Raw genomic sequence first — 43485 nt, forward strand, 5'->3', positions numbered from 1 at the left:
GCCGCGGGCCGATCAAGGTGTACGACGCCCACCGCGACAGCGGCGGCTGCACCCGCAGCCCCAACGTCCAGGCGGAGCTCTCCGACGCCCCACGCACACGGAGTCCGTGTGCGGCCCTTCCTCACGTCCGAGCCCGGCCGGTTTCGCTCAGAGCGAACCGCCCTCGGGGGAGCGGTTTCCCCATTCCACTTGCGGGCCCTCGAACGAGGTGGCGTGACGCGAAGGACGAGCGGCCGCGCCGAGCACGAACACGTCCTCGGCGCCGTCCAGCACACCGCCCGAGGGATCGTCGTCCCCGGTGCGGCGCACCACGTCCCGCTCGGGCATGAGGATGTCGCGTACGACCATGCCGCACAGGTAGAGCGTGCCCAGCAGGTGCACGGCGATGGCCCAGTGGTAGCCGTCCGTCGGCAGACCCTTGTGCGCGTCTCCGCTGGTCGTGTACGCGAGGTACATCCAGATGCCCAGGAAGTACGCCACCTCGCACGCCTGCCAGATCAGGAAGTCGCGCCACTTCGGGCGGGCGAGGACGGCCAGCGGCACCAGCCACAGCACGTACTGCGGTGAGTAGACCTTGTTGGTGAGGATGAAAGCCGCCACCACCAGGAAGGCGAGCTGGGCGAAGCGGGGCCGGCGCGGGGCGGTGAGCGTCAGGGCGGCGATACCCAGGAAGCAGAGCAGCACCAGGACCGTGGCGGCGGTGTTCACGAAGCCGATGCTGGGCGGGTTGGTCGTGTTCTGCGCCCAGATCAGCCAGAAGGATCCGAAGTCGACGCCACGCTCCTGGCTGAACGTGTAGAACTTCGACCAGCCGTCGAACGCGAAGATCATCACCGGCAGGTTGACGACGAGCCAGGCGGCCACCGCACCGCCGGTGGCGACGAGGAACTCACGCCATTTGCCTGCACGCCAGCACAACAGGAACAGCGGCCCCAGCAGGAACACGGGATACAGCTTGGCAGCCGTGGCAAGCCCCAGGAGGACACCGAAGGCGAGAGGACGGCTCCGGGACCACATCAGCATCGCCGCGGCCGTCAGAGCGACCGCCAGGAGGTCCCAGTTGATGGTGGCGGTCAGAGCGAACGCGGGTGCCAGGGCGACCAGCAGGCCGTCCCAGGGACGTCGGCGGTGGGTTCGGACCACGCACACCGCGATGGCGGCGGCGCACAGCATCAGCATCCCGGCGTTGACGAACCAGTACACCTGCTCCTGGAGCATGATGCTGCCGCTGCCCGGCGTGAGCCATGCGGCCACTTCCATGAACACACCGGTCAGCACCGGGTATTCGAGGTAGTCCATGTCGCCCGGCAGCTTGTCGAAGTACGGCACCAGACCGTCGGCGAAACCGCGCCCCTGGTACAGATGCGGAATGTCCGAGTAGCAGGCGTGGGTGTACTGGGAACTCGCTCCGAAGAACCAGCCGCTGTCGTAGCAGGGCAGCTTCTGCACCATGCCGAGCGCGAACATCCCGACCGCCACGATGACGACCACCCGTAGCGGCGTCCACCACGACGTCCCGAGCAGGGCACGCCGCCCGATGGGGCCGCCGATCAGCTCACTTCCGGCCGCGGCAACCTCGTCTTCCCTGGTCGGCCGCACCGGCTCCGGCTCGCGCACGCCCGCGGGCGTCGTCTCTGCACTGGGCATGGGGCCCATCCTGCCGTACCTCTCTAGGAATACACCGAGGGCCGCCGCACCTCGCAGGGTGCGACGGCCCATGTTTCACGTGAAACAGACTTCGGTGGGTGAAATGGTCAACAACCGGTCAGACCGCGGCTAACCGTTCGTCCCTCCGAAGAAGTTCCCCCCGCCGTTGGCATTGCCTCTGGTGTTGCCTGCTCCGGTGGTGTCCGTGGGTGACGGCGATGACGTCGCACCCGAGGTGTTGCCGCCGGTGGCGCCGGCGTCGGTCGAGCAGGCCCAGGCGAACTGGCAGGTCTCCGTCGCCGAGGGCGACGGGGCGGTGGCCGTCTCGCTGGGGGTGGCGCTCGGCGTCTCGGTGGGCGTCTCGCTCGGTGTGATGTTGACGGTCGGCGTCGGGGAGGGAGCTCCCGCTTCGTCGGCGACCTCGCCGACCTTGGTGGCCTCCGGGAAGCCGGGGTCGCTCTTGCCCTTCAGCGCGGACTTCATGTACTCGGTCCACACCGAGGTCGGGATGTCACCACCGTGGATGGACTCCACGCCGGCGGTGCCGTTCATGGAGAGCAGCTCGGCGTCCTTCGGGTTCTCACGGAACATCGCCACCGACGTGGCCAGCTGCCGGGTGTAGCCGACGAACCAGGCGGACTTGTTGCTGTCGGTGGTACCGGTCTTGCCCGCCGCCGTACGGCCCAGGGCCTTGGCGTTGGTACCCGTACCGTTCTGGATGACGTTCTCCAGCGTGTCCGTGACGTTGTTCGCGATGTTCTCGGGGATCGCGTCGGTCACCTTCGGCTTGCTGAAGCCGGGCAGGTCCTGTCCGTCCTGCTTGACCTCGGTCACCGAGTACGGGTCCGCGTGCTTGCCGGAGGCGGCGAAGGTCGCGTAGGCGTCGGCCATGCGGATCGCGCTCGGTGTCGAGGTACCGAGGGCGAAGGACGGGTTGAGGGTCGCGAAGCTGCTGTCCAGAATGCCGGACCGGCTTGCCACGTCCCTCACGTGCGACATGCCGACGTCCCAGCCGAGCTGGACGAACGGCGTGTTGATCGACTGCTCCATCGCCTTGCGCAGGGTGATGTATCCCCAGCGATAGTTGCTCTCGTTGTTCTGGAAGAACGTCGAGCCGTCCTTGTTCAGGACGGCGGTGCCGTCCTCGTTCATGACCTTGAGATGGTCGTTGCCGTTGTACTTGCTCAGCGGCGACACCCCGACACCGTCGGTCTTGTACGTGCCGTACTGCATGGCGGCGGCCAGGACGAACGGCTTCCACGTCGAACCGACAGGGACGCCGGAGGTGTCGGCGTTGTTGGTGAAGTGGTTGTTCTCGTAGCCCGCACCGCCGTACAGGGCGACGATCGCGCCGTCGTTGGGCACCACCGAGGCGGCGCCGAACTGGACGTACTTGTCCTTGTCCCGGTTCTTCGGATCCAGACGCGCCTTCTGGACCTTCTCCACGGCCGCGCTCAGCGCGTTGACCTTGTCCTTCTGGAACGTCGTGTAGATCTGGAAGCCGCCCTGGTCGAACTGTGCCTCCGTGATGTTGGAGTGTGCCAGGACGTACTTCTTGGCCGTGTCGGCGAGATAGCTGATCTGGCCCGTCATGCCCTTGATCGCCTTGCGGCCCTGGGGCATCGGGTACTTCTTGATGGCTTCCTGGTACTGGGCGTCGGTGAGCCGCTGGTCCTTGTGCATCTCTTCGAGGATCCAGGCCCAGCGGTCGTGCGAGCGCTGGTAGTTGGCCTTCTGGCTGGCCGCGGCGTCGATGTCCGGGTTCCCCGCGGGGTCGTAGTACGTAGCGCCCTTGAGCAGAGCCGCGAGGACCGCGCACTGGCTCGGGCTGAGGTCCTTCGCGTCCACGCCGTAGTAGGTCTGGGCGGCGGCCTGGATGCCGTAAGCGCCACGGCCGAAGTACGAGGTGTTCAGGTAGCCCTGGAGAATCTGCTGCTTGGAGAGCTTCGTGCCCACCTTGATGGAGATGAACATCTCCTTGAACTTCCGCGAGAGCGTCTGGTCCTGGCTGAGGTAGGTGTTCTTGACGAACTGCTGGGTGATCGTCGAACCACCCTGCGTCTCGCCACCCCGGGCCATGTTGACCAGGGCGCGGGCGATACCCATGGGGTCGACGCCCGAGTCCGAGTAGAAGCTCTTGTTCTCCGCCGAGATCACCGCGCTCTGCATGGCCTCGGGGATCTGGTCGATGGTGACGTTCTGCCGGTTCGCGCCCGTGCCCGTGGCCACCATCTGATCGCCGTTGGACCAGTAGTAGACGTTGTTCTGGGACTTGGCCGCGGTGTTCTCACTGGGGATGGTGACCATGGCGTAGCTGACGCCGACCAGCGCCACCAGGCTGCCGAAGAAGGTGATGCACAACCCGGAGACGAGCTTCCAGGACGGCACCCAGCGGCGCCAGCCGAATCTGTTCGCCCGGGGGTAGTCGATCAGGCGCTTCTTGCCGGGCGCCGTCGACGCCCGGCCTCTGCCGCGCCCCGGCCCGGCAGGACCACCCGGACCACGACCATTGTCAGCCGCTCTGCGGCGGCTGTTTCCCGTGCTTCTCTGCGCCGCCCGGCGTGCCTCGGCACGGCTGCCGTACGGACGCTCCTCACCTCCCGAGCCCGTGTCCGACCCATAGGAACTGGACCCATAGGAGTCGGAAAGAGACCCGGTGGTGCCTCTCGGTGCCGCACGGCGGCCGGAGAACGGTTCGGACTGGCCGCGTCGGGCCGCGGCACGTCCGCCTCCCTGCGGCGGCGGCGGTTTGCGACGGTGCTCGCTCATCGAACGATTACTCCTCGGGCAGGCGCACCCGTGGGCGCCTGGAACGGCGGCTGATTTCCGGTCCCCCCGACATACGGATGTGGTCGGTCCTGCATTCACCCGTACGGCACCGGGGACGCGGACGCTCCCCAGGCGTCACTTGGTTCCCGGCGGTGTGCATGCCGCACAGACTACGCACCGCCAAAACCCGCCGAGCCCCGAAGTTCACCCCAAATCAGGCAACTTACCTACTACGAATCGGTGATGTGATCCCGTTCACCGTCACTCCTCTTGTCCCACGAGAGAGGCCGATCTATCGTCATGATGTATCGAGTCGATACATCAGAGCGAGATACGCGAAGCCACGGACGAGGGGAGGCGACGATGAGCCGGCGCTCCGGCATCCTTGAGTTCGCCGTTCTCGGCCTGCTCCGCGAGTCCCCGATGCACGGCTATGAGCTGCGGAAACGCCTCAACACGTCGCTGGGCGTCTTCCGTGCGTTCAGCTACGGGACGCTCTACCCCTGCCTCAAGACGCTGGTCGCCAACGGCTGGTTGATCGAGGAGCCGGGGAACACCGCCGAGGACGCTCTCGCCACGCCGCTCGCCGGCCGCCGCGCGAAAATCGTCTACCGGTTGACGGCCGAGGGTAAGGAGCACTTCGAGGAGCTCCTGTCCCAGACCGGCCCCGACGCGTACGAGGACGAGCACTTCGCGGCGCGGTTCGCCTTCTTCGGACAGACCTCGCGCGATGTGCGCATGCGCGTGCTGGAGGGCCGCCGCAGCCGGCTGGAGGAACGCCTGGAGAAGATGCGCGCCTCGCTGACGCGCACCAGGGAACGCCTCGACGATTACACGCTTGAGCTCCAGCGCCACGGGATGGAGTCCGTGGAGCGCGAAGTGCGCTGGCTGAACGAGCTCATCGAGAGCGAGCGGGCCGGACGGGACCTGAAGGGTCCCGCTTCCGGGGGGTCCGCTCAGCAGAACACCACCAATGGAGCGCCGGGCGTCCTGCCCCGGTCCGGGGATTCCCTCGGACCGGATACGTCCGACGACACCGCCACGTGAGTCCCGTTCGGGGCCTCACTCGTACACACAGGGAGCAACCGGAATGGGTTCGGTTCGCGTAGCCGTCGTCGGCGTGGGCAACTGCGCCGCGTCGCTGGTGCAGGGAGTCGAGTACTACAAGGACGCCGATCCGGCGTCCAAGGTCCCCGGCCTGATGCACGTGCAGTTCGGCGAGTACCACGTCAAGGACATCGAGTTCGTCGCCGCGTTCGACGTGGACGCCAAGAAGGTCGGCCTCGACCTGGCTGACGCCATCGGCGCCTCCGAGAACAACACCATCAAGATCTGCGACGTCCCCCACACCGGCCTGACCGTCCAGCGCGGCCACACCCTCGACGGTCTCGGTAAGTACTACCGCCAGACCATCGAGGAGTCCGAGGCCGAGCCGGTCGACGTCGTCCAGATCCTCAAGGACAAGCAGGTCGACGTCCTGGTCTGCTACCTGCCTGTCGGCTCCGAGGACGCGGCGAAGTTCTACGCCCAGTGCGCCATCGACGCCAAGGTCGCCTTCGTCAATGCCCTCCCGGTCTTCATCGCCGGCACCAAGGAATGGGCGGACAAGTTCACCGAGGCCGGTGTCCCGATCGTCGGTGACGACATCAAGTCGCAGGTCGGCGCCACCATCACGCACCGCGTCATGGCGAAGCTGTTCGAGGACCGCGGCGTCATCCTGGACCGCACGATGCAGCTGAACGTCGGCGGCAACATGGACTTCAAGAACATGCTGGAGCGCGAGCGCCTGGAGTCCAAGAAGATCTCCAAGACCCAGGCGGTGACCTCCCAGATCCCCGACCGGGACCTCGGCGAGAAGAACGTCCACATCGGCCCGTCCGACTACGTCGCCTGGCTCGACGACCGCAAGTGGGCGTATGTCCGCCTGGAAGGCCGCGCCTTCGGTGATGTCCCGCTGAACCTGGAGTACAAGCTCGAGGTCTGGGACTCCCCGAACTCCGCCGGTGTCATCATCGACGCCCTGCGCGCCGCGAAGATCGCCAAGGACCGCGGCATCGGCGGCCCGATCCTCTCGGCGTCCAGCTACTTCATGAAGTCCCCGCCGGTCCAGTACTTCGACGACGAGGCCCGCGAGAACGTGGAGAAGTTCATCCGCGGCGACGTCGAGCGCTGACCCGGCACCCCGCCGGACACTGAAGCTCCAGCCGCTCAAGCTCGCAAAAAAACGCTCCTGCCAGGGCTCAAAGGGTCCCCGGGTCATCCGATCCGGGGACCCTTCTCCTGTGCGCGGCCCCATATGTGAGGCTGTGGCCCATGCCCGTCGTCCGCGACCTGCGTGTCCTGCTGCGCCTGCGGAACTTCCGCCGCCTGCTCGTCATACGTCTGCTCTCCCAGGGGGCCGACGGCGTCTACCAGATAGCCCTCGCCGCCTACGTCGTCTTCTCCCCGGAGAAGCAGACCTCGCCGGCCGCTATCGCCTCAGCCATGGCCGTCCTGCTCCTCCCGTACTCCCTCGTGGGTCCGTTCGCCGGTGTCCTGCTGGATCGCTGGCGCCGACGCCAGGTCTTCCTCCACGGCAATCTGCTGCGCGCGCTGCTGGCCGCGGCCACCGCTGTTCTCATGGTCAGCCACGTCGCCGACTGGCTCTTCTACGCCTCCGCCCTGTGTGTCACGGCGGTCAACCGCTTCGTCCTCTCCGGTCTCTCCGCCGCACTGCCCCGGGTGGTCGACGAGGACCGCCTGGTGCTCGCCAACTCGCTCTCTCCGACGGCCGGCACCCTGGCCGCTACCGCCGGAGGCGGCCTCGCCTTCGCTGTACGGCTGGTCGCCTCGGATTCCGATGCCGCGGTGGTACTGCTGGGCGCCACGTTGTACGTGTGCGCGGCCCTCGCCGCCCTGACCATGGCCCCCGACCTCCTCGGTCCGGATCGCCATCCCACTCGGCCGAGTCTCGGCATGGCCGTGATCAGCACAGCACGCGAACTGGCGGAGGCGATCCGGCACCTCGCCGCACCTCGGCGCCGCGAGGCGGCCTGGGCGCTGATGAGCATGACCGCGATGCGCTTCTGCTATGGCGCGCTGCTTGTCCTGGTACTGATGCTGTGCCGGTATGCCCTCGCCTCCGACCCTGCCGAGGGACTCGGACTGCTGGGTCTGGCCTTAGGGGTCTCCGGCGCGGGCTTCTTCGCCGCCGCCGTGGTGACGCCGTGGACCGCTGGGCGTTTCGGCCCAGGCCGCTGGATCGCCGTGTGCGCCACGTCCGCCGCGGTGCTGGAGCCCGTTCTGGGGCTGGCGTTCACGACCGTGCCCATGCTCCTGGCAGCCTTCATCCTGGGACTCATCACCCAGGGCGCGAAGATCGCCACGGACACCATCGTGCAGTCATCCGTCGATGACGCGTTCCGCGGCCGGATCTTCTCCGTATACGACGTCCTGTTCAACATCGCCTTTGTCGGGGCCGCCGCCGTCGCCGCGCTGATGCTCCCGCCGGACGGCCGCTCCGCGACTCTCGTGATCACGGTCGCCTTGGTCTACGCAGTGGTCGCCGGCGCCATGACCCGCTTTGAGCGTGTGGAGCGACTACAGCGCCATCGCGCAACGCCGTGCAGCGACTAAGGGAGAAGGGCGATGTTTCACGTGAAACATCGCCCCATGCCGGATCACCGGCGGGTCACGTTTCACGTGAAACATGACCCGCTCCACACTTTCAGCTCTGCTCGGCCCACCACTCCTTGAGCGCGGCCACCGCGGCGTCGTGTTCCATCGGCCCGTTCTCCAGCCGCAGCTCCAGCAGGTGCTTGTAGGCCTTACCGACCTCCGGGCCCGGGCGGATACCAAGAATCTCCATGATCTGGTTGCCGTCGAGGTCCGGACGGATCGCGTCGAGCTCCTCCCGCTCGTGCAGTTCGGCGATGCGCTCCTCCAGGCCGTCGTAGGCACGGGAGAGCGCCGCGGCCTTCCGCTTGTTGCGGGTGGTGCAGTCGGACCGGGTCAGCTTGTGCAGTCGCTCCAGCAGCGGGCCCGCGTCCCGCACATAGCGGCGGACCGCCGAGTCCGTCCACTCCCCAGTGCCGTAGCCGTGGAAGCGCAGATGAAGCTCGACCAGCTGGGAGACGTCCTTCACCAGCTCGTTGGAGTACTTCAACGCCGTCATGCGCTTCTTGGTCATCTTCGCTCCCACCACCTCGTGGTGGTGGAACGAGACCCGGCCGTCGCTCTCGAAGCGGCGAGTGCGCGGCTTGCCGATGTCGTGCAGCAGTGCGGCCAGACGGAGGGTGAGGTCGGGACCGGTCTCCTCAAGGGCCATGGCCTGTTCCAGGACGATCAGCGTGTGGTCGTAGACATCCTTGTGCCGGTGGTGTTCGTCGTTCTCCAGGCGCAGTGCGGGCAGCTCGGGCAGGACATGGCCGGCGAGGCCGGTGTCGACGAGCAGAGTCAGCCCTTTACGGGGGTGGGCCGAGAGGATCAGCTTGTTCAGTTCGTCCCGGATCCGCTCAGCCGAGACGATCTCCAGACGTCCGGCCATGTCCTTCATCGCCGCGACGACCTCGGGAGCCACCTCGAAGTCGAGCTGCGCGGCGAAGCGGGCGGCCCGCATCATCCGCAGCGGGTCGTCCGAGAAGGAGTCCTCAGGCGTCCCGGGGGTACGGAGCACTCGCCGCGCCAGGTCTTCGAGACCGCCGTGCGGGTCGATGAACTCCTTCTCCGGCAACGCGACCGCCATCGCGTTGACCGTGAAGTCACGGCGGACGAGGTCCTCCTCGATCGACTCTCCGTACGACACCTCAGGCTTGCGCGAAGTGCGGTCGTAGGCCTCGGACCGATAGGTGGTCACCTCGATCTGAAAATGCCTGACGCCGTCTCCGACCCTGGCCTCCTTCTGCACGCCGACGGTGCCGAAGGCGATCCCGACTTCCCAGACGGCGTCCGCCCAAGGCCGGACGATCTTCAGGACGTCCTCGGGGCGGGCGTCGGTCGTGAAGTCCAGGTCGTTGCCGAGCCGGCCCAGCAGCGCATCCCGCACCGAGCCGCCGACCAGGGCAAGCGAGAACCCGGCCTCCTGGAATCGACGGGCGAGGTCATCGGCGACGGGCGCCACCCGCAGCAGTTCGCTCACCGCGCGCTGCTGCGCCTGGCTCAGGGCAGAGGGAGTGTCTTCATTGGCGTTCGGCACAACAGAACAGGGTACGTGCCCCCGACGGTCCGAAGCGCCGCGATATTCCGGCGGTGCCCCCGGCGGGGGCCTCCACGGAGAGCGTGGGACATCTCACTCCGTACCCTCTGCAAGCGGATCGTTCGCTGCTTAACGCAGTCTCCAGGAGATACTGGGATACAGGGGACGGTCCGATGTGCGCTACCGATCTTGTGAAGCGGACCGCGGCACTTCCGTTCAGCGCACCTCGTTACCATGCGTGGACGCACATTCCGACGACCACTGACGACGACGAGGGACGGACGAGCGCGTGGCCGAGGCGGCAGACTTCCAGGGGACGCCCTCACCTGCCCGCCGCTGGCTGCGGCGCACCGGGGCACTGCTCGCGGGCGCGCCCCTGCTGGCCGGGATGGTGCAGCTGACCGCTGCGGCACCGGCTCAGGCGGCCGGCTCGAACACCGTGGCCGTCGCCCTCGACTCCCTGAGTCCCAGCGCCCCCGGTGACGGGGACACGCTGACGGTCTCCGGCACGGTGACCAACAACGGCAAGCAGGCCGTCACCGACGCTCACGTGGACCTGCGGGTGGGCGCCCTGCTCAGCACGCGGTCCGAGATCGACACGGCCGCCCGGCACTCCGACGACCTCCAGGCGAGCCTGGGCACCGAGGTGGGCGACAAGTACACCGAGGACTTCGCCTCGCTCACCCCGGGAGTCGCCGAGCATTTCACCATCTCCGTGCCGGTCGACAAACTCGACCTCGGCCAGGACGGCGTGTACCAGTTCGGTGTCTCGCTGTCCGGCAAGACGTCCACGCAGCAGTGGGACCAGGTCCTCGGCATCCAGCGGACCTTCCTGCCATGGCAGTCCTCCGAGGCCGACACAAAGACGAAGACGACGTATCTGTGGCCGCTGATCTCCACTGTCCATGTGACGGCGAAGACCGGTGCGGGCGAGTTGCAGACCCCCGTTTTCGAGAACGACGCCCTCGCCGACGAGATCTCGCCCGGCGGCCGCCTGGCCCAGATGGTGGCGCTCGGCAAGGACCTGGACGTCACCTGGGTGATCGACCCGGATCTGCTGGCCTCCGTGGACGCGATGACCGGCAACTACCGGATCCAGGGCACTGACGGCACGACCACGGTGGGCACCCATCAGGCGGTCGCCAAGCAGTTCCTGGCCGATCTGCAGGACGCGGTGGCGGACAAGGAAGTGGTGGCTCTCCCCTTCGCCGACCCGGACCTGGCCTCCCTCGCCCACAACGGCACCAGCGTGACCGGCTCGCTGAGCCACCTCAAGGACGCCACCGACGTCGCCACCACCACGGTGGAGACCGTGCTCCATGTCACACCGAGCACTGATTTCGCGTGGCCCGTGGACGGCGCCGTCGACCCCTCGATCATCAAGGTCGCCACGTCGGCGGGTGCCGACAAGGTGATCGCCCGCAGCGACAGCCTCCAGGAGACCGGCGGGCTGAGCTACACGCCTTCGGCGGCGCGCCCGATCGGCGGCGGCACGACGGCCGTGGTCGCCGACGCACGGATGTCCACGGCCTTCGAGGGCGACCTGACCCACGCCGACGCGGCCACTCTCGCCGTGCAGCAGTTCCTCGCCCAGAGCCTGGAGCTGAACGCCCAGACGGACAAACAACGCAGCATCGTCGTCGCGCCGCAGCGGATGCCGTCGGCCAGCCAGGCCCAGGCGATGGCGGTGGCGATCACGACCCTGCAGGACAGCAACTGGTCGCAGTCCCAGGACCTCGCGGCAGCCGCCAAGGCCAAGCCCGACCCCGGCGCGACCACGAGGATCCCCTCGTCTGCCGCGTACCCGTCCTCACTGCGCAAGCAGGAGCTGCCCCGGACGGCCTTCGAGCAGATCGCCCGCACCCAGGACAAGCTCGACAACTTCCAGGTCATCCTCACCGACGAGTCCCGCGTGGTGACCCCCTTCGGGCGGGCCATAAACCGTGAGATGTCCACGTCGTGGCGGGGCCACGGCAGTGAGACGGACAGCTTCCGCACGAGCGTGGAGTCCTGGCTCGACGACCTCATCGGCCAGGTCAAGCTGATCGACAAGTCCGAGACCAAGCTCTCCGGCCGCAGTGCCACCATCCCGGTCACCGTCCAGAACAACCTGGTCCAAGGCGTCGACCACCTCGTCCTGCGGCTCACCTCGACCATGCCGACCCGGCTGGAGATCGGCGGCAAGCCCTACTACGAGCAGCCTGTCGAGGTCTCCGGCGGCCACAGCCAGTCCGTGAAGTTCTCCACCTCGGCCAATGCCAACGGCCGGGTGGAGGTCACCGCCCAGCTGTACACCGAGGACGGCCAGGAGTACGGCGCGCCTGTCAGGTTCGACGTGAAGGTCACCGAGGTCACACCGACGGTGATGCTGGTCATCGGCGGCGGTGTGCTGCTGCTGGTGCTCGCCGGCTTCCGGATGTACACCCAGCGCAAGCGGGCGGCCGCCCGGCGGGCCGAGGAGGACGACGGCCCCGACGAGACGGACGAGGAGACCCCGGACGCTCCCGGCAGCCCCGAGGCTCCGGACGCCGCCGAGACGCCTGCGGACCCCGAGAAGCCCGGTGCCCAGGAGACTCCCCGCGCTCAGGAGAGCAACAGCTCAGAGGGTGCCGACGGGCCGGGGAACCCCACTGCCCATGAGGGTCGTCTCCCGAAGGAGTCCGTCGCCCGGTCCCGGGCAGACGACCCGGAGCAGCCGAGTGACCCGACACCGGACACCCCTTCGGAAAACGCCGACCCGTCCGAGACGGGTGAGAGAGTGGACCGTTGAGCGATGTCGTGGCCGGTGGGCCCGGGACGATGAGGTGGGGTAACCATGAACGCGCCGTACGACGGTGAACACGGCCAGGGCGCGGCCGGTTCGGGCTACCCCGAGCCGCCGCCGGAGCCCGGCCAGGTCCCGCCGCAGCACGCGGCTGACATGTACCTCCAGGACGCTTACGACCAGGACCCCTACCGGGCGCGGGACCTCTCCGCCCAGGACCCGGTCGCCGAGGCGCTCTACGACCGTGCCGCTCACCCTCCGCCGGCTCCGGGCAGCTATCCGCAGCAGCCGCTGTACGGTCAGCCCGCACAGTCTCCGTACGCTCCCGACCCGAACGTGTGGGCCCAGACTCCGGCGCCGGAGCCTGACGGTCCGAGCCAGTACCTGCCCTACGGCGACGACCCACGCACGACCCAGTTCGTGGGCGTCGACGACCTGGTCTCGTACTCCGGTGAAGAGCGTCACGAGCCGGACGCCTTCGCGCACCTTTTCCGGGACCAGCAGCAGAGCGGCTTCCGTGACCAGCAGCAGAGCGGTTACCGGGATCCGCAGCAAGGCGGTGAGCGGCTGCCTGCCGAGCCTCCGGCGGTGCCGGGTCCGACGGCAGCCCCCGGAGGGCAGATGCCCCACCAGGCCCCGCCGGCTCCGGCCGCCGCAGCCGACCAGACGCTGAACCTCGGTGCCGTCCCCGCCGCGGCCCCGGCGCCCGTCCCCGTCAAGAAGGGCGGCAAGGCCGGAGGCCTGCTCAAGTCGAGCGCCGTGATGGCGGCGGGCACGATGGTCTCCCGGCTCACCGGCTTCGTCCGTTCCGCGCTGATCGTCTCCGCGCTCGGTGTCGGTCTGCTCGGTGACACCTTCCAGGTCGCCTACCAGCTGCCGACGATGATCTACATCCTGACCGTCGGCGGCGGTCTCAACTCGGTCTTCGTGCCGCAGCTGGTGCGGGCCATGAAGGAGGACGAGGACGGCGGCGAGGCCTTCGCCAACCGCCTGCTGACCCTCGTCATGGTGGCGCTGGGTCTGCTCACGGCCGCCACTATCGCGGCCGCGCCCTTCCTGATCCGCTTGCTGTCCGATTCGGTCGCCAGCGACCCGGCGGCCAACGAGGTCGGCATCACCTTCGTGCGCTACTTCCTGCCCTCGATCTTCTTCATGGGCATCCACGTGGTGATGGGCCAGATCCTCAACGCACGGGGCAAGTTCGGCGCGATGATGTGGACCCCCGTCCTCAACAACATCGTCATCATCGTCACCCTCGGCCTGTTCATCTGGGTCTACGGCACCGCCGCGCACTCCGGCATGAAGGTCACGACCATTCCGCCGGAGGGCCAGCGGCTGCTCGGCCTCGGCGTGCTGCTCGGCCTCGTGGTCCAGGCTCTGGCGATGATCCCCTACCTGCGCGAGACCGGGTTCCGGCTGCGGCTGCGCTTCGACTGGCGGGGCCATGGCCTCGGCAAAGCCGCCACGCTCGCCAAGTGGACCGTGCTGTTCGTCCTCGCCAACCAGGCGGGCGCGCTCGTCGTCTCCCAGCTGTCGACCTCGGCCGGTAAGCACTCCCCGGTCGACGGCACCGGCTTCACCGCCTACGCCAACGCCCAGCTGATCTGGGGTCTGCCGCAGGCCATCATCACGGTCTCCCTGATGGCGGCCCTGCTGCCCCGGATCGCCCGCTCCGCCGCCGAGAACGACACGGGCGCCGTCCGCGACGACATCTCCCAGGGCCTGCGGACGACCGCCGTCGCGATCGTCCCCATCTCCTTCGGCTTCCTGGCCCTCGGCATCCCGATGTGCACCCTGATCTTCGGCTCCGCCGGCATCAGCCAGTCCACCAACATGGGGTTCATGCTGATGGCCTTCGCCCTCGGCCTGATCCCCTACTCGGTGCAGTACGTCGTCCTGCGTGCCTTCTACGCCTACGAAGACACCCGCACTCCCTTCTACAACACGGTCATCGTCGCGGCGGTCAACGCGGGCGCCTCGCTCGCCTGTTACCTGCTGCTCCCGGCCCGCTGGGCGGTGGCCGGCATGGCCGCCTCGTACGGTCTCGCCTACGCCATCGGCGTCGGGGTCGCCTGGCGGCGGCTGCGCAAGCGGCTCGGCGGCGACCTGGACGGCTCCAGGGTCACCCGCACCTATGCAAGGCTCTGCATCGCCTCCGTCCCGGCGGCAACGCTCGCTGGTGCGGCCTGCTACGGCATCGGCCACACTCTGGGGCAGGGTGTGATCGGTTCCTTCGCCGCACTGCTGATCGGTGGAGCCGTACTGCTCGGCGTCTTCTACGTCGCCGCGCGCCGCATGCGCATCGAGGAGCTCAACTCCCTCGTGGGTATGGTGCGCGGGCGGCTGGGGCGCTGAAGCAGGGGTAAGCGCACAACCATCGTTCACCGCCGCGTGTCGTGCATGGCGGGGGACTGTGGGCACAATTGGTTTCGGCGTCGGACAGCGTGCAACGGATGGGGAGGCAGGGACGACGGTGGCGGAACGGAGCACGGCTGCCGTCGACGTGGCAGACAACAGCGGTGACAAGCCGCTGACCGCCAAGGCGGTCCAGTCCACGGCCGACGGGGTGGCCCAGAACCCGGAGCGGGACACGGACAGCGACCAGGCACAGGGAAGCGGCACAGACGCGGGTGCGGAGAAGAAGGCCTCACCCCCAGAACTGCACAGCGGACACAAGCTGGCCAGACGCTACCGCCTTGAGGAGTGCGTCACCCGTCTGGACGGATTCAGCAGTTGGCGTGCTGTGGACGAGAAACTCCGGCGTGCCGTCGGCGTCCACATCCTGCCGGCTGATCACCCGCGAACCCGTGCCGTGCTGGCTGCCGCCCGCTCGGCGGCGCTGCTCGGCGACCCGAGGTTCGTGCAGGTCCTGGACGCTGTCGAGGAGAACGACCTCGTCTACGTGGTGCACGAGTGGCTCCCGGACGCCACGGAGCTGACCGCGCTGCTCGCGGCCGGACCGCTGGAGCCGCACGACGCCTACCAGATGGTCAGTCAGATCGCCTCCGCCATGGCGGCCGCGCACCGCGAGGGACTGGCTCATCTCCGCCTCAACCCGAACGCCGTGCTGCGCACCTCCACCGGCCAGTGGCGTATCCGCGGCCTCGCGGTGAACGCGGCGCTGCGCGGCATCAGTTCGGACACACCGCAGCGCACCGACACCGAGGCCATCGGCGCACTGCTGTACGCGGCGCTGACTCAGCGCTGGCCGTACGAAAGCGATGCCTACGGCCTGGCCGGGCTGCCCAAGGACGTCGGTCTGATCGCCCCCGACCAGGTGCGGGCCGGAGTCCACCGCGGCCTGTCCGAGCTCGCCATGCGGGCTCTGGTCAACGACGGTGCGACCGCCTCCCGTCACGAGTCCGCGTGCACCACACCGGAGGAACTCGTCAAGGCGATCGGCGAGATGCCCCGCATCCGTCCGCCGGAGCCGGCGTTCACGGCACCGCCCGACTACCAGCGCACCACGTACCAGCAGGGCACGTACGGCCGCCCCACGCCTCCTGGCGTGACGCAGCCCATCCAGGCCCCGCCGTCCCCGCTCCAGAGCCGTACCGGCAAGGCGCTGAAGTGGGCCGTCTCGGCCCTCCTCATCGCCGCGCTGGGACTCGGGAGCTGGCAGCTCGCGGATGCCCTGATGGAACAGAGTGACAAGTCGGGCGACACCACCAACACCCAGACGTCGGACGACGGCGACAAGAACAACGCCAGCCCGTCGCCCGCTGCCGCGATAAAGATCCAGAACGCGCAGGAGTACGTCGCCGACGGCAGGGCGCAGCACCCGAACGACGTCCAGAAGACGTACGACGGCAGCACCTCGACGTACTGGAGGACCAACACCTTCCTGAGCGGCCCCAAGCTGGCGCCGTACAAGCCGGGCGTGGGGATCGTCTACGACCTGGGCTCCCCCAGGGAACTCGCCACGGGAACCATCTCCTTTCGCTACTCTGGCGATCACACGACGGTCGAGCTGTACGCCGCCGACTCGCTGGACCCGGGGCCGATCAGCTCGATGACGAAGCTCGGCAGTGTCACCACCGCCGGCAACACCGCCGCGGTGAAGGTCAGCAAGAAGGTGAAGAGCCAGTACGTGCTCGTGTGGATCACCGCCGTACCGAATTCGGGTGCGGACCCCGCTGCGTACGCACAAGCCGGCTACAAGCAGGCCGTCACCGAAGTGAAGTTCACTGGCTGACGTCTCACCGGCGGCACCGAAGGCGGAGGGGGCAGATGGCGGAGGGCGCCGGATACGGCGGAGTGAGCGACCAGGATCTGCTCGCCCGCCACGTGGAAGGCGACCCCGAAGCCTTCGGTGAGATCGTGCGCCGGCACCGGGACCGGCTCTGGGCGGTCGCCCTGCGGACCCTGGGGGACCGCGAGGAGGCCGCTGACGCCGTCCAGGACGCCCTGGTCTCCGCCTACAGGGCCGCCCACACCTTCCGGGGCCAGTCGGCCGTCACAACGTGGCTGCACCGGATCACGGTGAACGCCTGCCTCGACCGGGCCCGCAAGGCTGCCTCCCGCAAGACCGCCCCCGTCGATGACACGGAGCGGCTGGAGCTGCTGCTGGAGCCGCATGAATCGGCCTCCGCTCCGGCCGAGCGGCACGATCTGCACCGCCAGCTCCTGGAAGCCCTCGGCACTCTGCCCCACGATCAGCGGGCCGCCCTCGTCCTGGTCGACATGCAGGGCTACCCGGTCGCCGAGGCGGCCCGGATCCTGGATGTGCCCACGGGGACGGTGAAAAGCCGCTGCGCTCGCGGCAGAGCCAGACTCCTGCCGTTGCTCACCCATCTGCGGCCGGATAGCACCGGTGACGAAAAGGATCCGGACCCGGCACGGAACCGGGCGGAGGGGACATCCGTCCCACCCGCAGCGAGGCCTCAGGACAGGGGCCCGCACGACACCGGGCCGAGTGATTCAGCCGCAGTGAAGGGCGGAGGTGGGCGAGCGTGACGTCGATGACAGACACGAACGGGCACCCGGACGTCGCGGAGATCTCCGATCTCACCGAAGGCCTGCTCCCACCGGCCCGGACCGCGGAACTGCGACGGCATCTGGACGCGTGCGAACTCTGCGCCGATGTCCACACCTCGCTGGAGGAGATCCGCGGCCTGCTCAGCACGGTGCCAGGCCCTGTGGGTATGCCTGCCGACGTCGCGGGCCGGATCGATGCGGCCCTCACCGCCGAGGCTCAGCTGAACACCACAGCTCAGCTGAACACCCCGGCACCTGAGGCGCATGTTTCACGTGAAACATCGCCCAGCCCTTCCGCTCCGGAGGATCGCCCCGCCGGGCGACCGACTGCCTCGACCGGTCCCGGACGCAAGGGCCGTGGACGTGGCCGACGCCGCCGCACCGTCGTCCTGGGTACGGTCTTCACCGCAGCCGTCCTGGGTGCTGGTTCGTTCTTCCTCCATGCGCTCGGGGGCGACGGAACGACGACCGCGCAAGGCAAGCCGACAAGCTCTTCCGGGACCTTCTCCAAGAGCTCCCTGCAGAGCCAGGTGAAAGATCTCCTCGCTCCGAAGAAGATCATGCAGCGAGGCTCTCAGAAGCCCTTCGGCATCGAATCACAGTCCTCAGCAGGCGGCTCCGCGGAAACCCCGTACACCACGCGGATCCAGCCCTCAGTGTCGGTACCGACGTGTGTCCGCATGGGCATCAGCCAGAACGGCGATGTTATCGGCGCGAAGGACGGGACCTACGAGGGGAAGAGTGCCTTCCTGGTCGTTCTCCCCGATGCCACCGACGCCTCCCGGGTGACGGCCTTCGTCGTCGACGCGACCTGTGAGGGCAAGACCTCCGCGTCTCCCGGAAAGGTCCTGCTGACGGAGTCCCTGGCCCGTCCCTGAGCGGTCCTTCTCTGAGCGCCCTCCGACACGGCTTCCGGACAGCGGCGCATCTCTTGCCCCGGCAGGGAATCCGTACGGGAGGCACGCCCGTGTGCCCGGACACACCGGGAATGCGCGCCCCTTAGGATCCGTTGGGTGGGGTGAGGGCTTCTGACGGGAGCCCCCACCGGTCGAATGACGTAGACCAGAGACGAGGAATCAAGCCGTGAGCGACGTCCGTAACGTGATCATCATCGGCTCCGGGCCCGCCGGCTACACGGCGGCGCTCTACACCGCGCGCGCGTCGCTGAAGCCCTTGGTGTTCGAGGGGGCTGTCACCGCGGGCGGCGCCCTCATGAACACCACCGAAGTGGAGAACTTCCCGGGCTTCCGGGACGGCATCATGGGCCCCGACCTCATGGACAACATGCGGGCGCAGGCCGAGCGTTTCGGCGCCGAGCTGATCCCGGACGACATCGTCTCCGTCGACCTGACCGGTGAGATCAAGACCGTCACGGACACGGCCGGTACGGTCCACAAGGCGAAGGCCGTCATCGTCACCACGGGCTCCCAGCACCGCAAGCTCGGCCTGCCGAACGAGGACGCCCTCTCCGGACGTGGCGTCTCCTGGTGTGCCACCTGTGACGGGTTCTTTTTCAAGGACCAGGACATCGCCGTGATCGGCGGCGGTGACACCGCGATGGAGGAGGCCACCTTCCTCTCCCGGTTCGCCAAGTCGGTGACGATCGTCCACCGCCGGGACACCCTGCGCGCCTCCAAGGCGATGCAGGAGCGCGCCTTCGCCGACCCGAAGATCAAGTTCGCCTGGGACAGCGAGATCGCCGAGGTCCAAGGCGAGCAGAAGCTGTCCGGTCTGAAGCTGCGCAATGTCAAGACCGGCGAGCTCTCCGACCTTCCGGTCACCGGCTTGTTCATCGCGATCGGCCACGACCCGCGTACCGAGCTCTTCAAGGGCCAGCTGGACCTCGATGAGGAGGGCTACCTCAAGGTCGACTCGCCCTCGACCCGCACCAACGTGACGGGTGTGTTCGCCGCGGGTGACGTGGTGGACCACACCTACCGCCAGGCGATCACCGCGGCCGGCACCGGCTGCTCGGCCGCTCTCGACGCCGAGCGTTTCCTCTCCGCTCTCGCGGACGAGGAGAAGGCCGAGCCCGAGAAGACCTCCGTCTGATCTTTCCCCTTCCGCCCCACCGCACGATCAAGTAAAGGAGCCCGCCGTGGCCGGCACCCTGAAGGCAGTAACCGACGCGACGTTCGACGAGGACGTCCTCAAGAGCGACAAGCCCGTCCTGGTGGACTTCTGGGCCGAGTGGTGCGGCCCGTGCCGCCAGATCGCTCCGTCGCTTGAGGCGATCGCCGCCGAGCACGGCGAGAAGATCGAGATCGTCAAGCTGAACATCGACGAGAACCCGAACACGGCGGCCAAGTACGGCGTCATGTCGATCCCGACCCTGAACGTCTACCAGGGCGGCGAGGTCGCCAAGACCATCGTGGGTGCCAAGCCGAAGGCGGCGCTGCTCCGCGACCTTGAGGACTTCATCGCTGAGTGATGTTTCACGTGAAACACGAATGGGCCAACCCCTGCGGGTTGGCCCATTCGCATGAAGGCACTCACAGCGGGCGCAACGCCGGTTCCTTCTGGACGGCTCCCAGAAGCCGGTCGAGCGCCAGCTCCACGTCTTCCTTCCAGGAGAGCGTGGACCGCAGCTCCAGCCGTAGCCGGGGGTGTGAGGGGTGCTGCCGGACGGTCTTGAAGCCCACGGCCAGCAGATGCTCGGCGGGGAGCAGACACGCAGGTTCCGTGTAGCGAGCGTCACCGAACGCCTCGATCGCCTTGAACCCCCGCCGCAGCAGATCCTTGGCCACCGTCTGCACCATCACGCGTCCGAGCCCCTGTCCCTGATAGCCAGGCATGATGAAGCCGGTCATCAGCTGCACGGCGTCCGGTGAGACCGGACTTGTGGGGAACGCCGTGGACCGAGGAACGTAGGCGGGCGGAGCGTAGAGCACAAAGCCCACCGGCACATCGTCGACGTAGACCACCCGTCCGCACGATCCCCAGTCGAGCAGCACAGCGGAGATCCAGGACTCCTTCTCCAGCGCGGATGTGCCCGCTCTCACCGCTGCTTCGCTGCTGACGGGGTCCAGTTCCCAGAAGACACACGAGCGACAGCGCTGGGGAAGGTCCTGAAGGTTGTCCAGCGTAAGCGGTACGAGCCGACGCCCCATGAAGGCTGTTCCTCGCTTCCTTCGCCCGCGGCGTCGCGAGCGGCTGTCAGAGCGCTGCGTTCCCTGAGCAGACTGCCGAGGAATCCGACGGTCGCGCCCAGTCCCAGACCCACGCTCACCAGTCCGGTGCGGCTCATCGATCGCATGGCCCCCGCCTCTCTGAGAGGTGCTGCCAGCTGCCCGGTGGATGCGCCATACCGTTCGCATCGTATCCACACAGCGATGCCACCGACACCGCCTGAAAGCAAAGAGCGGACCGTGTTCCGGTACGCACCGGACACGATCCGCTCTCGTCCGAGCGACGGTCAGTCCTCGGGATCCTCGGACGCCGATGAGTCGCCGTCGTGGAGACCCTGGTGCAGGACCGGCCCCTCGCCCGGGGCAAGCGTGCCGAGGATCCGCTCAAGGTCCTCCATCGAGGCGAACTCGACGGTGATCTTGCCCTTCTTCTGGCCCAGATCGACCTTCACCCGTGTCTCGAAGCGGTCCGAGAGTCGGGTCGCGAGATCAGTCAGCGCCGGGGAGACCCGGGCACCGGCCCGGGGGCCCTTGGCCCGCGTCGTCGTCTGGGGACGCGAACCCATGAGGGTGACGATCTCCTCGACGGCCCGCACCGACAGGCCCTCGGCGACGATCCGATGGGCCAGCCGGTCCTGCTCTTCCGAGTCGTCGACGGAGAGCAGAGCCCGCGCGTGCCCGGCCGACAGGACTCCGGCGGCCACCCGGCGCTGGACCGCCGGAGAGAGCTTCAGCAGCCGCAGCGTGTTCGAGACCTGCGGGCGGGAGCGCCCGATGCGGTCGGCCAGCTGGTCGTGCGTGCAGTTGAAGTCCTTCAGCAGCTGGTCGTAGGCGGCGGCCTCTTCCAGCGGGTTCAGCTGGGCACGGTGCAGGTTCTCCAGCAACGCGTCCAGGAGGAGCTTCTCGTCGTCCGTCGCCCGGACGATCGCCGGGATCGCCTCCAGGCCGGCTTCACGGCAGGCACGCCAGCGCCGCTCGCCCATGATGAGCTCGTAGCGGGACGGGCCCAACTGCCGCACGACGACAGGCTGGAGAAGACCGACCTCCTGGATGGAGGTGACCAACTCGTGCAGAGCATCCTCGTCGAAGACCTCACGTGGCTGCCGCGGGTTCGGCGTGATGTCGTCGAGGGGGATCTCCGCGAAGTGAGCGCCCACCGGAGGAGCGGGCGTCTCCATGCCCCCTCCGAACACCGACGGCTCCTCGGCTTCATGCGAAACGGGCGGCAGCGTCGTCACCTTGGCCGCAGCGACTCCACGGTCGGTCGTCAGCACCGGAGCCGCGGCGGGGGACGGCGTTACCGTTCCCCCCATGGCCGTCTGGGCCGGGGTCTTCTCGGTCGGGGCAGCTGGGATCAGTGCACCGAGACCACGACCCAGCCCCCTCCGTCGCTCGCTCACTGGATCCCCTCCACCATGCTCGGATTGGTCTGAGCGCCGATGTGGGCCTGCGTGGGGTCGTAGCTGACCCCGATGCCCCTCAGCGCGATTTCTCGGGCCGCCTCAAGGTAAGAGAGGGCACCGCTCGATCCAGGATCGTAGGTCAGTACCGTCTGCCCATAGCTCGGCGCCTCGGAGATGCGGACCGAGCGGGGAATGCTCGTCCGCAGCACCTCGTCGCCGAAGTGGCTACGCACCTCGTCCGCGACCTGGGAAGCGAGACGCGTCCGGCCGTCGTACATGGTGAGCAGGATGGTCGACACGTGCAGGTCGGGGTTGAGGTGCCCCCGTACCAGGTCGACGTTGCGGAGCAGCTGGCCAAGGCCTTCCAGAGCGTAGTACTCACACTGGATCGGAATGAGCACCTCGGCACCCGCGACAAGCGCGTTGACCGTCAGCAGGCCGAGCGAGGGCGGGCAGTCGATGAGGATGTAGTCCAGCGGCTGCTCGTACGCCTGGATCGCACGCTGCAGCCGACTCTCCCGAGCCACCAGGGACACCAACTCGATCTCCGCACCGGCGAGATCGATCGTGGCGGGGGCACAGAAGAGACCTTCGACGTCCACCACCGGTTGGACAACCTCGGCCAGTGGCTTGCTCTCGACCAACACGTCGTAGATGGACGGAACTTCGGCGTGATGGTCGATCCCCAGCGCAGTGGACGCATTGCCCTGTGGGTCGAGGTCGATCACCAGGACGCGGCCGCCATGCAGGGCAAGGGACGCGGCAAGGTTGACGGTGGTCGTCGTCTTGCCCACGCCGCCCTTCTGGTTGGCGACCACGATGACTCTGGTCTGCTCCGGACGTGGCAGTCCTTCGCCGGCGCGGCCCAGAGCCTCCACCGCGAGTTGGGCAGCACGACCGATGGGAGTGTCGTCCATCGGAGGCGGTGTTTCACGTGAAACATCCGCCCCCATCGACTCGGTACGGGGACCGGGGACCGGATCGGTCATCGGTCCCGCGATGTTGGCGTCGGACCGCAAGGATTCACTCTCCTCGACTTCAGGCTCGCAATGAACAGAGCCTCCCATGTCTTCGGGGTCGTGAACCAGTGAGGCCTGGTGTTCTGTGGAGAAATCCACCTCTGTGGACAACTCCGCACCCCGCAGGGAGGACGGAGTGTCACCGGTGGCCTCCTCTCCGAGAGATCCGAGAGGCTTTCGGTCGCGCGGTTCGGCCGCAGCGCGGCCCCGACTGATGATGCCGTGGAGCAGTGAGCGACGTTTCACGTGAAACACGATGACAGCGAGCGGCACCGAAAAGCCGCGACACTCCGTCGTGCTGAGGTTTGGCAGCTTGTGTGGAGTACGTCTGGTCGTCAGGACGGATCAGCGGCGCCTACGTGTCCTCCCGGTACGAGCTGCCTTCGCCTTCTTGGCCGCGAAGCGCACACCGCCCGGACTCTCCCCGACCTCCACACGGACGAGGGTGGACAGCGGATCCACCACGCCCTCACCCACATGCAGGATCGACGTGGACACCGCGCCAAGCTTGGACAGGGCGGTGGCCGCCGCCTTCAGCTCCTCCTCCGCCGTGTCACCCTTGAGGGCGAGCATCTCACCGTAGGGCCGGAGCAGCGGGATACCCCAGGTCGCGAGCCGGTCCAGCGGGGCCACCGCACGGGCCGTCACCACATGCACCGGAGGCAGCTTGCCCATGACCTCCTCGGCACGACCCCGCACCACGGTCACATGGTCCAGGCCGAGCAGTTCGACGACCTCGGTGAGGAAGTTGGTGCGTCGCAGCAGGGGCTCAAGGAGGGTGATGTTGAGGTCCTCCCTGACCAGTGCCAGCGGAATGCCCGGCAGGCCGGCTCCGGACCCTACGTCGCACACGGTCACCCCCTCCGGGACGGCTTCCGAGAGCACCGCACAGTTCAGCAGGTGCCGCTCCCACAGGCGGGGCACCTCCCGTGGGCCGATCAGACCCCGCTGCACGCCTGCCTCGGCGAGCAGCTCCGCGTAGCGGACCGCATCGGCGAAGCGCTCACCGAACACTTCCCGCGCCTGTTCGGGCGCCGGGGGGAGCTCCGCAGCCTCCGTCACGGGGACCGTCCTTCCGTACCGCGCCGGCGCTCCGCGCACCGGCCACCAGAACTACCAGGCTGACAAAGTTCGGCCCCGCCTGCTCAACAGACGGGGCCGGTGACACAAGGGGGACCGCTCAGGCGGGCAGCACGACGACGAACCGCTGCGGCTCCTCGCCCTCGGACTCGCTGCGGAGCCCGGCGGACTTGACCGCGTCGTGCACGACCTTGCGCTCGAACGGGGTCATCGGCTTGAGCTTGACGGGCTCGCCGGTGCTCTTCACCTCGGCGGCGGCCTTGGCACCCAGCTCGGAGAGCTCCGCACGCTTCTTGGCACGGTAGCCCGCGATGTCGAGCATCAGGCGACTACGGTCACCGGTCTCCCGGTGCACGGCCAGGCGGGTCAGCTCCTGGAGCGCCTCCAGCACCTCGCCGTCGCGGCCTACCAGCTTCTGCAGGTCCCGGCTGCCCGAGTCGCTGATGATCGACACGGAGGCGCGGTCGGCCTCGACATCCATGTCGATGTCGCCGTCGAGGTCGGCGATGTCCAGCAGACCTTCGAGGTAGTCCGCCGCGATCTCGCCCTCCTGCTCCAGGCGGGTCAGGGTGTCTGCACCCTCGGCAGCGGCGGAGGTGGTGCCTTCCGTCACGGGATGGGCTCCTTCTTACTTCTTGGACGGGGACTTGGGGCGCTGAGGACCGCCTTTTCGCTGACCGGACTGGGCCCTGCTGCGGCCGTTGGAGCCGCTCTTGGGGGCCTGCTGGGCAGCCGGCTTGGCGTCCTGCGGCTCGTCGGACTTCTCCAGCGAGGTGGTCGAGCCCGCCGCAGCCGACGCATCATCCGAGGCCGACGAGTCAGAAGCCGACGTGGAGTCACCGGTCGCCTTCACAGCACCGGACTGCCGCTGGGCCTTGGTCTGGCGCTTGGGCTGCTGACGCCTGGCGGCGGCGGTGGTCGTGACGCCGTCCTCCGTCTGCGTGACCGCCTGTGCCTCGCCCTTCACCACCGTGCCGTCGGCCTGGGCCACGAGGCCCGCCTTGGTCAGCGCGTTGATGAACGAGCGCTCGAACTCGTTACGGTCCCGGCCCTTGGCGACGATCGCCTTGATGATGGTCTTCTCACTGCGCCGACGGGTCTTGCCGTGGTGCGTGACGTGCTTGGTCAGACGCTCCAGGTACGCGGCCTGGGCCTTGGAGCCCGGGGTCGGGTTGTTGCGGATGACGTACATCTGCTGGCCCATGGTCCACACGTTGGTGGTCAGCCAGTAGACGAGGACACCGACCGGGAAGTTGATACCGAAGACGGCGAACATGACCGGGAAGACGTACATCAGCATCTTCTGCTGCTGCATGAAAGGCGTCTTGACCGTGGTGTCGACGTTCTTCGTCATCAGCTGGCGCTGGGTGTAGAACTGCGACGCCGACATCAGGACGATCATGATCGCGGTGACGACCCGGACGTCAGTGAGAGAGGCACCGAGCGCCGACACCTTCGCGGAGCCGTCCGTGAACTTCGCGGCGAGCGGGGCGCCGAAGATGTGCGCCTTCTGGGCACTGGCCAGCAAGGACTCGTTGATCACGCCGATGGTCTGGTTCGACGCGATGCCGTTGAGCACGTGGTACAGGGCGAAGAAGAACGGGGACTGCGCCAGGATGGGAAGGCACGAGGAGAGCGGGTTGGTACCCGACTCCTTGTACAGCTTCATCATCTCTTCGGACTGACGCTGCTTGTCGTTCTTGTAGCGCTCCTGGATCTTCTTCATCTCGGGCTGGAGCGTCTGCATGGCCCGGGTCGCCTTGATCTGCTTCACAAAGAGCGGGATCAGGCAGATACGGATCAGAATCACCAGGGACACGATGGACAAGCCCCAGGCCCAGCCCGTGTCGGGACCGAAGATCTTCCCGTACACCGAGTGGAACTGGACGATGACCCATGAGACGGGTGTCGTGATGAAGCTGAACAGGCTGGCAATCGTGTCCACTAATCATGCTCCTTGGGCATGGGACGAAGTCTCTGCGGCCGGGCTCGAAGGAAGCTCGGAGAGAGGCTTCTCCTCGGTGGCCGGTTCGGCGGCGGAGGACCCGCCCCTGCGTGCACGCCAGGCGTCACGCAGCATTTCGTGCCACCGCGGGCGCTTGCGCGGCGGGACATGATCCACACCGCCGAGCGACCACGGATTGCACCGCAGGATGCGCCAGGCCGTGAGTGCCGTGCCCTTGATCGCACCGTGCCGGTCGATGGCCGTGTAGCCGTAGTGGGAGCACGACGGGTAGTACTTGCACACCGGACCCAGCAGCGGACTGATCGTCCACTGGTACAGCTTGATCAGAGCCAGCAGCGGGTACTTCATCGCGCGCCCCCTCCCAGCAGCCGCTCGATGGCGGCGTCCAGGTCTCGGGCCAGCTGTGCATGGTCGGCGTCACCCGCTCCGGGCAGCGCTCGTACGACTACCAGGCTACCGGGGGGGAACAGGGCGACTCGCTCACGCATCAGATGGCGCAGCCTGCGCTTCACTGTGTTGCGCACAACGGCACCACCCACGGCCTTGCTCACGACGAAACCCGCACGCGTCGGGGGAGCGCTCTCCCCAGGCGCGTGCGGGTCCGTGGCACCGCTACGAAGGTGGACGACGAGGGACGGGCGGCCTGCCCGACGCCCTCGTCGTACCGCGGTCGCGAAGTCCTCGCGCCGCCTCAGCCGGTTCTCGGTGGGCAGCACGACGTCATGACCTGACCGGGATCAGGCGGACAGACGGGCGCGACCCTTGCTACGGCGAGACGCGAGAATCGCGCGGCCGGCACGGGTCCGCATACGCAGCCGGAAGCCGTGGGTCTTCGCGCGACGACGGTTGTTCGGCTGGAAGGTGCGCTTGCTCACTCGGGGGCTCCAGAAATCAAATCGGTGGTGGCGGGTGCCGTCCTGGCTGTCACCGTGCGCCCACGAGAAGCTCGCATCACGCCCGAGTGCACCGCTTCCCGATCACCTTCAGCGATCTGTGCCCATCGGAGGCAGGCGGCAGCAGCCATCGACAACTCGACCTGGTTACGGTACGCGGGGCTACGCCATTCGGTCAAACCAGCAGTGACGGAGAGACACTATCCACAGGCTGGGGACAACAACTTGAACCGCAGCCGCCACGCTGACTACCGTGACTGGACTCCGATTCGTTCCTTTATCCCCGCCCGACCTGATTTTCATCCCGACCCGTCCTCGAACCACACGTTCGTGGGACCTGTGAGAGAGCGTGCCCTGTGGCTGACGTACCTGCCGATCTTGCCGCAGTGTGGCCACGAGTACTGGAGCAGCTTCTCGGTGAGGGCCGCGGTCAGGGTGTGGAGGCGAAGGACGAACACTGGATCCGCCGCTGCCAGCCGCTCGCGCTGGTGGCCGACACCGCCCTGCTCGCGGTACCGAACGAATTTGCGAAGAACGTACTGGAGGGCCGTCTCGCACCGATCGTCAGCGAGTCCCTGAGCCGCGAGTGCGGACGGCCCATCCGGATCGCGATCACCGTGGACGAGTCCGCCGGCGAGCCCCCGGCCCCGCCGGCACCGCCCGTGCAGCAGCGGTACGAAGAGCCCGAGCTCCCGTCGTCGCGGTACGACGGGGGATACGGCCGTCACCGCGCCGACCAGCAGCTGCCCGACCCGGGCGGCCGCGACCAGCTCCCCACCGCCCGGCCCGCCTACCCCGCCGAGTACCAGCGCCCCGAACCCGGCGCCTGGCCACGCCCCGGCCAGGACGAGTACAGCTGGCAGCAGCAGCGGCTCGGCTTCCCCGAGCGCGACCCCTACGCCTCGCCCTCCCAGGAGACCTACCGCTCGGACGGTTATGGGGACTCCTACGGCCAGGAGTACCGCCCCCAGCAACCGCTGGACCGGCCGCCGTACGAGCAGCCGCGCCCGGAGTACGAACCGCCGCGCCCCGACTACGACCGGTCGGACTACGACCGCCCCGACTACGACCGGGACACCGGGCGCCGTGAGCTGCCCGAGCCCAACGGCGGTCCGGGCCCGGGGCACCGCGGCGGCCCGGTCCGGCCGGACCTGCCGAACCTCCCGAACGCGCAGGGCGCGGGCGGCGCCGGGCAGCCCGGCGGGAAGTCCGCGCCGGTCGGCGGCCCCGGTGAGCCGACCGCGCGCCTGAACCCGAAGTACCTCTTCGACACGTTCGTCATCGGCGCGTCCAACCGCTTCGCGCACGCGGCCGCGGTCGCCGTCGCCGAAGCACCCGCCAAGGCGTACAACCCGCTCTTCATCTACGGGGAGTCGGGCCTGGGCAAGACGCACCTGCTGCACGCCATCGGGCACTACGCGCGGAGCCTCTACCCGGGCACCCGCGTGCGCTACGTGAGCTCGGAGGAGTTCACCAACGAGTTCATCAACTCCATCCGCGACGGCAAGGGCGACAGCTTCCGCAAGCGCTACCGCGAGATGGACATCCTGCTCGTCGACGACATCCAGTTCCTCGCGGACAAGGAGTCGACGCAGGAGGAGTTCTTCCACACCTTCAACACGCTCCACAACGCCAACAAGCAGATCGTGCTCTCCAGCGACCGGCCGCCCAAGCAGCTGGTGACCCTGGAGGACCGGCTGCGGAACCGTTTCGAGTGGGGCCTGATCACCGACGTGCAGCCGCCGGAACTGGAGACGCGGATCGCGATCCTCCGCAAGAAGGCGGTGCAGGAGCAGTTGAACGCGCCGCCGGAGGTGCTGGAGTTCATCGCCTCCCGCATCTCGCGCAACATCCGGGAGCTGGAGGGCGCGCTGATCCGGGTGACGGCGTTCGCCTCGCTCAACCGGCAGCCGGTCGATCTCGGGCTGACCGAGATCGTGCTGAAGGACCTGATCCCCGGGGGCCAGGACGCCACGCCGGAGATCAGCGCCACGGCGATCATGGCGGCCACCGCGGACTACTTCGGGCTCACGGTCGAGGACCTGTGCGGGAGCTCGCGCGGGCGGCAGCTGGTCACGGCGCGGCAGATCGCGATGTACCTGTGCCGGGAGCTGACGGATCTGTCGCTGCCGAAGATCGGGGCGCAGTTCGGGAACCGGGACCACACGACCGTGATGCACGCCGACCGGAAGATCCGGGCGCTGATGGCGGAGCGGCGGTCGATCTACAACCAGGTGACGGAGCTGACGAACCGCATCAAGAACGGGTAGCTGTAAGGGCCTTCAGGCGCCCTCGGGAGAGATCCCGAGGGCGCCTTTTGGCGTTCTGGGCGGCTCGGGAGGGGGGCGCTGCCGGCCCGGTGGGGGCCGGTCGCGCAGTCCCCGTGCCCCCGAGGGGGCGCTCAAGCAGGGTCCGCTGTTCGATTACCGGCCGGGTTACGGGCGTCCTCCACAGATTTGCCGACTTTCTTGCGTCCACACCCTGGGGACTGTGAAGTTGTCCCGAACGTCGTCCACAGGCAGGCGGGCGAAACTGCATCAGGGCAGCTCAGGTGGCTGTGGAATGGTGGACAACGGATCTCCACAGACTGTGGACGAGCAAAAGATCCACAGGCTGTGCATGAAGTTGTCCACCGGTACCCCACAGGCTTGGGGGTGGTTGTCCCCAGCGATCCCCAGCTTCTCCACACCGCTGTCCACTGTTCGGCAACGCGACGCGCTCGCTCACCGCGTCGAGTGAAAGGCGTCACACGAAGGTGCCGGGTTGGCCTGTGGGAAAGACGGGTAAAGCTGGGGACGGCGCTGGGGAGAACTCCCCTCAGGCTGTGCACGGTGTGTGCAGAACTTTCTGTTCTCCACAGCGACCCCCAGTTGTCCACCGGTTCCGCCCACAGGGGCAGTGGACAAAATCTCGGCCCTGAGCTGGGCAAACGAGGTTATCCACGGTATCCACAGCCCCTACTACTACTGGCAACTAGAGAGAGCTCGGAATCCGTTTCGAAGAGGGCCCTGTGCACAACTCGCTCTCCGGCCTCCGACCGCGCCTCGTCACGACTTGACCCCGAGGGGCACCAGCTGTCAGTGCGGTGCGTCAGACTGGTCCCCGGTGTTCTTCCCCTCCCCGGGGCCGGCGACACCGGGACAGACGACGAAGACGCAGCAGGGCGAGAAGCCCCGGCAACAGCAGGAGGCGGGCTTACGGTGAAGATCCGGGTGGAACGCGACGTACTCGCGGAGGCAGTGGCCTGGGCGGCACGCAGCCTCCCGGCCCGTCCGCCGGCGCCGGTCCTCGCCGGCCTGCTGCTGAAGGCCGAGGACGGCCAGCTGAGCCTGTCCAGCTTCGACTACGAGGTCTCCGCGCGGGTCAGCGTCGAGACCGAGGTCGAGGAGGAGGGCACGGTCCTCGTCTCCGGCCGGCTGCTCGCCGACATCTGCCGGGCACTGCCCAACCGGCCGGTGGAGATTTCCACAGACGGTGTACGGGCCACGGTGGTCTGTGGATCGTCCCGGTTCACGCTGCACACCCTGCCGGTGGAGGAGTACCCGTCGCTGCCGCAGATGCCCAACGCGACGGGCACGGTCCCCGGCGAGGTCTTCGCCTCGGCGGTCTCCCAGGTGGCCATCGCCGCCGGGCGTGACGACACGCTGCCGGTGCTGACCGGCGTGCGGATCGAGATCGAGGGCGACACGGTCACCCTGGCCTCCACCGACCGCTACCGCTTCGCGGTCCGCGAGTTTCTGTGGAAGCCGGAGAACCCGGAGGCCTCCGCGGTCGCCCTGGTGCCCGCCAAGACGCTCCTGGACACCGCCAAGGCCCTCACGAGCGGCGACAGCGTCATCCTCGCCCTGTCCGGCTCCGGTGCCGGTGAAGGGCTCATCGGTTTCGAGGGGGCGGGCCGGCGCACCACCACGCGGCTGCTCGAAGGCGACCTGCCGAAGTACCGCACGCTGTTCCCGACCGAGTTCAACTCCGTCGCGGTGATCGAGACCGCCCCCTTCGTGGAGGCCGTCAAGCGCGTCGCCCTGGTCGCCGAGCGGAACACCCCGGTGCGGCTCAGCTTCGAGCAGGGTGTGCTGATCCTGGAGGCCGGTTCCAGCGACGACGCACAGGCTGTGGAAAGGGTCGACGCACAGCTGGACGGCGACGACATCTCGATCGCCTTCAACCCGACCTTCCTGCTGGACGGCCTCAGCGCCATCGACTCGCCGGTCGCCCAGCTGTCGTTCACGACGTCCACCAAGCCCGCGCTGCTCAGCGGCAAGCCGGCGCTGGACGCCGAGGCGGACGAGGCCTACAAGTACCTGATCATGCCGGTGCGCCTCAGCGGCTGAGTTGTCCACAGCTGTGCATGGTGCCGGGCCGTTCCCTGTGGGTACCCGGCACCGAGGCACGGTGGGTTTCCCCAGGTGAGCGGCTATGCCCACAACTGTGCGCAAAGGGCCGGGATTAGGCTCGGACGCGGGCACGTACGTGCCTGTCCTGCCACACCGCAACCTAAGGAACCAACTGATGGAGCTCGGTCTCGTCGGCCTCGGCAAGATGGGCGGCAACATGCGCGAGCGGATCCGCCGCGCGGGCCACACCGTCGTCGGATACGACCGCAACCCGGACCTCGCCGATGTCCACAGCCTGGAAGAGCTTGTGGGCAAGCTCAGCGGCCCGCGCGTGGTGTGGGTGATGGTCCCGGCCGGGGCGCCGACGCAGTCCACGATCGACGAGCTGGCCGAGCTCCTGGACCCCGGTGACGTGGTCGTGGACGGCGGCAACTCGCGCTGGACGGACGACGAGAAGCACGCCGAGGAGCTGGCCGCCAAGGGCATCGGCTTCGTCGACTGCGGGGTCTCCGGCGGTGTCTGGGGCCTGGAGAACGGCTACGCCCTCATGTACGGCGGCGACGCCGAGCACGTCGAGAAGGTCCGGCCGGTCTTCGACGCGCTCAAGCCCGAGGGCGACTTCGGTTCGGTGCACGCCGGCAAGGTCGGCGCGGGCCACTTCGCGAAGATGGTCCACAACGGCATCGAGTACGCGATGATGCAGGCCTACGCTGAGGGCTGGGAGCTGCTGGAGAAGGTCGACTCCGTCACGGACGTGCGCGAGGTCTTCCGCTCCTGGCAGGAGGGGACGGTCATCCGTTCCTGGCTGCTCGACCTCGCGGTGAACGCCCTCGACGAGGACGAGCACCTGGACCGGCTGAAGGGTTTCGCACAGGACTCCGGTGAGGGCCGGTGGACCGTGGAGGCGGCGATAGACAACGCGGTGCCGCTGCCCGCGATCACCGCCTCGCTGTTCGCGCGGTTCGCCTCCCGGCAGGAGGATTCGCCGCAGATGAAGATGATCGCCGCGCTGCGCAACCAGTTCGGCGGCCACGCCGTAACGGCGAAGTAGCACCAGGCAAGAAGAAACAGCAGGTCACGGGGAGGTCGGCGGAACACCCATGCACGTCACGCATCTGTCGCTGGCCGACTTCCGCTCCTACGTCCGGGTCGAGGTCCCGCTCGACCCGGGCGTCACGGCCTTCGTCGGCCCCAACGGCCAGGGCAAGACCAACCTCGTCGAGGCCGTCGGCTATCTCGCCACCCTCGGCAGCCACCGGGTCGCCTCCGACGCTCCCCTGGTCCGGATGGGCGCCGACCGGGCGGTCATCCGGGCCCAGGTCCGGCAGGTCGACCGGCAGCAGCTGGTCGAGCTGGAGCTCAACCCCGGCAAGTCGAACCGTGCCCGCATCAACAGGTCCTCGCAGGTCAGGCCGCGTGACGTGCTGGGCATCGTACGGACCGTGCTGTTCGCGCCCGAGGACCTCGCGCTGGTGAAGGGCGATCCCGGCGAGCGGCGCCGCTTCCTGGACGAGCTGGTCACCGCGCGGTCGCCGCGGATGGCCGGCGTGCGGTCCGACTACGAGCGGGTGCTCAAGCAGCGGAACACCCTGTTGAAGTCGGCGGCTCTGGCGCGGCGGCACGGCGGCCGCTCCATGGATCTCTCGACGCTGGACGTGTGGGACCAGCATCTCGCCCGCGCGGGGGCCGAGTTGCTCGCCCAGCGGCTCGACCTGGTCGCCGCGATCCAGCCGCTGGCGGACAAGGCGTACGAGCAGCTGGCGCCGGGCGGCGGGCCGGTCGCACTGGAGTACAGGCCGTCGGCGCCCGGTGAGGCGCACACCCGCGAGGATCTGTACCTCCAGCTGACGGCGGCCCTGGCGGACGCCCGCAAGCAGGAGATCGAGCGGGGTGTGACGCTGGTCGGTCCGCACCGCGACGACCTGGTCCTCAAGCTCGGGCAGCTTCCCGCCAAGGGGTACGCCTCGCACGGCGAGTCCTGGTCGTACGCGCTGGCGCTGCGCCTCGCGTCGTACGACCTGCTGCGGGCCGAGGGGAACGAGCCGGTGCTGGTGCTCGACGACGTGTTCGCCGAGCTGGACGCCCGGCGCCGGGAGCGGCTGGCGGAGCTGGTCGCGCCCGGGGAGCAGGTGCTGGTCACCGCCGCCGTGGACGACGACGTCCCGCACATCTTCGTGGGGACGCGGTACGCGGTGGCCGACGGGGCGGTGGAGCGCGCATGAGCACGGACGGATCCGGGCCCGCGCCCGCGGACGAGCCCTCCGGTGTCGACCTCGCGCGCGTGGCGCTCAGGGCGGCCAGGGAGGCGGCACGCGCGCGTGGGGACGCGGCGCAGCAGCGGAAGCAGGCGCGGCGCGGTGGTCTGCGTTCCGGCGCGCGGGCCGACGGGCGCGACCCCATGGCGCTGGGCTCGGCGATCAACCGGCTGATCACCGAGCGCGGCTGGGAGACGCCGGCCGCGGTCGGCGGGGTGATGGGCCGCTGGCCGGAGATCGTCGGTGCGGACCTGGCCAAGCACTGTGTGCCGCAGCGGTACGACGAGGACGAGCGGGTGCTGGTCGTGCAGTGCGACTCCACGGCGTGGGCGACCCAGCTGCGCCACCTCGCGCCCGCGCTGGTCGCGCGTCTGAACGAGGACCTGGGCCACGGCACCGTACGCCTGATCAAGGTGCTCAATCCCGGAGGACCGCCCCGGCGCTACGGTCCGCTGCGCGCCCCGGGGAGCACGGGTCCCGGGGACACCTACGGCTGATTCACGCGTGACTTACGTCACGATCGCAGCCGGGTGCGGTGCCGTTCCACGGCCGGCCCGGCTGGCCGCCGTGCGTCCGCACGCGGATGCGAATCGCGACCTGACGCCCGAGTAGCCAAGGGTTGACAGCTGGAAGCGCTGAGTGCCGCTGTGAGCCTCTTGGAGCCCCCATCCGCATATCGGGAGTCGGCACAGGCCGGTTCAGGGCGGCACATGCGGACTCAGGTACCGGCAAACCCCCATCACTGTCGGCGCTACCGGTAGACTGGGAGACAATCCCGCCCCGAACGTGGGGACCGTCCGGGAAAAGCTGAGCAACGCTGATCAAGGCTTACCAACGCAACATGCCGCAGCCGCTCCGGCAACCCGCCGACGAGCCCGGCTCGTGCTGTGCCAGAAAGGGCGCTTCGTGGCCGATTCCGGCAACCCCAACGAGAACATCCCGTCCACCGACGCCGGCGCGCACGGTGAGGCCGCTGGTTCTGGCGCAGCCTCCGCTTCGTACGACGCCAGTGCCATCACCGTGCTCGAAGGGCTGGACGCGGTCCGTAAGCGACCCGGCATGTACATCGGCTCCACCGGTGAACGTGGCCTGCACCACCTGGTGTACGAGGTTGTGGACAACTCCGTCGACGAGGCCCTTGCGGGCTACGCGGACACCATCGACGTCACGGTCCTGGCCGACGGCGGCGTGCGCGTCGTGGACAACGGCCGTGGCATCCCCGTCGGCATCGTGGCGTCCGAGGGCAAGCCGGCCGTCGAGGTCGTGCTGACCGTGCTGCACGCGGGCGGCAAGTTCGGCGGCGGCGGCTACGCCGTCTCCGGCGGTCTGCACGGTGTGGGCGTGTCCGTCGTGAACGCGCTGTCGAGCAGGGTGTCCGTCGAGATCAAGACCGACGGTCACCGCTGGACGCAGGACTACAAGCTGGGCGTTCCCACGGCTCCGCTGGCCAAGCACGAGGAGACCGGTGAGACCGGCACCTCGGTCACGTTCTGGGCCGACCCGGACATCTTCGAGACCACCGAGTACTCCTTCGAGACGCTGTCGCGGCGCTTCCAGGAGATGGCGTTCCTCAACAAGGGCCTGACGATCCGGCTCACCGACGAGCGCGAGTCGGCGAAGGCCGTCGCCGGTGCGGACGAGGCGGGTGCGGACGAGAAGGCCGAGGTCAAGACCGTCACGTACCACTACGAGGGCGGCATCGTCGACTTCGTGAAGTACCTCAACTCCCGCAAGGGAGACGTGGTGCACCCCACGATCATCGACCTGGAGGCAGAGGACAAGGACAAGAGCCTGTCCCTCGAGGTCGCCATGCAGTGGAACAGCGGCTACAGCGAGGGCGTGTACTCGTTCGCCAACATCATCCACACCCATGAGGGCGGCACCCACGAGGAGGGCTTCCGCGCGGCGCTCACCTCGCTGATCAACAAGTACGCGCGGGACAAGAAGCTGCTGCGTGAGAAGGACGACAACCTCACCGGTGACGACATCCGCGAGGGTCTGACCGCGATCATCTCGGTCAAGCTGAGCGAGCCGCAGTTCGAGGGCCAGACGAAGACCAAGCTGGGCAACACCGAGGCCAAGACCTTCGTGCAGAAGGCGGTCTACGAGCACCTGAACGACTGGCTGGACCGCAACCCGGTCGAGGCGGCGGACATCATCCGCAAGGGCATCCAGGCGGCCACCGCGCGCGTGGCGGCCCGCAAGGCCCGCGACCTCACCCGTCGCAAGGGCCTCCTGGAGAGCGCCTCGCTGCCGGGCAAGCTCTCCGACTGCCAGTCGAACGACCCCACCAAGTGCGAGATCTTCATCGTCGAGGGCGACTCCGCCGGCGGCTCGGCCAAGTCCGGCCGTAACCCGCAGTACCAGGCGATCCTCCCGATCCGCGGCAAGATCCTCAACGTCGAGAAGGCGCGGATCGACAAGATCCTGCAGAACCAGGAGATCCAGGCGCTGATCTCGGCCTTCGGCACGGGTGTGCACGAGGACTTCGACATCGAGAAGCTCCGCTATCACAAGATCATCCTGATGGCGGACGCCGACGTCGACGGCCAGCACATCAACACCCTGCTGCTGACCTTCCTGTTCCGCTTCATGCGGGACCTCGTGGAGCAGGGGCACGTGTACCTGTCCCGTCCGCCGCTCTACAAGATCAAGTGGGGCCGGGACGAGGTCGAGTACGCGTACTCCGACCGCGAGCGCGACGCGCTGCTGGAACTCGGCCGCCAGCGCGGCAAGCGGGTCAAGGAGGACTCGATCCAGCGCTTCAAGGGTCTCGGCGAGATGAACGCCGAGGAGCTGCGCGTGACCACCATGGACGTCGACCACCGGGTCCTCGGCCAGGTCACCCTCGACGACGCCGCCCAGGCCGACGACCTGTTCTCGGTCCTGATGGGCGAGGACGTCGAGGCCCGCCGCCAGTTCATCCAGCGCAACGCCAAGGACGTCCGCTTCCTCGACATCTGAGTCGGTCTCAGCTGACCGCACCAGGAAGGATCTTCACCAGCTATGGCCGACGAGAACACCCCTGTCACCCCTGAAGAGGGCGGCGACGTCGTGATGCGCATCGAGCCCGTCGGGCTCGAGACGGAGATGCAGCGCTCGTACCTGGACTATGCGATGTCCGTCATCGTGTCCCGCGCGCTGCCCGACGTCCGGGACGGCCTCAAGCCCGTCCACCGGCGCGTGCTGTACGCGATGTACGACGGCGGCTACCGCCCCGAGCGCGGCTTCTACAAGTGCGCCCGTGTCGTCGGCGACGTCATGGGCAACTACCACCCGCACGGCGACTCCTCCATCTACGATGCCCTGGTGCGGCTCGCCCAGCCCTGGTCGATGCGGATGCCGCTCGTCGACTCCAACGGCAACTTCGGCTCCCCGGGCAACGACCCGGCGGCCGCCATGCGGTACACCGAGTGCAAGATGGCGCCGCTGTCGATGGAGATGGTCCGCGACATCGACGAGGAGACCGTCGACTTCACGGACAACTACGACGGCCGCTCCCAGGAGCCGACCGTCCTGCCGTCCCGCTTCCCGAACCTGCTGATCAACGGCTCGGCCGGCATCGCGGTCGGCATGGCGACGAACATCCCGCCGCACAACCTGCGCGAGGTCGCGGCCGGCGCCCAGTGGTGCCTGGAGAACCCGGAGGCCTCGCACGAGGAACTTCTGGACGCGCTGATCGAGCGGATCAAGGGCCCGGACTTTCCCACGGGTGCGCTGGTGGTCGGCCGCAAGGGCATTGAGGAGGCCTACCGCACGGGCCGCGGCTCGATCACCATGCGCGCGGTCGTCGAGGTCGAGGAGATCCAGAACCGCCAGTGCCTGGTGGTGACGGAGCTGCCGTACCAGGTGAACCCCGACAACCTCGCGCAGAAGATCGCCGACCTGGTGAAGGACGGCAAGGTCGGCGGCATCGCCGACGTGCGGGACGAGACCTCGTCGCGGACCGGTCAGCGCCTCGTCATCGTGCTGAAGCGGGACGCGGTCGCCAAGGTCGTCCTGAACAACCTGTACAAGCACACCGACCTGCAGACCAACTTCGGCGCCAACATGCTGGCGCTGGTCGACGGCGTGCCGCGCACCCTGTCGCTGGACGCGTTCATCCGGCACTGGGTGACGCACCAGATCGAGGTCATCGTCCGCCGTACCCGTTTCAGGCTGCGCAAGGCCGAGGAGCGGGCGCACATCCTGCGCGGTCTGCTGAAGGCGCTGGACGCGATCGACGAGGTCATCGCGCTGATCCGGGCCAGCGACACGGTCGAGATCGCGCGCACGGGCCTGATGGAGCTCCTGGAGATCGACGAGATCCAGGCCAACGCCATCCTGGAGATGCAGCTGCGGCGCCTGGCCGCCCTGGAGCGCCAGAAGATCATCCAGGAGCACGACGAACTCCAGGCGAAGATCACCGAGTACAACGAGATCCTCGCCTCGCCGGTGCGCCAGCGCGGCATCGTCAGCGAGGAGCTGGCCGCGATCGTCGAGAAGTACGGCGACGACCGCAAGACCATGCTGGTGCCCTACGACGGTGACATGTCCATCGAGGACCTGATCGCCGAGGAGGACATCGTGGTCACCGTCACGCGCGGTGGCTATGTCAAGCGGACCAAGACGGACGACTACCGGGCGCAGAAGCGCGGCGGCAAGGGCGTGCGGGGCGCGAAGCTGAAGGAAGACGACATCGTCGACCACTTCTTCGTCTCCACCACGCACCACTGGCTGTTGTTCTTCACCAACAAGGGCCGGGTGTACCGGGCGAAGGCGTACGAGCTGCCGGACGCCGGCCGGGACGCGCGCGGTCAGCACGTGGCGAACCTGCTGGCCTTCCAGCCGGACGAGGCGATCGCCGAGATCCTCGCGATCCGCGACTACGACGCGGCGCCCTACCTGGTGCTGGCGACCAAGGCCGGTCTGGTCAAGAAGACGCCTCTGAAGGATTACGATTCGCCCCGCTCCGGCGGTGTCATCGCGATCAACCTGCGGGAGCGGGAGGACGGTTCCGATGACGAACTGATCGGTGCCGAGCTGGTGTCGGCGGAGAGTGATCTGCTTCTGATCAGCAAGAAGGCACAGTCGATCAGGTTCACCGCCTCGGACGACACTCTGCGTCCCATGGGCCGGGCCACCTCCGGTGTCAAGGGCATGAGTTTCCGTGCAGGGGATGAACTTCTGTCGATGAATGTTGTTCGACCCGGTACGTTCGTGTTCACTGCCACCGACGGGGGGTACGCGAAGCGGACCCGTGTCGACGAGTACCGCGTCCAGGGCCGCGGCGGCCTGGGAATCAAGGCCGCCAAGATCGTGGAGGACCGCGGCTCGCTCGTCGGCGCGCTGATCGTCGAGGAGAACGACGAGATCCTCGCCATCACCCTGTCCGGCGGTGTGATTCGTACGCGAGTCAGCGAGGTCAGGGAGACGGGCCGTGACACCATGGGCGTCCAACTGATCAACCTGGGCAAGCGCGATGCCGTCGTCGGCATCGCACGTAACGCCGAGGCCGGCAGCGAGGCGGAGGAAGTCGACGGCGAGGACGCCGTGGACGAGACCGCCGAGGGTGTCGCGACCAGCGGCACGGACGAGGGTGAGGCGCCCTCGGCCGAGTAGGCACGAGGAGTGAGTCATCGTGAGCGGAGCCACGGGCGCCGGATCGGCCGGTACCTCGACGGGTACGGATGCGGACGGCGGCGGCCGTGGCTCCGCCGCGTCCGACGGGGGCGGTGCGCCGCAGCCGCAGCAGGCGGACACGCACACGACCCAGCTGAAGGCGATCAAGGCGCCCGCGAAGGGGGCCGCGCCGGACGCCAAGGGAGCGCAGGGGGGATCCGTGACCGACACCCGAGGGCCGGCCGCGCCGGGCGACCGGCCGGCGCCCGCGCAGCAGCAGAGTGCCTCCCCGCTGCCCGGGGAACGCCGTACCGAGCAGCCCGCCGGGCCCTACCATCCGCCGCAGGCCTATCCGGCGGCGCAGGCCGCACAGGCCCCGCAGGCGCCCGCGGCAGGCGTACGGCGCCCCCGCACGGGCGCCGGTACGCGCCCCGCCCCACGCACCCGGAAGGCCCGGCTGCGGGTCGCCAAGGCCGATCCCTGGTCGGTGATGAAGGTCAGCTTCCTGCTCTCCATCGCGCTGGGCATCTGTTCGATCGTGGCGGCTGCGGTGCTGTGGATGGTGCTGGACGCGATGGGCGTTTTCTCGACGGTCGGCGGCACCATCTCGGAGGCCACCGGTTCGAACGAGTCCAACGGCTTCGACCTGCAGGCGTTCCTCTCCCTGCCGCACGTCCTGATGTTCACGGCGATCATCGCGGTCATCGACGTCGTCCTCGCGACGGCGCTGGCGACCCTCGGCGCGTTCATCTACAACCTCTCCGCGGGCTTCGTCGGCGGCATCGAGCTGACCTTGGCCGAGGACGAGTGACCGCGGTTCAAACCTCTCCTGATGATCCCCCGACAACCGATTTTGGGACTGCCCCGGTCGTGCGCTAATCTTCAGGAGTCAGCGCGCGGGACACACACCGCAGAGCGCGGCGGGGCTATAGCTCAGTTGGTTAGAGCGCATCCCTGATAAGGATGAGGCCACAGGTTCAAATCCTGTTAGCCCCACCAGCACGAAGGCCCCCGGTCCGGATGGATCGGGGGCCTTCTGCGTGTGGTGTGCGGTGGGGGTGGGGCGGGCATGAAAAGGCCCGGTCGCTGGCGACGGGGGATGCACCAGCGACCGGGTTGTGGTCAGCCTAACAAGGTGGCCTGTGCGGCGGGAGTCAACTTCTCAGCCGTCTTGTGCAGTTGTGATCGGGATCACTCAAAGGCGGTCGTAGGTGGGGGTCGATCAGTCGTCGCAGGGCGGGTCGTAGGCGAGGCGGGGGAGGTACTCGCGCCACTTGGCGGGCGTCAGGACGTTACGGGTGACCGAGCAGATGCGGTCGACCGCCTGGTCGGCGTCCAGGCTCCACAGCCGGACCGTGTCGGCGCCGCTGGAGACCCCCAGCATGTTGCTGCGCGGGCTGAAGGAGAGGAAGTTGCCCGTCTTGGCGTTGGGGCTCATGGACTGCCCGATGGGGTGCGCCGAGGAGGGGGACGACACGTTCCACAGGCGGACCGTGTTGTCGTTGCCTCCGCTGGCCAGGGTCCGGTCGTCCCGGCTGAAGGTCAGGGAGACGACCGCCTCGGTGTGGCCGGTGAGGACCGCGCCCAGCCGGGTCGCGTGCGCCGGGTCGGAGACGTTCCAGAGGCGGACCGTGTCATCGTCGCTGCCGCTGGCCAGGGTGTGCCCGTCGCGGCTGTAGGCCAGGGTGTTGACGGGGCCCAGATGGCCCTTGAGGGGGGCACCCAGGGGCCGGGCACGAGTCCGGTCGGAGACGTCCCAGAGGCGGACCGTACCGTCCGCGCTGCCGCTGGCCAGGGTGTGGCCGTCCGGGCTGAAGACGAGCGCGTTGACGTAGCCGGTGTGGCCTTTGAGGAGGTCGCCGACGCGTCGGGGACGGGCCGGGTCGCCGATGTCGAGGAGCTGGACCGTGCGGTCGTCGTAGTCGGCGGCCACGGTGCGCCCGTCGGGGCTCAGCGCCAGCGCTTCGGCGCCCGCGTACCGGGTGTTCAGCCGGACCGGGGCACCGTACTGGGCGGGGTGTGCGGGGTCGGAGACGTTCCACAGCTGTACCCAGTTGACGTTGTTCTCGCCGGTGAGGATGACGAGGGTGCGGTCGTCCCGGGTGAACACCATCGAGCGCAGGTCTCGCCACCCGGTGCGGAACGGTGTGCCGAGCTCGGTGGGCCGCGCCGGATCCGTGATGTCCCACAGCCGCATCCGGCTGTCGCCACCGCCGGTGGCCAGGACGCGGCCGTCCGGGCTGAACGCCCCCGCCGCACCGATCATGTCCGCACCCGGCACCGACCACAGCCGCACCTTGCCGTCACCGCTGCCGGTGGCCAGGGTGTGCCCGTCGGGGCTCCAGCCGACGGCGTACATCTCGCCGCTGCTGCCCGCGAGCGGCTCGCCCACCTGGGAGGGGAAGGCCGGGTTGCCGACGTTCCACAGGCTGGCCGTGGAGTCCGCGCTGCCCGCGGCGAGCATGGATCCGTCGGGGCTGAAGGCCACCGACCAGACGGGCCCGGTGTGGCCCGTGAGCGGTCCGCCCAGCGCCTTGGCGTGCGACGGGTCCGCGACGTCCCACAGTCGTACGGTGTCGTCCTTGCTGCCGCTGGCGAGGGTGCGGCCGTCCGGGCTGAAGGCCACCGAGTGCACGGTCGCGCCGTGCCCGGTCAGCGGTGCGCCCACGCGCTCGGGGTGCCGGGGGTCGGAGACGTCGTACAGGAGGATCGAGTTGTCGTCGCTGCCGGCCGCGAGGGTGCGGCCGTCGGGGCTGAAGGCGAGGGAGCGCACCGCCTCGGTGTGGCCGGTGAGAGTGCCCAGCGAAGCGGGGTGGCGCGGATCGCGGACGTCCCAGAGGCGGACGGTGTGGTCCTCGTCGGCGGCGGCCAGGGTGCGGCCGTCGGGGCTGAACGCGACCAGGTAGATGGTGCCGTCGTGGCCGGCCAGCGGGGAGCCCAGCGAGAGGGGGTGCCGCGGGTCGGAGACGTCCCAGAGGCGGACGGTGCCGTCGTCGCCGGCGCTGGCCAGGGTCCTGCCGTCGGGGCTGAAGACCGCGCTGGAGACCCAGCTGGTGTGACCGGTGAGGGGCTTGCCCAAGGGCTTCGGCCGGGTCGGGTCGGTCACGTCCCACAGCCGGACCGTGCGGTCGTAGGCGGCGGTCGCCAGGACCTTGCCGTCGGGGCTGAAGGTGGTCAGGTAGACGGCGCCGGTGTGGCCGAGCAGGGGGGTGGCCAGCGGGGCGTTGACGATGGAGATCAGGCGGTTGTTGGCGCCCTCGTCGTCCGGGCGCAGGCGGTGGGCCACCAGGTCGAGCTGGGCGGAGAGCGAGGGGTCCGAGTACTGGAACCGGTCGGCCTCGGCGACCACCCGCTCGAACACCGCGTCGTCCCGCTGCTGCCGGGCGATCACGGCGGCACCCGCCGCCACCACCGCGAGCACGACCAGCGCCGACACGGCGGCCCGGCTGATCCACACCGTACGTCGACGCAGCCGCACGGAAGCCGCCAGGAACTCCACCGCACTGCGGGTCAGGAAGGTGTCACCGGCGGATTTGGCCCAGGCATGGGCCTGTTCCAGCCGTGACCCCCGGTAGAGCAGCGCGGAGTCCTTGGCGGACTCCTCCCAGGCTCTGCCGTCCTCCTCCAGGCGCTGGCGCAGCAGATTGCCCTTGCGGTCCTCGTCGAGCCACTCGCGCAGTCGGGGCCAGGCGTGCAGCAGCGCCTCGTGGGTGATCTCCACGGTGTCCGCGTCCAGCGTCACCAGCCGGGCCCGGACGAGCGTTTCGAGCGACTCTTCCGTCTTGTTGGGGTCGGTGGACTCGGCGGCCAGCTGGCGCCGGGTGCCTCGCCTGCGGGTCGCCTGGGTGTCCTCGCCGAGTCGCACCAGGCGGAGCAGGAGCAGCCGGGCAGCGGTGCGGGCGGCCGGGTCCAGGCTGGACCAGGCGCGCTCGGCGGTCGCTGCCACCGCACCCTGGATACCACCGGCGGCCCGGTAGCCGGCCAGCGTCAACCGACCCGCCTTGCGGCGCTGCCAGGTGGCGAGCAGGGCATGGGACAGGAGCGGCAGGACACCGGCGTCATGGGCACCGCGCGGGCCGTCCGCGCTCACCTCACGGACGATCAGTTCGGCGAGGCCGGGCTCCAGCTCCAGGCCCACCGCCTTGGCCGGGCCGGTCACCGCCTCGCGTAGTTCGGCGGTGGACAGCGGACCGAGCACCATGTGCCGGTGCTGGAGCGCGTCGGCCAGCTCCGGGTAGCCGAGGCACTGCTCGTAGAAGTCGGCGCGGATGCCCAGGACGACCAGAGCGGGGGCCCGTTCGCCAGGGGCGGCAGGGGTGCTGGCCGAGTGCAGGAGCTGGACGAAGGTACGCCGGTCCGCCTCGTCGGTGTCGAGAGTGAAGGTCTCCTCGAACTGGTCGACTATCACGACCGGCGGGGCGGGGGCGGTGCCCGAGGTGGGGCGTGGTGTTAGTGTTGAAAAAACTCACCCACACC

The 43485-nt window shown here is 68.5% G+C and carries 30 protein-coding genes, 1 tRNA gene and 1 pseudogene; 19 read left to right on the plus strand and 13 right to left on the minus strand.

Annotated elements, in window-relative coordinates:
• Positions 1-147: 147 nt before the first annotated feature.
• Together AB0M11_RS28400 and AB0M11_RS28405 are read right to left on the minus strand one after the other, a co-directional pair.
• Positions 148-1647, minus strand: a complete 1500-nt coding sequence (locus AB0M11_RS28400; protein WP_365710368.1) for a glycosyltransferase 87 family protein — start codon at positions 1645-1647, stop codon at positions 148-150.
• 129 nt (positions 1648-1776) lie between these two features.
• The gene (locus tag AB0M11_RS28405; protein ID WP_365710370.1) at positions 1777-4035 is read right to left on the minus strand and encodes a transglycosylase domain-containing protein; all 2259 of its coding nucleotides are present in this window, start codon (positions 4033-4035) and stop codon (positions 1777-1779) included.
• A gap of 744 nt (positions 4036-4779) precedes the next feature.
• On the opposite strand from AB0M11_RS28405, the gene AB0M11_RS28410 reads away from it, so the two are divergent.
• The 3 genes from AB0M11_RS28410 to AB0M11_RS28420 all read left to right on the plus strand — a co-directional run bounded on the left by AB0M11_RS28410 (position 4780) and on the right by AB0M11_RS28420 (position 8031).
• A complete protein-coding gene (locus AB0M11_RS28410) occupies positions 4780-5463 on the plus strand; it encodes a PadR family transcriptional regulator (RefSeq protein WP_365710372.1) in 684 nt (227 codons plus the stop codon).
• Between the two features lie 43 nt (positions 5464-5506).
• On the plus strand, positions 5507-6589 hold the full coding sequence (locus AB0M11_RS28415; RefSeq protein ID WP_365710374.1) for an inositol-3-phosphate synthase: 1083 nt from the start codon (positions 5507-5509) through the stop codon (positions 6587-6589).
• A gap of 140 nt (positions 6590-6729) precedes the next feature.
• Positions 6730-8031: an MFS transporter gene (locus AB0M11_RS28420; RefSeq protein WP_365710376.1), complete on the plus strand. Its 1302-nt coding sequence runs from the start codon at positions 6730-6732 to the stop codon at positions 8029-8031.
• A 91-nt stretch (positions 8032-8122) separates the two neighbouring features.
• Here AB0M11_RS28420 and AB0M11_RS28425 read toward each other — a convergent pair whose 3' ends face one another.
• The gene (locus AB0M11_RS28425; RefSeq protein WP_365710378.1) at positions 8123-9589 is read right to left on the minus strand and encodes a CCA tRNA nucleotidyltransferase; all 1467 of its coding nucleotides are present in this window, start codon (positions 9587-9589) and stop codon (positions 8123-8125) included.
• 289 nt (positions 9590-9878) lie between these two features.
• On the opposite strand from AB0M11_RS28425, the gene AB0M11_RS28430 reads away from it, so the two are divergent.
• The 7 genes from AB0M11_RS28430 to trxA all read left to right on the plus strand — a co-directional run bounded on the left by AB0M11_RS28430 (position 9879) and on the right by trxA (position 19761).
• Entirely contained in the window at positions 9879-12359 is a 2481-nt protein-coding gene (locus tag AB0M11_RS28430) for a DUF6049 family protein (RefSeq protein ID WP_365710380.1), read from the plus strand.
• A 45-nt stretch (positions 12360-12404) separates the two neighbouring features.
• The gene (murJ, locus tag AB0M11_RS28435; RefSeq protein ID WP_365710382.1) at positions 12405-14708 is read left to right on the plus strand and encodes a murein biosynthesis integral membrane protein MurJ; all 2304 of its coding nucleotides are present in this window, start codon (positions 12405-12407) and stop codon (positions 14706-14708) included.
• A 118-nt stretch (positions 14709-14826) separates the two neighbouring features.
• A complete protein-coding gene (locus AB0M11_RS28440; RefSeq protein WP_365710384.1) occupies positions 14827-16548 on the plus strand; it encodes a protein kinase family protein in 1722 nt (573 codons plus the stop codon).
• A gap of 35 nt (positions 16549-16583) precedes the next feature.
• Positions 16584-17309 (plus strand): RNA polymerase sigma factor SigM, encoded by a 726-nt coding sequence (gene sigM, locus AB0M11_RS28445; protein WP_365710386.1) that lies wholly within the window; start codon positions 16584-16586, stop codon positions 17307-17309.
• Entirely contained in the window at positions 17306-18208 is a 903-nt protein-coding gene (locus AB0M11_RS28450; protein ID WP_365710388.1) for a hypothetical protein, read from the plus strand. The genes sigM and AB0M11_RS28450 overlap by 4 nt, the downstream gene beginning before the upstream one ends.
• Before the next feature lie 205 nt (positions 18209-18413).
• Complete coding sequence (gene trxB / locus AB0M11_RS28455) at positions 18414-19382, plus strand: thioredoxin-disulfide reductase (protein WP_365710390.1); 969 nt, start codon at positions 18414-18416, stop codon at positions 19380-19382.
• 46 nt (positions 19383-19428) lie between these two features.
• Positions 19429-19761, plus strand: a complete 333-nt coding sequence (gene trxA / locus AB0M11_RS28460) for a thioredoxin (RefSeq protein WP_181801339.1) — start codon at positions 19429-19431, stop codon at positions 19759-19761.
• A gap of 61 nt (positions 19762-19822) precedes the next feature.
• Here the strand turns inward: trxA and AB0M11_RS28465 are convergent, their stop codons facing one another.
• From AB0M11_RS28465 to rpmH, 9 genes are all read right to left on the minus strand, one after another.
• On the minus strand, positions 19823-20440 hold the full coding sequence (locus tag AB0M11_RS28465) for a GNAT family N-acetyltransferase (protein WP_365710392.1): 618 nt from the start codon (positions 20438-20440) through the stop codon (positions 19823-19825).
• Between the two features lie 305 nt (positions 20441-20745).
• Entirely contained in the window at positions 20746-21858 is a 1113-nt protein-coding gene (locus AB0M11_RS28470; RefSeq protein ID WP_365710394.1) for a ParB/RepB/Spo0J family partition protein, read from the minus strand.
• Positions 21855-22928: a ParA family protein gene (locus AB0M11_RS28475; protein ID WP_365710422.1), complete on the minus strand. Its 1074-nt coding sequence runs from the start codon at positions 22926-22928 to the stop codon at positions 21855-21857. The genes AB0M11_RS28470 and AB0M11_RS28475 overlap by 4 nt, the downstream gene beginning before the upstream one ends.
• A 297-nt stretch (positions 22929-23225) precedes the next feature.
• The gene (rsmG, locus tag AB0M11_RS28480) at positions 23226-23942 is read right to left on the minus strand and encodes a 16S rRNA (guanine(527)-N(7))-methyltransferase RsmG (RefSeq protein WP_365710396.1); all 717 of its coding nucleotides are present in this window, start codon (positions 23940-23942) and stop codon (positions 23226-23228) included.
• A gap of 118 nt (positions 23943-24060) precedes the next feature.
• Positions 24061-24573: a R3H domain-containing nucleic acid-binding protein gene (locus AB0M11_RS28485; RefSeq protein ID WP_365710398.1), complete on the minus strand. Its 513-nt coding sequence runs from the start codon at positions 24571-24573 to the stop codon at positions 24061-24063.
• 15 nt (positions 24574-24588) lie between these two features.
• Entirely contained in the window at positions 24589-25905 is a 1317-nt protein-coding gene (yidC, locus tag AB0M11_RS28490; protein WP_365710400.1) for a membrane protein insertase YidC, read from the minus strand.
• Positions 25906-25908: 3 nt separating this feature from the next.
• Positions 25909-26274, minus strand: a complete 366-nt coding sequence (gene yidD / locus AB0M11_RS28495; RefSeq protein WP_365710402.1) for a membrane protein insertion efficiency factor YidD — start codon at positions 26272-26274, stop codon at positions 25909-25911.
• On the minus strand, positions 26271-26642 hold the full coding sequence (rnpA, locus tag AB0M11_RS28500) for a ribonuclease P protein component (RefSeq protein WP_365710404.1): 372 nt from the start codon (positions 26640-26642) through the stop codon (positions 26271-26273). The genes yidD and rnpA overlap by 4 nt, the downstream gene beginning before the upstream one ends.
• A gap of 21 nt (positions 26643-26663) precedes the next feature.
• On the minus strand, positions 26664-26801 hold the full coding sequence (gene rpmH, locus AB0M11_RS28505; protein ID WP_003956500.1) for a 50S ribosomal protein L34: 138 nt from the start codon (positions 26799-26801) through the stop codon (positions 26664-26666).
• 374 nt (positions 26802-27175) lie between these two features.
• Here rpmH and dnaA point away from each other — a divergent pair, with 374 nt between their 5' ends.
• The 9 genes from dnaA to AB0M11_RS28550 all read left to right on the plus strand — a co-directional run bounded on the left by dnaA (position 27176) and on the right by AB0M11_RS28550 (position 40008).
• Entirely contained in the window at positions 27176-29089 is a 1914-nt protein-coding gene (gene dnaA, locus AB0M11_RS28510; protein WP_365710406.1) for a chromosomal replication initiator protein DnaA, read from the plus strand.
• 930 nt (positions 29090-30019) lie between these two features.
• On the plus strand, positions 30020-31150 hold the full coding sequence (gene dnaN / locus AB0M11_RS28515; protein WP_181801349.1) for a DNA polymerase III subunit beta: 1131 nt from the start codon (positions 30020-30022) through the stop codon (positions 31148-31150).
• 178 nt (positions 31151-31328) lie between these two features.
• Positions 31329-32204: a phosphogluconate dehydrogenase (NAD(+)-dependent, decarboxylating) gene (gene gnd, locus AB0M11_RS28520; protein WP_365710408.1), complete on the plus strand. Its 876-nt coding sequence runs from the start codon at positions 31329-31331 to the stop codon at positions 32202-32204.
• Between the two features lie 49 nt (positions 32205-32253).
• Complete coding sequence (recF, locus tag AB0M11_RS28525; RefSeq protein ID WP_365710410.1) at positions 32254-33375, plus strand: DNA replication/repair protein RecF; 1122 nt, start codon at positions 32254-32256, stop codon at positions 33373-33375.
• Positions 33372-33905, plus strand: a complete 534-nt coding sequence (locus AB0M11_RS28530; RefSeq protein ID WP_365710412.1) for a DciA family protein — start codon at positions 33372-33374, stop codon at positions 33903-33905. Before recF ends, AB0M11_RS28530 begins: the two co-directional genes overlap by 4 nt.
• Before the next feature lie 385 nt (positions 33906-34290).
• Complete coding sequence (gene gyrB / locus AB0M11_RS28535; protein WP_365710414.1) at positions 34291-36372, plus strand: DNA topoisomerase (ATP-hydrolyzing) subunit B; 2082 nt, start codon at positions 34291-34293, stop codon at positions 36370-36372.
• Between the two features lie 42 nt (positions 36373-36414).
• A complete protein-coding gene (gene gyrA, locus AB0M11_RS28540) occupies positions 36415-39009 on the plus strand; it encodes a DNA gyrase subunit A (RefSeq protein WP_365710416.1) in 2595 nt (864 codons plus the stop codon).
• A gap of 19 nt (positions 39010-39028) precedes the next feature.
• A complete protein-coding gene (locus AB0M11_RS28545) occupies positions 39029-39820 on the plus strand; it encodes a DUF3566 domain-containing protein (protein ID WP_365710418.1) in 792 nt (263 codons plus the stop codon).
• Positions 39821-39931: 111 nt separating this feature from the next.
• Positions 39932-40008 (plus strand) — tRNA-Ile (locus tag AB0M11_RS28550).
• A 223-nt stretch (positions 40009-40231) separates the two neighbouring features.
• Here the strand turns inward: AB0M11_RS28550 and AB0M11_RS28555 are convergent.
• Positions 40232-43435, minus strand: a pseudogene (locus AB0M11_RS28555) (WD40 repeat domain-containing protein); the annotation flags it as partial.
• Positions 43436-43485: the final 50 nt, after the last annotated feature.

Source organism: Streptomyces sp. NPDC051987 (genome assembly GCF_040680735.1).
Lineage (GTDB): Bacteria > Actinomycetota > Actinomycetes > Streptomycetales > Streptomycetaceae > Streptomyces.

Excerpts from the sequence above, each read along its gene's own strand:
- sigM (WP_365710386.1), top strand. The coding sequence starts at position 16,584 with ATGGCGGAGGGCGCCGGATACGGCGGAGTGAGCGACCAGGATCTGCTC.
- AB0M11_RS28415 (WP_365710374.1), top strand. The coding sequence starts at position 5,507 with ATGGGTTCGGTTCGCGTAGCCGTCGTCGGCGTGGGCAACTGCGCCGCG.
- recF (WP_365710410.1), top strand. The coding sequence starts at position 32,254 with ATGCACGTCACGCATCTGTCGCTGGCCGACTTCCGCTCCTACGTCCGG.
- AB0M11_RS28465 (WP_365710392.1), bottom strand. The coding sequence starts at position 20,440 with ATGGGGCGTCGGCTCGTACCGCTTACGCTGGACAACCTTCAGGACCTT.
- AB0M11_RS28420 (WP_365710376.1), top strand. The coding sequence starts at position 6,730 with ATGCCCGTCGTCCGCGACCTGCGTGTCCTGCTGCGCCTGCGGAACTTC.
- AB0M11_RS28410 (WP_365710372.1), top strand. The coding sequence starts at position 4,780 with ATGAGCCGGCGCTCCGGCATCCTTGAGTTCGCCGTTCTCGGCCTGCTC.
- gyrA (WP_365710416.1), top strand. The coding sequence starts at position 36,415 with ATGGCCGACGAGAACACCCCTGTCACCCCTGAAGAGGGCGGCGACGTC.
- gnd (WP_365710408.1), top strand. The coding sequence starts at position 31,329 with ATGGAGCTCGGTCTCGTCGGCCTCGGCAAGATGGGCGGCAACATGCGC.
- AB0M11_RS28530 (WP_365710412.1), top strand. The coding sequence starts at position 33,372 with ATGAGCACGGACGGATCCGGGCCCGCGCCCGCGGACGAGCCCTCCGGT.
- AB0M11_RS28400 (WP_365710368.1), bottom strand. The coding sequence starts at position 1,647 with ATGCCCAGTGCAGAGACGACGCCCGCGGGCGTGCGCGAGCCGGAGCCG.
- AB0M11_RS28475 (WP_365710422.1), bottom strand. The coding sequence starts at position 22,928 with ATGGGAGGCTCTGTTCATTGCGAGCCTGAAGTCGAGGAGAGTGAATCC.
- murJ (WP_365710382.1), top strand. The coding sequence starts at position 12,405 with ATGAACGCGCCGTACGACGGTGAACACGGCCAGGGCGCGGCCGGTTCG.
- yidD (WP_365710402.1), bottom strand. The coding sequence starts at position 26,274 with ATGAAGTACCCGCTGCTGGCTCTGATCAAGCTGTACCAGTGGACGATC.